The organism is Ideonella aquatica (assembly GCF_018069755.1).
In the GTDB taxonomy this organism is placed as follows: domain Bacteria; phylum Pseudomonadota; class Gammaproteobacteria; order Burkholderiales; family Burkholderiaceae_C; genus Ideonella; species Ideonella aquatica.
Map to the genome: position 1 here is coordinate 1 of NZ_JAGQDE010000025.1, position 55411 is coordinate 55411.

The 55411-nt window shown below is 71.2% G+C and carries 51 protein-coding genes and 1 riboswitch (1 of these 52 cut by a window edge); of the genes, 18 read left to right on the forward strand and 33 right to left on the reverse strand.

Going from position 1 to position 55411, the window contains the following annotated elements:
- Nucleotides 1-246: 246 nt before the first annotated feature.
- A complete protein-coding gene (locus tag KAK06_RS19990) occupies nucleotides 247-1527 on the forward strand; it encodes a capsule polysaccharide biogenesis protein (RefSeq protein ID WP_210803926.1) in 1281 nt (426 codons plus the stop codon).
- On the opposite strand, the gene metH is transcribed toward KAK06_RS19990, so the two are convergent.
- Complete coding sequence (metH, locus tag KAK06_RS19995) at nucleotides 1440-4175, reverse strand: methionine synthase (protein ID WP_247653006.1); 2736 nt, start codon at nucleotides 4173-4175, stop codon at nucleotides 1440-1442. The two genes, KAK06_RS19990 and metH, sit on opposite strands and share 88 nt — an antisense overlap.
- A gap of 36 nt (nucleotides 4176-4211) precedes the next feature.
- Nucleotides 4212-4299, reverse strand: a riboswitch (S-adenosyl-L-homocysteine riboswitch).
- A gap of 74 nt (nucleotides 4300-4373) precedes the next feature.
- Between metH and KAK06_RS20000 the strand changes: the two genes are divergently transcribed.
- Nucleotides 4374-4994, forward strand: coding sequence for a Crp/Fnr family transcriptional regulator (locus tag KAK06_RS20000; RefSeq protein ID WP_210803929.1), 621 nt, complete (start codon nucleotides 4374-4376; stop codon nucleotides 4992-4994).
- A 161-nt stretch (nucleotides 4995-5155) separates the two neighbouring features.
- Here the strand turns inward: KAK06_RS20000 and KAK06_RS20005 are convergent, their stop codons facing one another.
- Nucleotides 5156-6220, reverse strand: coding sequence for a homocysteine S-methyltransferase family protein (locus KAK06_RS20005; protein ID WP_210803931.1), 1065 nt, complete (start codon nucleotides 6218-6220; stop codon nucleotides 5156-5158).
- Nucleotides 6221-6325: 105 nt separating this feature from the next.
- On the opposite strand from KAK06_RS20005, the gene KAK06_RS20010 reads away from it, so the two are divergent.
- Nucleotides 6326-6871, forward strand: a complete 546-nt coding sequence (locus tag KAK06_RS20010) for a hypothetical protein (RefSeq protein WP_210803933.1) — start codon at nucleotides 6326-6328, stop codon at nucleotides 6869-6871.
- Here the strand turns inward: KAK06_RS20010 and KAK06_RS20015 are convergent.
- Both KAK06_RS20015 and speD read right to left on the reverse strand, forming a co-directional pair.
- Entirely contained in the window at nucleotides 6837-7412 is a 576-nt protein-coding gene (locus KAK06_RS20015; RefSeq protein ID WP_210803934.1) for a hemerythrin domain-containing protein, read from the reverse strand. The genes KAK06_RS20010 and KAK06_RS20015 overlap by 35 nt on opposite strands.
- 65 nt (nucleotides 7413-7477) lie before the next feature.
- The gene (gene speD / locus KAK06_RS20020) at nucleotides 7478-7867 is read right to left on the reverse strand and encodes an adenosylmethionine decarboxylase (protein ID WP_210803936.1); all 390 of its coding nucleotides are present in this window, start codon (nucleotides 7865-7867) and stop codon (nucleotides 7478-7480) included.
- A gap of 63 nt (nucleotides 7868-7930) precedes the next feature.
- Between speD and tkt the strand changes: the two genes are divergently transcribed.
- From tkt to KAK06_RS20045, 5 genes are all read left to right on the forward strand, one after another.
- Nucleotides 7931-9979 (forward strand): transketolase, encoded by a 2049-nt coding sequence (gene tkt, locus KAK06_RS20025; protein ID WP_210803938.1) that lies wholly within the window; start codon nucleotides 7931-7933, stop codon nucleotides 9977-9979.
- The gene (locus KAK06_RS20030; RefSeq protein ID WP_210803939.1) at nucleotides 9979-10992 is read left to right on the forward strand and encodes a hypothetical protein; all 1014 of its coding nucleotides are present in this window, start codon (nucleotides 9979-9981) and stop codon (nucleotides 10990-10992) included. The genes tkt and KAK06_RS20030 overlap by 1 nt, the downstream gene beginning before the upstream one ends.
- Nucleotides 10989-11990, forward strand: a complete 1002-nt coding sequence (gene gap / locus KAK06_RS20035; protein WP_210803940.1) for a type I glyceraldehyde-3-phosphate dehydrogenase — start codon at nucleotides 10989-10991, stop codon at nucleotides 11988-11990. Before KAK06_RS20030 ends, gap begins: the two co-directional genes overlap by 4 nt.
- Nucleotides 11991-12112: 122 nt before the next feature.
- Nucleotides 12113-14323 carry a S8 family peptidase gene (locus KAK06_RS20040; protein ID WP_210803942.1) on the forward strand — a complete coding sequence of 737 codons (2211 nt, stop codon included), beginning with the start codon at nucleotides 12113-12115 and terminating at the stop codon, nucleotides 14321-14323.
- A gap of 62 nt (nucleotides 14324-14385) precedes the next feature.
- Nucleotides 14386-16233 carry a S8 family serine peptidase gene (locus tag KAK06_RS20045; protein ID WP_210803943.1) on the forward strand — a complete coding sequence of 616 codons (1848 nt, stop codon included), beginning with the start codon at nucleotides 14386-14388 and terminating at the stop codon, nucleotides 16231-16233.
- 7 nt (nucleotides 16234-16240) lie between these two features.
- On the opposite strand, the gene KAK06_RS20050 is transcribed toward KAK06_RS20045, so the two are convergent.
- The 3 genes from KAK06_RS20050 to KAK06_RS20060 are packed head-to-tail and all read right to left on the reverse strand — an operon-like array spanning nucleotide 16241 to nucleotide 18149.
- Nucleotides 16241-16873: a hypothetical protein gene (locus tag KAK06_RS20050; RefSeq protein WP_210803944.1), complete on the reverse strand. Its 633-nt coding sequence runs from the start codon at nucleotides 16871-16873 to the stop codon at nucleotides 16241-16243.
- 1 nt (nucleotide 16874) lies between these two features.
- Entirely contained in the window at nucleotides 16875-17645 is a 771-nt protein-coding gene (locus tag KAK06_RS20055) for a biotin--[acetyl-CoA-carboxylase] ligase (protein WP_210803981.1), read from the reverse strand.
- 12 nt (nucleotides 17646-17657) lie between these two features.
- The gene (locus KAK06_RS20060; RefSeq protein WP_210803946.1) at nucleotides 17658-18149 is read right to left on the reverse strand and encodes an SET domain-containing protein; all 492 of its coding nucleotides are present in this window, start codon (nucleotides 18147-18149) and stop codon (nucleotides 17658-17660) included.
- A gap of 109 nt (nucleotides 18150-18258) precedes the next feature.
- Between KAK06_RS20060 and KAK06_RS20065 the strand changes: the two genes are divergently transcribed.
- From KAK06_RS20065 to KAK06_RS20090, 6 genes are all read left to right on the forward strand, one after another.
- On the forward strand, nucleotides 18259-20838 hold the full coding sequence (locus KAK06_RS20065) for a DNA topoisomerase III (protein ID WP_210803948.1): 2580 nt from the start codon (nucleotides 18259-18261) through the stop codon (nucleotides 20836-20838).
- Nucleotides 20835-21809, forward strand: coding sequence for an AEC family transporter (locus KAK06_RS20070; protein WP_210803949.1), 975 nt, complete (start codon nucleotides 20835-20837; stop codon nucleotides 21807-21809). The genes KAK06_RS20065 and KAK06_RS20070 overlap by 4 nt, the downstream gene beginning before the upstream one ends.
- Nucleotides 21810-22024: 215 nt before the next feature.
- On the forward strand, nucleotides 22025-23959 hold the full coding sequence (locus KAK06_RS20075; protein WP_210803950.1) for a bL32 family ribosomal protein: 1935 nt from the start codon (nucleotides 22025-22027) through the stop codon (nucleotides 23957-23959).
- Between the two features lie 37 nt (nucleotides 23960-23996).
- A complete protein-coding gene (locus KAK06_RS20080; RefSeq protein ID WP_210803951.1) occupies nucleotides 23997-25277 on the forward strand; it encodes a glutamate-5-semialdehyde dehydrogenase in 1281 nt (426 codons plus the stop codon).
- Between the two features lie 2 nt (nucleotides 25278-25279).
- Complete coding sequence (queC, locus tag KAK06_RS20085) at nucleotides 25280-25993, forward strand: 7-cyano-7-deazaguanine synthase QueC (RefSeq protein ID WP_210803952.1); 714 nt, start codon at nucleotides 25280-25282, stop codon at nucleotides 25991-25993.
- On the forward strand, nucleotides 25993-26559 hold the full coding sequence (locus KAK06_RS20090) for a LemA family protein (RefSeq protein WP_210803953.1): 567 nt from the start codon (nucleotides 25993-25995) through the stop codon (nucleotides 26557-26559). Before queC ends, KAK06_RS20090 begins: the two co-directional genes overlap by 1 nt.
- Before the next feature lie 265 nt (nucleotides 26560-26824).
- On the opposite strand, the gene KAK06_RS20095 is transcribed toward KAK06_RS20090, so the two are convergent.
- Genes KAK06_RS20095 through KAK06_RS20140 form a run of 10 tightly spaced genes read right to left on the reverse strand, consistent with a single transcriptional unit; the run spans nucleotide 26825 to nucleotide 35532 of the window.
- Entirely contained in the window at nucleotides 26825-27268 is a 444-nt protein-coding gene (locus KAK06_RS20095; RefSeq protein ID WP_210803954.1) for an acyl-CoA thioesterase, read from the reverse strand.
- Nucleotides 27269-27273: 5 nt separating this feature from the next.
- The gene (locus tag KAK06_RS20100) at nucleotides 27274-28032 is read right to left on the reverse strand and encodes an arginine N-succinyltransferase (protein ID WP_210803955.1); all 759 of its coding nucleotides are present in this window, start codon (nucleotides 28030-28032) and stop codon (nucleotides 27274-27276) included.
- A 2-nt stretch (nucleotides 28033-28034) separates the two neighbouring features.
- Nucleotides 28035-29087, reverse strand: a complete 1053-nt coding sequence (gene astA / locus KAK06_RS20105; protein WP_210803956.1) for an arginine N-succinyltransferase — start codon at nucleotides 29085-29087, stop codon at nucleotides 28035-28037.
- Nucleotides 29088-29089: 2 nt separating this feature from the next.
- Nucleotides 29090-30109 carry a GlxA family transcriptional regulator gene (locus KAK06_RS20110; protein WP_210803957.1) on the reverse strand — a complete coding sequence of 340 codons (1020 nt, stop codon included), beginning with the start codon at nucleotides 30107-30109 and terminating at the stop codon, nucleotides 29090-29092.
- Between the two features lie 7 nt (nucleotides 30110-30116).
- The gene (locus tag KAK06_RS20115) at nucleotides 30117-30890 is read right to left on the reverse strand and encodes an ABC transporter ATP-binding protein (RefSeq protein ID WP_210803958.1); all 774 of its coding nucleotides are present in this window, start codon (nucleotides 30888-30890) and stop codon (nucleotides 30117-30119) included.
- A 10-nt stretch (nucleotides 30891-30900) separates the two neighbouring features.
- On the reverse strand, nucleotides 30901-32019 hold the full coding sequence (locus KAK06_RS20120; RefSeq protein ID WP_210803959.1) for a succinylglutamate desuccinylase/aspartoacylase family protein: 1119 nt from the start codon (nucleotides 32017-32019) through the stop codon (nucleotides 30901-30903).
- A gap of 2 nt (nucleotides 32020-32021) precedes the next feature.
- Nucleotides 32022-32711, reverse strand: a complete 690-nt coding sequence (locus KAK06_RS20125) for an ABC transporter permease (protein WP_310741129.1) — start codon at nucleotides 32709-32711, stop codon at nucleotides 32022-32024.
- Nucleotides 32711-33397 (reverse strand): ABC transporter permease, encoded by a 687-nt coding sequence (locus KAK06_RS20130; RefSeq protein ID WP_210803960.1) that lies wholly within the window; start codon nucleotides 33395-33397, stop codon nucleotides 32711-32713. The genes KAK06_RS20125 and KAK06_RS20130 overlap by 1 nt, the downstream gene beginning before the upstream one ends.
- A 6-nt stretch (nucleotides 33398-33403) precedes the next feature.
- On the reverse strand, nucleotides 33404-34192 hold the full coding sequence (gene aotJ, locus KAK06_RS20135) for an L-arginine-binding protein AotJ (protein WP_210803961.1): 789 nt from the start codon (nucleotides 34190-34192) through the stop codon (nucleotides 33404-33406).
- 14 nt (nucleotides 34193-34206) lie between these two features.
- Nucleotides 34207-35532, reverse strand: coding sequence for a cyanophycinase (locus KAK06_RS20140; RefSeq protein WP_210803962.1), 1326 nt, complete (start codon nucleotides 35530-35532; stop codon nucleotides 34207-34209).
- Between the two features lie 290 nt (nucleotides 35533-35822).
- On the opposite strand from KAK06_RS20140, the gene KAK06_RS20145 reads away from it, so the two are divergent.
- Complete coding sequence (locus KAK06_RS20145) at nucleotides 35823-38546, forward strand: TonB-dependent receptor (RefSeq protein WP_210803963.1); 2724 nt, start codon at nucleotides 35823-35825, stop codon at nucleotides 38544-38546.
- A gap of 107 nt (nucleotides 38547-38653) precedes the next feature.
- On the opposite strand, the gene KAK06_RS20150 is transcribed toward KAK06_RS20145, so the two are convergent.
- Nucleotides 38654-39427: an ABC transporter ATP-binding protein gene (locus KAK06_RS20150; protein WP_210803964.1), complete on the reverse strand. Its 774-nt coding sequence runs from the start codon at nucleotides 39425-39427 to the stop codon at nucleotides 38654-38656.
- A 71-nt stretch (nucleotides 39428-39498) separates the two neighbouring features.
- Between KAK06_RS20150 and KAK06_RS20155 the strand changes: the two genes are divergently transcribed.
- Entirely contained in the window at nucleotides 39499-40467 is a 969-nt protein-coding gene (locus KAK06_RS20155; RefSeq protein ID WP_210803965.1) for a DMT family transporter, read from the forward strand.
- A gap of 2 nt (nucleotides 40468-40469) precedes the next feature.
- The gene (locus KAK06_RS20160) at nucleotides 40470-41303 is read left to right on the forward strand and encodes a helix-turn-helix domain-containing protein (protein WP_210803966.1); all 834 of its coding nucleotides are present in this window, start codon (nucleotides 40470-40472) and stop codon (nucleotides 41301-41303) included.
- On the opposite strand, the gene KAK06_RS20165 is transcribed toward KAK06_RS20160, so the two are convergent.
- The 9 genes from KAK06_RS20165 to KAK06_RS20205 form a co-directional block, all read right to left on the reverse strand.
- Nucleotides 41293-41718 (reverse strand): hypothetical protein, encoded by a 426-nt coding sequence (locus KAK06_RS20165; protein WP_210803967.1) that lies wholly within the window; start codon nucleotides 41716-41718, stop codon nucleotides 41293-41295. The two genes, KAK06_RS20160 and KAK06_RS20165, sit on opposite strands and share 11 nt — an antisense overlap.
- A 153-nt stretch (nucleotides 41719-41871) precedes the next feature.
- Nucleotides 41872-43149, reverse strand: coding sequence for a glycolate oxidase subunit GlcF (gene glcF / locus KAK06_RS20170; protein ID WP_210803968.1), 1278 nt, complete (start codon nucleotides 43147-43149; stop codon nucleotides 41872-41874).
- Nucleotides 43150-43165: 16 nt separating this feature from the next.
- Nucleotides 43166-43879: an LrgB family protein gene (locus KAK06_RS20175; RefSeq protein WP_210803969.1), complete on the reverse strand. Its 714-nt coding sequence runs from the start codon at nucleotides 43877-43879 to the stop codon at nucleotides 43166-43168.
- A 1-nt stretch (nucleotide 43880) separates the two neighbouring features.
- The gene (locus KAK06_RS20180; RefSeq protein ID WP_210803970.1) at nucleotides 43881-44222 is read right to left on the reverse strand and encodes a CidA/LrgA family protein; all 342 of its coding nucleotides are present in this window, start codon (nucleotides 44220-44222) and stop codon (nucleotides 43881-43883) included.
- Nucleotides 44219-44890, reverse strand: a complete 672-nt coding sequence (locus tag KAK06_RS20185; protein ID WP_247653007.1) for a class I SAM-dependent methyltransferase — start codon at nucleotides 44888-44890, stop codon at nucleotides 44219-44221. Before KAK06_RS20185 ends, KAK06_RS20180 begins: the two co-directional genes overlap by 4 nt.
- Nucleotides 44890-45996 carry a glycolate oxidase subunit GlcE gene (gene glcE, locus KAK06_RS20190; RefSeq protein WP_210803971.1) on the reverse strand — a complete coding sequence of 369 codons (1107 nt, stop codon included), beginning with the start codon at nucleotides 45994-45996 and terminating at the stop codon, nucleotides 44890-44892. Before glcE ends, KAK06_RS20185 begins: the two co-directional genes overlap by 1 nt.
- Nucleotides 45997-46027: 31 nt before the next feature.
- Nucleotides 46028-46936: a hypothetical protein gene (locus KAK06_RS20195; protein WP_210803972.1), complete on the reverse strand. Its 909-nt coding sequence runs from the start codon at nucleotides 46934-46936 to the stop codon at nucleotides 46028-46030.
- Between the two features lie 81 nt (nucleotides 46937-47017).
- Entirely contained in the window at nucleotides 47018-48520 is a 1503-nt protein-coding gene (locus KAK06_RS20200; RefSeq protein WP_210803973.1) for an FAD-linked oxidase C-terminal domain-containing protein, read from the reverse strand.
- Nucleotides 48521-48610: 90 nt separating this feature from the next.
- The gene (locus tag KAK06_RS20205) at nucleotides 48611-50272 is read right to left on the reverse strand and encodes an L-lactate permease (protein WP_210803974.1); all 1662 of its coding nucleotides are present in this window, start codon (nucleotides 50270-50272) and stop codon (nucleotides 48611-48613) included.
- 221 nt (nucleotides 50273-50493) lie between these two features.
- Here KAK06_RS20205 and KAK06_RS20210 point away from each other — a divergent pair, with 221 nt between their 5' ends.
- Complete coding sequence (locus KAK06_RS20210; protein WP_210803975.1) at nucleotides 50494-50898, forward strand: 4a-hydroxytetrahydrobiopterin dehydratase; 405 nt, start codon at nucleotides 50494-50496, stop codon at nucleotides 50896-50898.
- Here KAK06_RS20210 and KAK06_RS20215 read toward each other — a convergent pair.
- The 6 genes from KAK06_RS20215 to KAK06_RS24290 form a co-directional block, all read right to left on the reverse strand.
- On the reverse strand, nucleotides 50873-51436 hold the full coding sequence (locus KAK06_RS20215) for a DUF3617 domain-containing protein (RefSeq protein WP_210803976.1): 564 nt from the start codon (nucleotides 51434-51436) through the stop codon (nucleotides 50873-50875). The two genes, KAK06_RS20210 and KAK06_RS20215, sit on opposite strands and share 26 nt — an antisense overlap.
- Before the next feature lie 77 nt (nucleotides 51437-51513).
- Nucleotides 51514-52401 (reverse strand): LysR substrate-binding domain-containing protein, encoded by an 888-nt coding sequence (locus KAK06_RS20220; protein WP_210803977.1) that lies wholly within the window; start codon nucleotides 52399-52401, stop codon nucleotides 51514-51516.
- A gap of 1 nt (nucleotide 52402) precedes the next feature.
- A complete protein-coding gene (locus KAK06_RS20225) occupies nucleotides 52403-53566 on the reverse strand; it encodes an FIST signal transduction protein (RefSeq protein ID WP_210803978.1) in 1164 nt (387 codons plus the stop codon).
- Nucleotides 53563-54240, reverse strand: a complete 678-nt coding sequence (locus tag KAK06_RS20230; protein WP_210803979.1) for a PhaM family polyhydroxyalkanoate granule multifunctional regulatory protein — start codon at nucleotides 54238-54240, stop codon at nucleotides 53563-53565. The genes KAK06_RS20225 and KAK06_RS20230 overlap by 4 nt, the downstream gene beginning before the upstream one ends.
- A 61-nt stretch (nucleotides 54241-54301) precedes the next feature.
- Nucleotides 54302-55258, reverse strand: coding sequence for a TraB/GumN family protein (locus tag KAK06_RS20235; RefSeq protein WP_210803980.1), 957 nt, complete (start codon nucleotides 55256-55258; stop codon nucleotides 54302-54304).
- Nucleotides 55255-55411: the 3' portion of a fumarylacetoacetate hydrolase gene (locus KAK06_RS24290; protein ID WP_247653008.1), read on the reverse strand. It continues 659 nt past the right edge of the window; 157 of the gene's 816 nt are visible here — the last part of the coding sequence; its start codon lies beyond the right edge, outside the window — the gene reads right to left on this strand; the stop codon is at nucleotides 55255-55257. The genes KAK06_RS20235 and KAK06_RS24290 overlap by 4 nt, the downstream gene beginning before the upstream one ends.

Sequence of the window (55411 nt, forward strand, 5' to 3'; positions counted from 1 at the left end):
GGTGTCCATGGTTGCAGCTCCGTTGATCAACGAGGCCAATCGCCTCGCTATTCAACTTCGCACAACCCAATGCCGCGACCACCGTCTCAACGCATCGAGGTCGCCTACCGCGAGAGCGGTTTAGTCCACTTGGGGATCGCGGACCGTTGACACTGCCACTTACACTGCGGCAAAGAAGACACCATGCTGGTGCATGCGAGGGATTCCAGCGTGTCACCGGCGGCGGTGGCTCATCCTGAAGTAGCCATGATTCCGCATTCTCTGGACCATTTGCTGTCGCGCCAACGCACCCTGATGCTTCAGGGTCCGATGGGCGACTTTTTCGCGCGTCTGGCCCAGACGCTGCGCAGCAACGGCCAGGCCGTCTGGAAGATCAACTTCAACGGCGGCGACGACCTGTTCTTCAGCGGCACCGACGTGCTGCGCTTTCACCAGCCGGCCGCCTACTTCGCCGAGTGGTTCGCCCACCTGCTCGATGACCTGCAGCCCGACACCCTGGTGCTGTTCGGCCAGTCGCGCCCGCTGCACGCGATGGCCATTCCGCTGGCCCGCGCCCGCGGCCTGGCGGTGTTCGTGTTCGAGGAAGGCTATGTCCGCCCCGACTACGTGACGCTGGAGCAGGGCGGTGTGAACGCCGCCTCCACGCTGCCGCGCGACGCCGCCTACTACCGCGCCCGCCTGCCCGAAACCCTGCCGGCGCCGCAGCCCACGCACCAGACCTTCGGCCAGGTGGCCAAGATCGCCATCCGCTATGCGCTGGCCTGCCGCGCCGAGCGCCGCACCTACCCGCACTACCGCCACCACCGCGAGATCGACACCGTCGCCGAGGGCCTGCGCTGGGTGCGCGGCTGGGCGCGCAAGCACTGGCACCACTGGCGCGAGCGCAAGGACTCGGCCTTCCTGGCCGCGCCCGAGCAGCACAAGCGCTTCTTCCTGGCGCCGCTGCAGGTGTGGAACGACAGCCAGATCGTGGTGCATTCGCGCTACGGCGAGATGGGCGACTTCATCGACGAGGTGCTCAGCTCCTTCTCGCTGCATGCGCCCGCTGACACGCTGCTGGTGTTCAAGCACCACCCGCTGGACCGGCCCTACTCCGACTACACCGCCTCGATCGCCCGCCGGGCTGAGGAGTTCGGCGTGGCCGACCGCGTGCGCTACATCCACGACCAGCACCTGCCCACGCTGCTGCGCCAGGCGCGCGGCGTGATCACCGTGAACAGCACCACCGGCCTGCAGGCGCTGTTCCACGGCACGCCGGTGATCACGCTGGGCGATGCCGTCTACGACGTCGAAGACCTGGTCTTCGACGGCGAACTCGACGACTTCTGGAAGAACCCGGGCACGGTGGATGCGGCGCTGTTCCACGCCTTCCGCAACCACCTGGTCACCGAGACCCAGCTCAACGCCAGCTTCTACGCTGACACGCCGGGCCTGCCGACCTACGCGATGTCGTCCAGCACGGCGCTCAGCCGCCGGCTTGAGGCCACCTCGCCGATCCCCAGGGCGCGGCCCCAGTCGGCCGCCTGATCGGCGCCGATCTTCCCCACGTTGAAGTAGCGCGCCTCGGGGTGCGCCAGGTAGAAGCCGCTGACCGACGCGGCCGGCGTCATCGCCATGCTCTCGGTCAGGTCCATGCCGATGGCGCGCGCCTGCAGCAGCGCGAACATGTCGGCCTTGATGCCGTGTTCCGGGCAGGCCGGGTAGCCCGGCGCCGGGCGGATGCCCTGGTAGGCCTCCTGGATCAGCTGCTCGTTGCTGAGCTGCTCGTCGGCCGCGTAGCCCCACAGGTCGGTGCGCACGCGCTGGTGCAGGCGCTCGGCAAAGGCCTCGGCCAGGCGGTCGGCCAGGGCCTTGAGCATGATCGATGAGTAGTCGTCGTGCGCGGCCTCGAACTCGGCCAGCTTCTTCTCGATGCCGATGCCCGCGGTCACCGCGAACAGGCCCACATGGTCGGGCTGCACGCCCAGTGGCGCGACAAAGTCAGCCAGCGATCGGTTGGGGCGGCGCACGCCGTCCACCACCGGGCGCTCGCCCTGCTGGCGCAGCGGGCGCCAGCGCAGCACCGGCTGCTGGCGGGCGGCATCGGCAAACAGGGTGATGGTCTCGCCGTCCACGGTGTTGGCCGGGTACAGGCCGATCACGCCATGGGCCTGCAGCCAGCGGCCGTCGATCAGCTTTTTCAGCATGGCCTGGGCGTCGGCAAAGACCTTGCGTGCGGCCTCGCCCACCACCGCGTCATCGAGGATGGCGGGGTAGCGGCCGGCCAGGTCCCAGGTCTGGAAGAAGGGCGTCCAGTCGATGCACTGGGCGATCTCGGCCAGGTCGTAGGCGCGGAACTCGCGCCGGCCGATGAACTTGGGTGCGGCGGGCGGCTGCGACCAGTCCAGCTGGGCGGCGTTGGCGTGGGCCTGGGCAAAGGGCAGCAGCGGCGCCTTCTTCTTGCCGGCGTGCAGCGCGCGCACCTGGTCCTGGTCGGCGCGCAGATCCGCCCGGGTGGCCGCGCCGCGTTCGTCGGACAGCAGGTCGGCGCACACGCCCACGGCGCGTGAGGCATCGGGCACATAGACCACCGGCCCGCTGTAGTGCGGGGCGATCTTGACGGCGGTGTGGACGCGGCTGGTGGTGGCGCCGCCGATCAGCAGCGGCGTGCCGCGCGCGCTGAACCAGGGGTCACGCTGCATCTCGGCCGCCACATGCTGCATCTCCTCCAGGCTGGGCGTGATCAGGCCCGAGAGGCCGATGATGTCGGCGCCCTCGGCGCGGGCTTTTTCGAGGATGTCCTGCGCGGGCACCATCACGCCCATGTTGACGACCTCGAAGTTGTTGCACTGGAGCACGACGGTGACGATGTTCTTGCCAATGTCGTGCACGTCGCCCTTGACGGTGGCAATCACGATCTTGCCCTTGGGCCGCACGTCGGCCCCGGCGTCCAGTGCGGCCTGCTTCTCGGCCTCGATGTAGGGCAGCAGGTGGGCCACCGCCTGCTTCATCACGCGCGCGCTCTTGACCACCTGCGGCAGGAACATCTTGCCGGCGCCGAACAGATCGCCCACGGTGTTCATGCCGGCCATCAGCGGGCCTTCGATCACGTGCAGCGGCCGGCCGCCGCTGGCGCGGATGGCCTGCCAGGCTTCCTCGGTGTCGGTGTCGATGAACTCGGTGATGCCGTGCACCAGCGCGTGGCTCAGGCGCTCGTTCACGCCGTGCTGGCGCCAGGCCAGGCGGGCGCTGTCGTCCTTGGCCGCGCCCTTGACCTGCTCGGCCACCTCCAGCAGACGCTCGGTGGCGTCGGGGCGGCGGTTGAGCACCACGTCCTCGACACGTTCGCGCAGGTCGGCATCCAGCTCGTCATAGACGCCCACCATGCCGGCGTTGACGATGCCCATGTCCAGCCCCGCCTGGATGGCGTGGTACAGGAAGACGGTGTGGATGGCCTCGCGCACCGGCTCGTTGCCGCGGAAGCTGAAGCTCACGTTGGAGACACCGCCCGAGACCTTGGCGCCCGGCAGGTGCTGCTTGATCCAGCGCGTGGCCTCGATGAAATCGACCGCGTAGTTGTCGTGCTCCTCGATGCCGGTGGCGATGGCAAAGATGTTGGGGTCGAAGATGATGTCCTCGGCCGGGAAGCCCACCTCATCGACCAGGAGGCGGTAGGCGCGCTCGCAGATGGCGGTCTTGCGCGCGAAGGTGTCGGCCTGGCCCTGCTCGTCAAAGGCCATCACCACCGCGGCCGCGCCATAGCGGCGCACCAGCGTGGCCTGGCGCTTGAACTCGGCCTCACCCTCCTTCAGGCTGATCGAGTTGACGATGCCCTTGCCCTGCAGGCACTTCAGGCCGGCCTCGATGACCGCCCACTTGGACGAGTCCACCATGATGGGCACGCGGGCGATCTCGGGCTCGGAGCCGATCAGGTTCAGGAAGCGCACCATCGCCGCCTGCGAGTCCAGCATGGCTTCGTCCATGTTGACGTCGATGACCTGGGCGCCGTTCTCCACCTGCTGGCGGGCCACAGCCAGCGCCTTCTCGTACTCGCCCGCCAGGATCATCTTGGCGAACACCCGCGAGCCGGTGACATTGGTGCGCTCGCCGATGTTGACGAAGAGCGAGCCCTCGCCGATGGCGATCGGCTCCAGGCCGGACAGGCGCATCGGGGGCGGGGTGGGGACAGCGTTCATCGGCATCAATGGGCAGGCGGGCTCACCCGCATAAAGGTCGGGCGAGCGTGGTTGTTGGGCCCCAAGCCTGACAGCACCCGGTCCTGTGGCAGGCCGGCGCGCTGCTGCAACGCTCCTTGGAAGCGGGCAATTTTAACGGAGGCCGATGCGCACCCGGATGGACGCCGCCGCCACGCAAGGTAAGGTCGCAGGCTGACCATGACCGACCCCGCCGCACCCCAGCTGATCAGCCGCTCGATGGCCGATGAACCGGTCTGGGCCGAATGCGCCGCCGACCTGATGCGGCGCGCCGAGGGCCTGGTCGGCCTGAGCGCGCTGGATGCGCACTGCATCGTCTCCTACACCCGCCTGCTGCGCTGCGCCGAAGGCCAGGTGCTCACGCGCGAGGGCGAGCCTGCGGGCGACGGTTTCATGCTGCTGGTGCTGTCGGGCGAGGTGACGGTGGAGACCATCGTGGCCCGGCGCGACGAGCCGGTGGTGGTGTCGGTGGCCGGTCCCGGCCATTTGATCGGCGAGACCGCGCTGCTCGATGGCGGCCCGCGCACGGCCACCTGCACCGCCACCGCGCCGGTCATCGGCGCCGGCCTCAGCCGCAACGCGCTGCAGCGCATGATGCGCGCCGAGCCCGAGGTGGCCGCCAAGCTGATGGCCGGCGTAGCCCACCGCATGGCCCAGCGCCTGCGCGACCTGACGCGCCAGCAGCGCGTCTACCACCAGTTGGTGAGTGCGATGCAGGGCGAGGTCGATGAGCTGCAGCGTCAGCTGCAGCAGGTCATGGACGGCGCCGCACGGCGCACGGCTCAGCGACGCGAGGACTAAGGCGACGCTGAACAAGTCGCCGCGGATGGGCGCGCCCTGATTCGGGATGGGCTGCAAGGCGCACACCACAGCCATAGCTCGGGCTATGGCGAGGATGTGCAACGCCGCAGACCGCCCGAAGCAGGGATGCGCACGCCGCGAGGGACTCGTTCAGCGTTGCCCTAAGCCACCGCCTGCGCGACCAGCCGGCTGAACGGCCGGCTGGCCAGCGCGCGCGGCTGGTAGCGGCCCACGCGTTGGGCGATGGCGGCGATGTGCGCCGGCGTGGTGCCGCAGCAGCCGCCGACGATGTTCAGGAAGCCCGCCTTGGCGAACTCTTCCATCAGGCCGCCGGTGACCTCGGGCGTTTCGTCAAAGCCGGTGTCGCTCATCGGGTTGGGCAGGCCGGCGTTGGGGTAGCAGCTGACGAAGGTGTCGCCGGCCACGCGGCCCAGCTCCTCGATGTAGGGCCGCATCAGCGTGGCGCCCAGCGCGCAGTTCAGGCCGATGGCCAGCGGCCGCGCGTGGCGCACCGAGTGCCAGAAGGCGCCCACCGTCTGGCCGCTGAGGATGCGACCCGAGGCGTCGGTGACGGTGCCGGAGATGATCACCGGCAGGCGCTCGCCGGTGGCCTCCATCAGCTCATCAAGCGCAAAGATCGCGGCCTTGGCATTGAGCGTGTCGAAGATGGTCTCGACCAGGAACAGGTCGACCCCGCCCTCCAGCAGCCCCTCGGCCTGCTCGCGGTAGCTGTCGCGCAGCTGGTCGAAGCTGATGTTGCGCGCGCCGGGGTCGTTGACATCGGGGCTGATGCTGGCGGTGCGCGGCGTGGGGCCCAGCGCGCCGGCCACGAAGCGCGGATGATCGGGCGTGCTGTAGCGATCCGCCGCCTCGCGCGCCACGCGGGCGGCGGCCACGTTCATCTCGCGCGCCAGGTGGCCCAGGGCGTAGTCTTCCTGTGCGATGGAGGTGGCGCCGAAGGTGTTGGTCTCGATGATGTCAGCCCCGGCGGCCAGGTACTGTTCGTGGATCTCGCGGATCACATCGGGCCGGGTCAGCACCAGCAGGTCGTTGTCGCCCTTCAGGTCTTTCGGGTGATCGGCCAGCGCGGCATGGCGGAAGTCGGCCTCGCCCAGCTTGTAGCGCTGGATCATCGTGCCCATCGCCCCGTCGATGATGACGATGCGCTGGGCAAGCAGCGCCGGCAGGGCGGCGCCGCGGGTGTAGGCGGGGGCAGGGGTGGTCATGCCCCGATTGTAGGAAACCCGCACCCCGGACCTGTCGACGCCGGGCTTTACCTGGCTTCACCCGGCATCGACGCTGGCGCAAGCCCAGGCGGCCAGACTGGCGCCATGAATCGACGATGGCACACCGTGGCTGCCCTGGGCAGTCTGTTGACGAGCGTGGCCGTGGTGGCCCAGCCGATGGGGGGGATGGGTCCGGGGCGAGGGCCTGGTGACGGCCCGCCCGGCGCACGGGGTCCGGCCCGCGCTGAACGCTCGCTCGACGAGATGCTGCCGCCTGATCCCTGGCGGCTGTGGCTGCAGCGGGTGTCGCTGGAGCGCGGTGCGCTGACCACCCGCCCGGAGCAGACCGCGGTGGTCGACGCCTTCGTGCAGGCGCTGGAGACGGTGCAGCGGCTGTCCGCCCAGCGCCAGCGACAGTTCACGCAGCCGCCCGCGCCGCCACCGCCCATGGGGCTGGACCTGGCGCGCGAACTGCACGCCGAGGTCGACGACGCCCGCGTCTGGACCGACGCCCTGGCCGCGCTGGAGCGTGGCTGGCGTGCCGCTGCCGATGTGCTCGACGGCGGCCAGCGTGCGCGCCTTGAGGGCGCCTACCTGGCAGCGTTCGCGCCCCAGCCTAGCCGAGACCGATCGGCGCCGGCGCGCGATTGAGGATCTGCTGGAACAGCGGCCGGTAGCCGTCCTCGGGTTCATGGCCGGTCAGCGGGTCCTTGTTGGCGGCGAAGGCGGCGTCCAGCGCGGCCCAGTCCTCGGCACTGAGGTGCTCGAGCGCGGCGGGCAGCACCTCGCTCTCCTCCACAGCCATGTGGCGCAGGTAGTTGTCGATGTAGCGGTCCACCGCCTGCTCGAAGGCGGCGCGGCGCGGCTCGCCCATGACCTCGTAGGCCAGCAGCAGGTGCGCCAGGTCGCGCACCGCGCGCTCGCCGAACTCGTGGTCGCGGTCCAGCCGGTCCAGCGTGTCCTTCAGGGCCGGGACGCGCTCGCGCAGCTTGGGGAACAGCAGCTCGCTTTCCTTGGTGTGGTGCAGGCGTTCGGGGAATTCGTCGATATAAAACAGCATCGCGCGCACCAGCGCAAAGTCGGGCGGACGGCCTTCGCGGCGCGATTGCGCCAGCAGCAGCGGCAGCGACTTGAGCATGGCCGCCAGGGCCTGGTGCTCGTCCTTCATGATCGTCAGCGACAGGGGCTTCACGGTGTTCTCTCCAGCGGTGATGGCCGGAGATTGACAGCACACTGCCGACGTGGCCTTGAGTCAGGTCAAGGCTCAGGGGCTGAGCGGCCCCGCTGCAGGGCCTGGCGATCGGCCTGGCGTGGCGCGAAGGCGGCCTGCAGCGATGCCATCAGCGCCTCGGCCTTGGCGCTGTTGTCCTCGCCCAGGTTGCAGACATAGGCGTCCAGCGTCACCGCGCCCAGCTCGGGCCAGGTGTGTACCGCCAGATGCGACTCGGCCAGCAGCACCACGCCGGTCACGCCGGCCGGGCCGCCGCCGGGTGGCGGCGCAAAGCGGTGAAACAGCTCACCCACCGCCTGCAGCCCAGCTTGTTGCACCGCGCGCAGGCACAGCGCACGCAGCGCGGCGGGGTCGTGCATCACCGGCGCGGCCGGGTCGCAGCCACGCAGGTCGGCGGTCAGGTGCAGGCCTTGCATCGGGCCGATTATCAGGGCCGATAAAATGCCGGGTTCACCCTCCCCATCCCCCTCGGACGCGCCATGCCCGCCACCACCCCCCGCAACGATCACCCGCTGATGGCCCAGGCCATCCGCGCCCTGGCGATGGACGCCGTGCAGCAGGCCAATTCCGGCCATCCCGGCGCGCCCATGGGCATGGCCGAGATGGCCCAGGCGCTGTGGACACGGCACCTCAAGCACAACCCGGCGCAGCCGCAGTGGGCCGACCGCGACCGCTTCGTGCTGTCCAATGGCCATGGCTCGATGCTGATCTACGCACTGCTGCACCTCAGCGGCTATGCGCTGCCGATCGAGCAGCTCAAGGCCTTCCGCCAGCTGCACAGCCTGACCCCGGGCCACCCCGAGGTGGACGTCACCCCGGGCGTGGAAACCACCACCGGCCCGCTGGGCCAGGGCATCACCAACGCGGTGGGCATGGCGCTGGCCGAGAAGCTGCTGGCGTCCCAGTTCAACCGCGACGGCCACACCGTGGTGGACCACCACACCTATGTGTTCATGGGCGATGGCTGCCTGATGGAAGGTGTCAGCCACGAGGCGATCGCGCTGGCCGGCGCCTGGAAGCTGAACAAGCTGGTGGCGCTGTACGACGACAACGGCATCTCGATCGACGGCCAGGTGGCGCCCTGGTTCATCGACGACACGCCGGCGCGTTTCAAGGCCTGCGGCTGGAGCGTCATCGGCCCGGTCGACGGCCATGACGTGGACGCGGTGGACGCCGCGATCGTCCAGGCCAAGGGCAGCGCTGACAAGCCCACGCTGATCGTCTGCAAGACCCACATCGGCAAGGGCTCGCCCAACCGCGCCAACACCGCCAAGGCGCACGGCGAGCCGCTGGGCGCCGAGGAAATCCGCCTGACCCGCGAGGCCATCGGCTGGACGGCCGAGCCCTTCGTCATCCCGGCCGAGATCAAGGCTGCCTGGGACGCCACCGACCGTGGCGCCGTGGCCCAGGCCGAGTGGGAGAAGCGTTTCACCGCCTATGCAGTGGCGCACCCGGACCTGGCGGCCGAGTTCCTGCGCCGCATGGCCGGCGAGCTGCCCGCCAACTTCGCCGAGATCGCCGTCGAGGCTGTGGCCAGCGCCCACGACAAGGCCGAGACCGTGGCCAGCCGCAAGGCCAGCCAGATCGCGCTGGAGACCTTCACCGCCCAGCTGCCCGAGCTGCTGGGTGGCTCGGCCGACCTGACTGGCTCCAACCTCACCAACACCAAGAGCACGCCCCACCTGCGCTTTGACGCCAGCGGCGCCGTGGTGAAGAACGAGGCAGGCTTGGGTGGCCGCCACATCAACTACGGCGTGCGCGAGTTCGGCATGGCCGCCATCATGAACGGCATTGCGCTCCATGGTGGCTTCATTCCCTACGGCGGCACCTTCCTGACCTTCAGCGATTACAGCCGCAACGCGATCCGCATGGCCGCGCTGATGAAGCGCCGCGTGATCCATGTCTTCACGCACGACAGCATCGGCCTGGGCGAGGACGGCCCCACCCACCAGAGCATCGAGCATGCCGCCAGCCTGCGCCTGATCCCGGGTCTGGACGTCTGGCGCCCGGCCGACACCACCGAGACCGCGGTGGCCTGGACCATGGCGCTGGCCAACAAGAACCGCCCCAGCGCGCTGCTGCTGAGCCGCCAGAACCTGCCCTACGCGCCCAAGACCGACGCCGACGTCATCACCCGCGGCGCCTATGTGCTGGCCGACCCGACCGAGGTGGGCATGAGGCGCAAGCCTGTGGCGGTGATCATCGCCACCGGCTCCGAGGTGCAGCTGGCGCTGCACGCGCAGGCCGCGCTGGCCGACCTGAAGATCCCGGTGCGCGTGGTCTCGATGCCCTCGACCAGCGTGTTCGACCGCCAGGACCGCGCCTACAAGAAGGAGGTGCTGCCGCCCAAGCTGCCGCGCATCGCCATCGAGGCCGGCGTGACTGATTTCTGGTGGAAGTACGGCTGCGACGCCGTGATCGGCATCGACCGCTACGGCGAGTCGGCCCCGGCCAATGTGCTGTTCCCGCTGTTCGGCTTCTCGGTCGAGAACCTGGTGCAGACGGTGCGCAAGGTGCTGGCCAAGTGATGCGGGTGCGCGCCTGGGCGGGCTGGCTGCTGGGTGCCGTGCTCGGCCTGCTGGCGCCGCTGCACGCCTGGGCGCAGGACCGCATGTCGGTGCCCTCGCCCTACTTGCAGTGCCTGACGCCGGATGGCGCCACGCGCGGCGACCCCGAGTATCCGTTCATCGCCTTCAAGACCGGCGCCACCGGGCGGGTCAAGGTGGCGCTGAGCTTCGACTCGCCCACCAGCCGGCCGCAGGTTGAGGTGCTCGAGAAGGAAGGCGGGGCGGAGTTTGTGGACGCCGTGCGCGATCACGTCAAGGCGTTCCGCTTGCCGTGCCTGGCGGCAGGGGGCGTACCGGCGCGCCTGCTGTTCGAGTTCGTGTTCCAGCCGGACCGGCGTGAGCCGATCTTTCTGGGGGCGCAGGACACCGCTGACGCCAGGTGGCAGCAGCAGGCGGCGTGCATCAAGCATGTGTCCGGCGCCCAGAAGCCGGACTACCCCGAGTTGCTGAGGCTCAAGGAGATCCAGGGACGCGTGCGGGCCCAGTTTCAGTTCACGGCACCGGACCAGCCGCCCCGCGTGCAGGTGTTCGGGCGGCCCGCCAACAAGGCGCTGATGGACGTGGTGGCCGACTGGGGCCAAGGCCTGCGCGTGCCCTGCCTGGAGGGAACACCGATCGAGGTCGGCTTTTGGTACGTCTTCATCCTCGAGGGCGATGCCTACGGCTTCAAGCCGGGCCTTCGCTTCATCGAGCTGCTGTCTCTGGTCAATGGCATCGAGCGTCAGACGGTCAACATCGACACCACCACGCTGGGCTGCCCGTTTGACCTGCGTCTGAGGTACCAGCAGCCCGATCGCAAGAATGCCGTGGCACAGCTTGGCAATGCCCAGGCTTCCCGCCGAGAATTCATGGCTTGGCTCGAGAGCTGGCAGTTCAAGCTGTCGGCCAAGGACCTGGACCGCATCTATGGCGACGCCGTGACCTTCACCGTTCCCTGTCTCAAAATCAATCTCACTCCCAAGGAATCGACATGACCATCAAGATTGGTATCAACGGCTTCGGCCGCATCGGCCGCATGGTGTTCCGCGCCGCCGTCCAGAACTTCGCCAAGGACGTGCAGATCGTCGGCATCAACGACCTGCTCGAGCCCGACTACCTGGCCTACATGCTGAAGTACGACAGCGTGCACGGCCGCTTCAAGGGCGAGGTCTCGGTGGACGGCAACCACCTCGTGGTCAACGGCCAGAAGATCCGCCTGACCGCGGTGAAGAACCCGGCCGAGCTGGCCTGGGGCGACGTGGGTGCCGACATCGTCATCGAGTCCACCGGCCTGTTCCTGACCAAGGAAACCGCCGAGGCCCACCTGAAGGCCGGTGCCAAGAAGGTGATCATGTCGGCGCCGTCGAAGGACGACACCCCGATGTTCGTCTACGGCGTCAACGACAAGACCTACGCCGGCCAGGCCATCATCTCCAACGCCAGCTGCACCACCAACTGCCTGGCCCCGGTGGCCAAGGTGCTCAACGACAGCTTCGGCATCAAGCGCGGCCTGATGACCACGGTGCACGCCGCCACCGCCACGCAGAAGACCGTGGACGGCCCGAGCAACAAGGACTGGCGCGGCGGCCGCGGCATTCTGGAGAACATCATCCCCAGCAGCACTGGCGCGGCCAAGGCGGTGGGCGTGGTGATCCCCGAGCTGAACAAGAAGCTCACCGGCATGGCCTTCCGCGTGCCCACCAGCGATGTGTCGGTGGTGGACCTGACGGTGGAGCTGAACAACGAAGCGTCCTACGCCGACATCTGCGCCGCGATGAAGGCCGCCTCTGAGGGCGCGATGAAGGGCGTGCTGGGCTACACCGAGGACAAGGTGGTGGCCACCGACTTCCGCGGCGAGTCCTGCACCTCGGTGTTCGATGCCGAGGCCGGCATTGCGCTGGACAAGACCTTCGTCAAGGTCGTGGCCTGGTACGACAACGAGTGGGGCTACTCGAACAAGTGCCTGGAGATGGCCCGCGTCATCGCCGGCTGATCGGCCTGGCGCACGCAGGAAAGCCCGCTTCGGCGGGCTTTTTTCATGGCTGAGTGCAGGCTTGCACACGGCAACATCCCGGCAATGTCCTGCGCCCTAGACTCGCGGGCGAGGAGAAGCACATGGCGATGATCAAGGGACGGACCTTTCTGCTGGCCGGGCTGCTGGCGCTGAGCACCGTGGCCGGCGCGGCCGAACAGGGGCCGCTGCGCGCCACCGCCACCGCGGCGGCCCGCAGTGAGCAGGCCCGGGTGATCGTGCGCTACCGCGAGGACAGCAGCGTCGTGCGCGCTGCCGCCGCGCGCGGCCAGGACCAGGCGCAGCACGCCGGCACGCTGGGCGCGCGCGTGGGCCTGAGCCTGCGCGATGGCCGGGCGATGGGCCAGCGCCAGCAACTGGTGCAGGCCAGCGGCCTGAGCTCGCAGGCGCTGGCCAAGCGTCTGGCCCAGGACGCGCAGGTGGAGTGGGCGGTGCCCGACCGCCGTCGCCGCGCCAGCTTCGTGCCCAACGATCCCTTCTTCGCCAGCGGCCAGTCCAGCCCGATGCCGCCGGCCGGTCAGTGGTGGCTGCGGCCCTTTGACGCCACGCTGGTGTCGGCCACGCGCAGCACCGTGGCCTGGGACACCACCCGCGGCAGCGGCGTGGTGGTGGCGGTGCTGGACACCGGTGTGCGCAGCGAGCACCCCGACCTGGCTGGCCGTTTCCTGCCGGGCTACAACATGATCTCGCCCGACAGCGGCGGCTGCCTGACCGGCAACGGCTCCTGCCGCAACGCCGATGCCACCGATCCCGGCGACTGGGTCAGCCAGACCGACGTCAACAACCACCCCAGCCTGTTCGACAGCAGTTGCCTGGGCGACAGCAGCTGGCACGGCACGCAGGTCTCGGGCATCGTCGGCGCCGGCACGAACAATGCGCTGGGCGTGGCGGGTGTGGCGGGCAGCGCGCAGATCCTGCCGGTGCGGGTGCTGGGCAAGTGCGGCGGCTATGACTCGGACATCATCGACGGCATGCGCTGGGCGGCCGGCCTGACGGTCACCGGCGCTCCGGTCAACCCGAATCCGGCGCAGGTGATCAACCTCAGCCTGGGCGGCAGCGGCGCCTGCGGCAGCGCCTACCAGCGCGCGATCAACGAGGTGCTGGCGCTGGGCGTGACCGTGGTGGTGGCGGCCGGCAACGAGGGCGATGCGGTGGGCGCGCCCGCCAACTGCACCGGCGTGGTCGCCGTGGGCGGTCTGCGCCATGTGGGCACCAAGGTGGGCTACTCCAGCCTGGGGCCGCAGGTGGCGATCAGCGCGCCGGCGGGCAATTGCGTCAACGAGAGCGGCGCCTGCCTGTACCCGATCGTCACCACCGCCAACGACGGCGCCACCACGCCCGGCAGCTCGATCTACACCGATGCCTTCAACTACTCGGTGGGCACCAGTTTCTCGGCGCCGATCGTGGCCGGCACGGCGGCGCTGATGAAGTCGGCCAATGCCTCGCTGACCGGCACGCGCATCCGCACCCTGCTGCGCGCCACCGCGCGGCCCTTTCCCACCACCGGCGGCGATGCCAGCAGCGGCGTCTGCCACGCGCCCAACGGCATACCGCAGGACAGCGAGTGCTACTGCACCACCAGCACCTGCGGCGCCGGCATGCTCGACAGCGCGGCGGCGGTGGCGGCCGCGCTCAGCGACGTGGCCGCCAGCATCAGCGCCTCGCCCAGCACGGCGGTGGCGGGCGCCCGCGTGACGCTGTCCAGCAGCGGCTCCAGCGTGGGCAGCGGGCGCAGCATTGCCTCGTATGCCTGGAGCATCACCGGTGGCGCCAGCCTGGCCAGTTTTGTCAGCGCCACCAATGCCGCCAGCGCCACGCTGGACACCAGCGGCGCCGGCACCGTCACCGTGAGGCTGACGATCACCGACGACCTGGGCCACAGCGGCAGCAATACGCTGGCGCTGACCGTGAGCGAGTCGGGCCTGCAGGCGGCGATCAGCGCCACGCCCAGCGCGCCCGAGGTGGGCGACAGCGTGGCGCTCAGCGCCGCCGGCAGCACGGTCGACAGCGGGCGCAGCATCGCGGCCTACCAGTGGGAGATCGTCGACGGCGGCACGCGCGCGGCCTTCAGCGGCAGCACCACTGGCGCCAGTGCCACGCTCACCACCAGCGCGGCGGGCACGGTCACGCTGCGCCTGACGATCACCGACAGCCAGGGCCTGTCGTCCAGCGTCCAGCAGACGCTGAGCATCACCGCGCCGCCGGCCGCGTCGTCGGGCGGCGGGGGCGGCAGCACCTGGCTGTTCGGGCTGGGCCTGGGCCTGGCCGGGCTGGGGCTGCGGCGCCGACGCTGATCGCTTCAGTCCGTCGGCACCCTCGCCGATATCCGGTCAGACCCACTGACCGGATGACCGGCATGCCTGACCTTGTTCCACGCCTGCGCCCCTGGCTGGGCGCCGTCGCCTGCGGCCTGCCGCTGCTGGCTGCAGCGGCCCCCACGGCGGCCCCTGAGGCCTTCATCCTGCGCCTGCGCGACGCGCCGGCACACACCGAGCTGAGTCCGCCGCAGGACCGCCGACAGGCCAGCGTGGCTACGCGCAGCCAGGCGCTGCGCCTGGCCCAACGACGCCAATGGCAGGCGGTGCTCAGCGGCAGCGGCCTGGACGCCGAAACCGGCTGGCGCCTGGAGCCGGTGGGCCGGGCCTCGTGGCGGCTGGTGCCGGGCCACCGCCTGAGCGCCACCGAGGCGCGCCGCTGGCAGGCCGCGCTGGCCGCCCAGCCGGGCCTGGCCTGGGTGGAGCCCGACCGCCGCGAAAGCCGCCTGCAGGCCCTGCCCGACGACCCGCTGTACAGCGAGCAGTGGTGGCTGCACCCGGCCGGCGGCGCCAATGCCAACGCGGCGTCCGAGCGCCGCCGCGGTGCCCCGGGTTTCCAGACCGCCTGGGCCCGCCTGGGCGCCGGCAGCGGCCCGGTGGTGGCGGTGCTCGACACCGGCCTGACGCCGCACCCCGACATCGATGCCAGCCGCGTGCTGCCCGGCTTTGACATGGTCAGCGACTGGGACAGCAGCGTCGCCCGTGGCCTGGCCGCCGACGGCAACGGCCGCGACAGCGACCCCACCGACCCCGGCGACGCCGTCACCGACAGCGAGCGCAGCGCCGACCCCACCCGCTACGCCGGCTGCAGCAGCAGCGCCAGCAGCTGGCACGGCACCGCGGTGGCAGGCCTGCTGGCGGGCCACAGCCGCGACGCCAGCGGCGGTGCCGGCGCCTACGACGGGCTGCGCCTGCTGCCGGTGCGGGTCTCGGGCCAGTGCGGCGCCAGCCTGCGCGACATCGTCGACGGCCTGCGCTGGTCCGCCGGCCTGACGGTGTGTCAGCGCTGGGCCGATGCCCAGGATCCGGGCTCGGGTTGCGCTGAGTGGGCGCCCACCAACCCCTACCCCGCCAAGGTGGTCAACCTGAGCTTTGGCGCCCAGGTGGACTGCGGCTCGGAGTACCAGGCGGCGATCGACGAGCTGTGGGCGCGCGGCGTGCTGGTGGTGGCCCCGGCCGGCAATGCCCACGGCGCCCCGGCCCGGCCGGCCAATTGCCGCCATGTGGTGGGCGTGGCCGCGCTCAACCGCGACGGCTTCAAGGCCAGCTACTCCAACTTCGGCAGCGCGCTGGCGATAGCCACCGTGGGCGGCGACGACAACCAGGGCCTGTGGGGCGCGCTGCTGGCCGATCCCGGCCTGCTGGGCCCGACCAACGAGGGCCTGGACCGCGCCGCCAACCCCGGCTGGGGCACGCACTACGGCAGCAGCTTTGCGGCGCCGCTGGTCTCGGCGACGCTGGCGATGATGCTGGCGGCCGACCCGCAGCTCAGCGCCGCGCAGCTGGTGGACGGCCTGGGCCGCAGCGCGCGGCCGCATGTGCGCTCCACGCTGATCGGTGCCTGCAGTGTCGACAACCCGGGGCGCTGCCTGTGCAGCACCGCCAACTGCGGCGCCGGCATCCTGGACGCCGACCAGGCCCTGGCCTGGGCCCAGGCGCAGGCCGCCGGCAGCTCCTGGCAGGCGCCGAACTGGCCCACCGAATGGCTGGACACCGACGAGCTGCGCCAGGCCGTGGCGCTGGGCCCCGACCGCGAGCCCACCGCCACCACCGGCAACGGCAGCGGCAGCGGCTCGGGCAGCCCGGCGGGCGGGGGTGGCGGCGGCAGCACGCCGTGGTCGGCGCTGGGCTTGCTGGGCGCGGCGCTGGCGCTGCGGCGGCGCCGCTGAGGCGGGTTCAGCGGCAGTCGCGCCAGGCCGGTGTGGCCGGCAGGCGCGCACGCGCTGCGCTGGAGGCGCGCTCGATGCGCAGCCGGTGCTCCACCGTGGGCGCCTGCAGCACCTGCACGCGGGCGGTGCGCACGCCGCGCGTCTGCAGGCGCTGCAGCGCGGCGTCGGCCTGTTGCGGATCGGTGTAGCGGCCCAGCAGCAGACCCGGCGCCAGCGCGCCCGGGGCGGGCTCGGCCGTCACGTTGATGCGCTGCAGTTCCTCGAGCTTGCGCTTTTGCTGCTCGGCGTCGGCGAAACGGCCCATGTACAGCCCCCAGCTGCCCGGCAGCTCGCGGCGCAGCTCCACCCAGGCCTCGGGTCCGATGCCGGCCAGCGCCATGCCTTGGCGCGCCTGCGCGAACGCGGCATCGTCCAGCGGGCCGGCTTCCAGGCAGGCCATCACCTCGGTGGCGCCGCTGGCGGCCGAGGCCGCGCGCGCCGGGGGCAGCAGCTCGACGCGCTCCGGGTGGACCTGGCGCGCCTGGCGCTGCGGCTCGCGCTGGTCGGCGCCCAGGCCCAGCGGTTCGGCCAGCGGCGGCCAGTGCAGGGCCCACCAGACCAGGTTGGCCAGCAGCAGCAGGATGACAAACAGGCGCAGCATCTCAGTCGGGCCGCACGCTGACCTCGCCGCTGACGATGCGCTGCACGCGCCCGTCGCAGCGCAGGCGCAGCGCGCCGTCGGCATCGACGCCATCGGCCAGGCCGCCGGGCAAGGCGGGGTCGGTGGTGCGGATCGCGCGGCCCATCAGCACGTCACGCGTGGCAAAGGCATCGGCAAAGGCGCCAAAGCCCTGGGCGTCAAAGCGGCGCAGTGCGGCGGCCAGCGTCGGCGCCACGCGGGCCAGCAGCGCGGGCGCGTCCAGCCCGGGCGCGACATCGGCCAGGCCGGCGGCCTGCAGCGCGGCGTCAGCCGGCGCGCGCAGGTTCAGGCCCACGCCCACCACCGCCACCCGCGGCCCCTGCGGCAGGGGCAGGCCCTCGACCAGGATGCCGCCCAGCTTGCGGCCATCGGCCAGCCACAGGTCGTTGGGCCACTTCAGGCGCAGCCAGGCGTTGGCGGGATCGATCGCCTCGGCCAGCGCCACGCCCACCGCCAGCGACAGGCCCGACCAGTCGGCGCGCGCCAGCGGCACCGCCAGCGAGAAGGTCAGCGCATCGCCCACGCCCGACTGCCACTGCCGGCCCAGACGGCCGCGGCCGGCGCTCTGGCGCTCGGCCACCAGCAGGCAGGGCGCGAAGGCCGCTCCGGCCTCGCGGGCGCGCTGCAGCAGCTCGGTGCTGGTCGAGCCGATCTCTGGCAGGGCCTCGGCCACCAGGCCGGGCCAGTGCGCGGCCAGGGCCGCACGCAGCTCCGGGATGCGCCAGTCCTGCATGGCCACGGGCGCTCAGCGGCGGCGGCGCTTGGGCACCAGCATCGTGCCGGTGCACCGGGGCGAGCCGCAGCGGCACGCGAAGCGCTTCTTCAGCGCCGGGGTGTAGCGCTCGTCCAGCGTCAGGCCGTAGATGTAGTTCAGCTCCTCGCCGGCACGGATCGCACGCAGGGTCTTGATGAAGACGCGGCCGTCGGTTTCCTCGGCCTCGCAGTTGGGCTCGCAGGCGTGGTTGATCCAGCGCGAGGCATTGCCGCCGTAGAGGGCGTCGATGGTCTCGCCGGTCTCGAGCTGGAAGTAGAAGGTGTGGTCGGGCTGGTCAGGGTCGTGGGGGTGGCGGCGCAGCGCCTCGTCCCAGTCGATGCGCTCGCCGGTGTACTCGATGACGGTCTCGCCCGGCTCGAAGTCGCGGGTGGCGAACACCCCCTTGCCGTGTACGCCGCTGCGGCGCACCTGGATCCCGGAGCCCAGGCGAGGGCGGGGCGTTTCTTGCGGCGTGTTCTTCATTGGGTACATTGAAATCATGGGCGCGCGCGTGCGTACGCGTGAGCGCGCGAGAGAACGCATTGTATGGAGGCGGCCGCAGCACCCTGCGGCGGCCCTTGAACCGAGACCGATGAGCAAATCACTGATCATTGCCGAGAAGCCCAGCGTGGCCCAGGACATCGTCCGCGCGCTGACCCCCGTGGCCGGCAAGTTCGAGAAGCTGGCCGACCACTTCGAGAATGACCGCTATGTGGTCACCTCGGCGGTGGGCCACCTGGTGGAAATCAAGGCCCCCGAGGCCTATGACGTCAAGCGCGGCAAGTGGAGCTTTGCCCACCTGCCGGTGGTGCCGCCGCACTTCGACCTGGCGCCGATCGACAAGGGCAAGGCGCGGCTGAACGCCGTGGTCAAGCTGGTCAAGCGCAAGGACGTGACCGAGCTGATCAACGCCTGTGACGCGGGGCGCGAGGGCGAGCTGATCTTCCGCCTGATCGTGCAGTACGCCGACACCGGCAAGACGCCGCTGGCCAAGCCGATCCGTCGCCTGTGGCTGCAGAGCATGACGCCGCAGGCGATCCGCGACGGCTTTGCGCAGCTGCGCAGCGACCAGCAGATGCTGGGCCTGGCCGACGCCGCACGCAGCCGCTCCGAGGCCGACTGGCTGGTGGGCATCAACGGCACGCGGGCGATGACCGCGTTCAACTCGCGCGATGGCGGCTTCTTCCTGACCACCGTGGGCCGGGTGCAGACGCCCACGCTGTCGATCGTGGTGGAGCGCGAGGAGAAGATCCGCAAGCACGTGCCGCGCGACTACTGGGAAATCAAGGCCACCTTCGGTGCCGCGGCCGGCCAGTACGACGGCAAGTGGTTCGATCCTGCCTTCAAGAAGAACGACGACCCGGACCGCCGCCAGGACCGCCTGTGGACGCTGGCCGAGGCGCAGGCCATCGTCGCCGAGGTCACCGGCCAGAGCGGCACCGTCACCGAGGAAAGCAAGCCCAGCAGCCAGTCCAGCCCGCTGCTGTACGACCTGACCACGCTGCAGCGCGAGGCCAACAGCCGCTTCGGCTTCTCGGCCAAGACCACGCTGTCGATCGCCCAGGCGCTGTACGAGAAACACAAGGTGCTGACCTACCCGCGGACGGACTCGCGCGCGCTGCCCGAGGACTACCTGGGCGTGGTCAAGCAGACCTTCGAGATGCTGGCCGACGAGGAACTGCCCGGCCCGCTGCGCAGCCTCAGCCAGCACGCCCGCAAGGGTCTGAACGACGGCTACGTCAAGCCCACCAAGCGGGTGTTCGACAACGCCAAGGTGTCGGACCACTTCGCCATCATTCCCACGCTGCAGGCGCCCAAGAGCCTGACCGAGATCGAGGCCAAGCTCTACGACCTGGTGGTCAAGCGCTTCCTGGCGGTGTTCTACCCGCCGGCCGAGTACCAGGTGACCACCCGCACCACCGCGGTCAAGCAGCACCGCTTCATCACCAACGGCAAGGTGCTGGTCAACCCGGGCTGGCTGGCGGTCTACGGCAAGGAGGCCCAGGACGAGGACGCCACGCTGGTGCCGGTCCAGCCGAACGAGACCGTGGCCACCGACGAGGTGGCGCTGAACGCGCTGCGCACCAAGCCGCCCGCGCGCTACACCGAAGCCACGCTGCTGAGCGCCATGGAAGGCGCCGGCAAGCTGATCGACGACGAGGAGTTGAAGGCCGCGATGCAGGAGAAGGGCCTGGGCACGCCAGCCACGCGCGCCGCCATCATCGAAGGCCTGATCACCGAGAAGTACATGCTGCGCGAGGGCCGCGACCTGATGCCCACCGCCAAGGCCTTCCAGCTGATGACCCTGCTGCGCGGCCTGGGCGTGGAAGACCTGACCAAGCCCGAGCTGACCGGCAACTGGGAGCACCAGCTGGCCGAGATGGAGCATGGCCGCCTGTCGCGCGAGCGCTTCATGGGCGAGATCGCCAAGATGGCCGAGCGCATCGTCAAGAAGGCCAAGGAATACGACCGCGACACCATCCCCGGCGACTACGCCACGCTGCAGGCGCCGTGCCCGCACTGCGGCGGCGTGGTCAAGGAGAACTACCGCCGCTTCACCTGCACCGGCGCTGACGGCGCGGCCGAGGGCTGCGGCTTCTCGATGACCAAGATCCCGGCCGGCCGCAGCTTCGAGCTGCCCGAGGTCGAGCGCTTCCTGACCGACAAGCGCATCGGCCCGCTGGAGGGCTTCCGCTCCAAGGCGGGCTGGCCCTTCACCGCCGAGCTGCAGCTGGTCTTTGACGACGAGATCGGCAACTGGAAGCTGGAGTTTGACTTCGGCGACGACGACAAGGCCAAGGACGACGGCGAGCCGGTGGACTTCAGCGGCCAGCAAAGCCTGGGCGCCTGCCCCAAGTGCGCCGGCCACGTGTACGAGCACGGCAGCAACTATGTGTGCGAGCACGCGGTGGGCGCGCACGTCACCTGCGACTTCAAGACCGGCCAGATCATCCTGACCCAGCCGATCGACCACGCCCAGGTGCACAAGCTGCTGACCACCGGCAAGACCGACCTGCTGGAGAACTTCGTCTCGAACAAGACACGGCGCAAGTTCAAGGCCTTCCTCACCTACGACAAGAAGGAAGGCAAGGTGATCTTCGAGTTCGAGCCGCGCGCCGCCAAGGTGCCGGCCAAGAAGGCCGCCGCCAAGAAGGCCACCGCCAGCGAGTGAGCGCGGTCCTCTTCGCCAAGCTGGCGGCGATCGGCCTGATCGCCGGCTTCGGCTGGGTGGTCGGCCGCATGCGCTGGCTGGGTGACGAGCGCGCCGAGCCGGCGCGGGTGCTGGCCAATGCGGCCTTCTTCCTGTTCGCGCCGGCGCTGCTGTTTCGCACCACCGCGCGGCTGGACCTGGCCCAGCTGCCCTGGGCGATGCTGGCCGCCTACTTCGTGCCGGTGGTGGCGATGATGCTGGGCGTCTACGCCTGGCAACGGCTGTGGCAGGTGCGCCGCGGCCTGCCGGTGGCGGCGCCGTCGGTGCGCTCGATCAGCGCCACCTTCGGCAACACACTGCAGATCGGCGTGCCGGTGGTCTCGGGCGTCTTCGGCGAAACCGGCCTGGGCCTGCTGCTGACGGTGATCAGCGTGCACGCGCTGGTGCTGCTGCTGGTGTGCACCACGCTGGTCGAGCTGGACCTGGCGCGCGCCCACGCCGCGCCCGACAGCGGCCTGGGCCCGGTGCTGGCCAGCACACTGCGCAATGCGCTGATCCACCCGGTGGTGCTGCCGGTGGTGGCCGGGCTGCTGTGGAACGCCACCGGCTGGCCGCTGCCCGGGCCGCTGGACGAGGTGCTGATCCTGCTGGGCTCGGCGATGGTGCCGCTGTGCCTGACGCTGATCGGCATGTCGCTGGCCTACCTGGGCCTGCCGCGCTCGCTGGGCGGCGCGCTGTCGGTGACCCTGCTCAAGCTGCTGCTGCAGCCGCTGCTGGTGTGGGCGGTGGCGGCCGGCGTGTTCGGTCTGTCGGGCCTGCCGCTGCAGGTGCTGGTGGTGGCCGCGGCGCTGCCCACCGGCAGCAACGCGATGATGTTCTCGCAGCGCTACCGCGCGCTGGAGGCCGAGACCACCGCCGTCAACGTGATCTCCACCCTGGGCTTTGCGCTCACCGTGCCGGCCTGGCTGTGGGCCTTGTCGCGTCTGGCCTGAGTCGCGCCTGCCACAAGCGCGGCCGGGCCGTGTGACCCGTGTCACTGGCGCCGGCCCTTTGCCGGCGCCGCAGCGTGGGCACTGGACATCCCGGGGTGCGCAGCGGGCGATTCTGGGTTTAACCTACGGGTTGCGACAACCGTTGCACCATGTCACGGTCGATACGCGGCGCGTCCCAGGACGCAGCCCCCGAAGAAGAGCCCAGGAGCGAGTCGTTGGAAGCCACCCCCCAGGAAGTCGGCGAGCCGCGCTTTGACGTGCGAGCGCGTCGAGCCCCCGACTGCCCCCTTGAGGGCCTGCAGCAGCGCCTGGTCGATCTGGCCCGCCTGCCGCCGGCCAAGGCGCAGTCGCTGGTCGAGGCCCTGCAGGCCGCGCCCACGGTGGTGCTGGGGCGTTCTGTCTCGCGCGAGCGCGCCGCCAAGGCCCAGCTCCTCAGCCGCGCCGGCCTGCACATCGAGATCACGCCGGTGCTGCAGCTGGCGCCCAAGCCGGTGTCGGATGTCGACGGCCGGGTCGAGTGCCCCGCCTGCGGCGAGATCATGGTGCCCGGGCCGCACCGCCAGTGCGCGCACTGCGGCGTCTACATCGACAAGGTCTCGCCCGAGGTGCTGATGCGGCGCAAGCTGCGCAAGCAGGAGCAGGCGCGCGTGCAGCTGCGCCTGGCGGCTGAGCAGCAGCAGTCGCGCCAGCGCGCTGAAGCCGAGATGGAGCAGCGCCTGCGCCAGGAGATCCGCGAGCAGCTGGAAAGCCGCCACGGTCTGGCGGGCCCGGGCCGGGCCCTGCCCGCCTGGCAGCGCCCGGCGATCCTGGGCGGCGGTGTGGTGCTGGCGGGCGCGGCCTTTGCCGCCGGCTGGTTCCTGCCCCACGGCGCCCCGCTGGACGCCGTGCCGGTGGCCACCGCCACTGCCGGCACTGCCGGGGTCCCCCCCGGCGAGCAGATCGAGCGCCTGCTGGCCCATGTGGACCGTGGCGAGCAGGCGCCGGGCGCCGGCCGGCGCCCAGCGCCGCCCATCTGGACGGTGGAGCCCGCCGACTCATTGCGCCCGGGGCCCGACGTGCCGCCGCAGTCCCCCGAGCAACTGCTGGCCACCTCCTTTGGGCGGGTCGAGGGCCTGCCGCCGCTGGGCGCGGGCCTGGCCTGGCCGGTCGACCTGCTGCCGGGCCTGCGCGCCGACCTGGCGGTGGCCCTGGCCGAATCGGGCCAGATGGGCCGCGCCGAGGAGCTGCTGCAGTCGCTGGAGCCCTGGCGCGCGAGCGTTGATCCGCGCCTGACCGAGCAACTGCGCCGCGCCCGCCTGTTGGTGCATGCCTGGGGCCTGTACGACCACGGGCTGACCACCGTGCAGCCGCTGCTGACGCGCCTGAGCGAGGGCCTGCGCAGCATGGTCGACCCGATCGAGCGCGCCAGCCTGCTGGCCCAGGTGGTGCCGGTGATGGCCCGTGCGCCGGCGGTGTCCGACGAGGTGATCACCGGCCTGATCCGCCAGACCGGCGCCGCCGTCAAGGCCGTGGCCGAACCCGGTCCGCGCCACCGCCTGACCGAGGCCTGGATCGTGGCCGAGGCCCAGGTGCTGCTGGCCCGCGCCGAGCACGAGGCTGTCAGCGGCCACTTCAGCCGCCTGCGCGCCCGCATCGCCGCGCTGGCGGCGCTGCAGCCGCAGACCATCGAGCCGGCCACCCAGGCGCGGCTGCTGGCCAGGCAGGTGCGCATCAGCCAGCTGGCTGGTGAATCCACCGAGCGGCTGGTCATGGCCTGGCTGCAGGCCGTCGAGCGTGTGCCCACGATGGCCGAACAGGCCGACCTGCTGCGCGAGGCCGTGGAGCAGCCCGGTGGCGCGCTGCTTGACGATGCGCGCCGCCTGGCCGGCCGCCTGGCCACCCGCGGCGAGGCGGCCGGCCAGGGCGCTGCCCGGGCCGAGGGCCTGGGGCGCCTGTCGCTGCTGTGGGCCGAGCTGGGCGACGCCGACCAGGCCTCGCTGTGGCGCCAGCGTGCGCTGCAGACACCGGGCCTGCAGCCCGAGACCGCGCTGCGCCTGCGCGCCCAGCTCACCACCGAGGCCGAGATCGGTCTGGCCCAGGCCACGCAGCGCCTGGGCGAACTGGCGCGCGCCGAAAGCCACTGGCGCCGCGTCGCCACCTACGTGCTCTGAACAGCGCTGCCGCAGCCCATCCGGGATAATCCCGGGCATGAACCCGCTCGACATTCCCGCCTACATGGCCCATGTCGGTGTGGCGGCCCGTGCCGCCGCCACCGCCATGGCGCGTGCCGGCTCCCGCGAGAAGAACCTGGCCCTGACCGAACTGGCCGCGCGCCTGCGCAGCCATGGCCCGCAGCTGGCCCAGGCCAATGCGCAGGACATCGCCGCCGCCGAGGCTGCTGGCCTGGCTGCGCCGATGGTCGACCGCCTGCGCCTGACCCCCAAAGTGCTGGAGACCGTGGCCGAGGGCTGCGAGCAGCTCGCCGCGATGCCCGATCCGGTGGGCGAGATCTCGCAAGTCAAGCGCCGCCCCACCGGCATCAGCGTGGGCCAGATGCGCGTGCCGCTGGGCGTGTTCGGCATGATCTACGAGAGCCGCCCGAACGTCACGATCGAGGCCGCTTCGCTGGCCATCAAGAGCGGCAACGCCTGCGTGCTGCGCGGCGGCTCGGAGGCCATTCACTCCAACCTGGCGCTGTGGAAGCTGGTGCAGCAGGCGCTGGTGGCCGCCGGCCTGCCGGCCGAGGCCGTGCAGTTGGTGGAAACCACCGACCGCGCCGCCGTGGGCCGCCTGATCGCCATGCCCGAGTACGTGGACGTGATCATCCCGCGCGGCGGCAAGGGCCTGATCGAGCGCATCAGCGCCGAGGCCAAGGTGCCGGTGATCAAGCACCTGGACGGCAACTGCCACACCTACGTCGACGCCCAGGTCGACCTGGCGCAGGCGCTGGTGGTGACCGACAACGCCAAGACCCAGAAGTACAGCCCCTGCAATGCCACCGAATCGCTGCTGGTGCACGAGGCCGTGGCGCCGGACTTCCTGCCGCGCATGGGCGCGATCTTTGCTGCCAAGGGCGTGGAGATGCGCTGCGACGCGGCCAGCAAGGCGCTGCTGGCGGCGGTGCCCGGTGCGCAACTGGTGGACGCGCAGGACAGCGACTGGGGCGAGGAGTACCTGGCGCCCATCATCAGCATCAAGCTGGTGAGCAGCCTGGACGAGGCCATCGCCCACATCAATCTGCACGGCAGCCACCACACCGACGCCATCCTCACGACGAACCACCCGAACGCGATGCGCTTTCTGCGCGAGGTGGATTCGGCCAGCGTGATGGTCAATGCCAGCACCCGCTTTGCTGACGGCTTCGAGTACGGCCTGGGCGCCGAGATCGGCATCAGCACCGACAAGTTCCACGCCCGCGGGCCGGTGGGGCTGGAAGGCCTGACCTCGATGAAGTGGGTGGTGTTGGGGCAGGGCGAGATCCGGCGCTGAGCATGGCCGTCGATCCGCGCACGGCGATCGTGCTCTTCTCGGGTGGGCAGGACTCCACCGTCTGCCTGGCCTGGGCGCTGGCGCGTTTCGCCCGCGTCGAGACGCTGGGCTTCGACTATGGCCAGCGCCACCGCATTGAGCTGGACTGCCGGCTGACCGTGCGCCAGGAGCTGGCCCGCCAGTTTCCGCAGTGGGGCGAACGGCTGGGCGAGGACCACCTGCTGGACCTGTCGCTGCTGGGCCAGATCAGCGACTGCGCGCTCACCGCTGAGCGCGCGATCGAGTTGCAGGCGAACGGCCTGCCCAACACCTTCGTGCCCGGGCGCAATCTGCTGTTCCTGGGCTTTGCCGCCACGCTGGCCTACCGCCGCAGCGCCAGCGTGCTGGTGGGCGGCATGTGCGAGACCGACTACTCCGGCTACCCCGACTGCCGTGACAACACGCTCAAGGCGCTGCAGGTGGCGCTGTCGCTGGGCCTGGACACGCCGATGACGCTGGAGACGCCGCTGATGTTCCTGACCAAGGCCGACACCTGGGCGCTGTCCCACAGCTTGGGCGGCGAGGCCTTGAACGCACTGATTGCCGAGCACACCCACACCTGCTACCTGGGCGAGCGCGGCCAGCGCCACGCCTGGGGCCATGGCTGCGGCCACTGCCCGGCCTGTGCGCTGCGCGCGCGCGGCCACGCCGAGTGGCTGGCCCGGGGAGCCGCCTGATGGACCTGCTGGACTGGGACACGCTGCGCCCCTGGCTGCTGCGCATGGCCGTGCTGGCGGTGCTGCTGTTCTGGGTGGTGGGCGCCTACAACCGGCTGATGCGCCTGCGCCAGGCCCTGGCCCAGGCCTGGGGCCAGATCGATGAGCAGCTCACCCGCCGCGCCGCCGCGCTGGAGCCGCTGCTGGCCCAGCTGCAAGAGCCCATGGCCAGCGAGGCCACCACGCTGGCCGCGCTGGCCGCTGCGCTCGACAAGCAGCAAGCTGCCGCCCGCGCCGCCCGCGCCCGCCCGGCCTCGGCCGTGGCCCTGCAGGCCTGGGTGGTGGCCGAGGGCGAACTGGCCTCGCCCCTGGCCCGCCTGTCAGCGCTGGTGGAGCAGCACGCCGAGCTGGCCCAGTCCGAATCCATCCGCCCGCTGCGCACCGCCCTGGCCGAGGTGACCCCCAACCTGGCCTACGCCCGCCAGACCTACACCGCCGCCGCCGACACCTACAACACCGCAATCGAGGAATTCCCGACGCGGCTGTTGATGCCGGTGTTCCGGTTCAGGGCAGCAGCGCGCGTGTAGCGTGCGTCTGAAATCTGCCCGGAGCAGCCGAAGGCTGCTGTGGGCAGAGCCCTTTTCCGTTGAGCTCCCCCCAGCCCCCCTCCAAGAAGGGGGCTCCAGCATGAGCTTCGGGCCGGCCTACCGGCCGGCGTAGCGCTGGCACGCTGGGCGCATCACCCTTTGTCGTTCTGACTGGAGCCACCCTCTTGGAGGGGGGCTGGGGGGAGCTCCATGTGCGGGCCTCTGCCCGGAGCAGCCTTCGGCTGCTCCGGGCAGAAAACGGACCCTAAGTCGTGGGTGTCACTGCCGCGGGCAGATACACCGCACAGAACTCCGGCGGCATGCGGCGCGCCTGGCCGCTGCTGATCTCGATGCAGACCAGTTGCCAGCGGCCGCGCAACACGGTGGCGCCGTCGCGCAGGCGGCGCAGCTGGAAGCGGCGCTCCATGCGCAGGCGGCCGTCGCCGGGCAGCAGCCAGGTGGCCAGCTCCAGCGCGTCGCCCAGCTGGGTGGGCAGCAGGTAGTCGTACTCGCCGCGGTGGATGGCCATGGCGCGGTCCAGGCGGCGGTAGTCGGCGATCGACAGGCCCAGGGCCTCGGAGTGGGCCCAGCCGGCCTGCTCGCACCAGCGCAGGTAGACGGCGTTGTTGGTGTGGTCCAGGCCGTCGATGTCGCCGGGTTCAGGCGCCACGCGCAGCAGGAAGGGGCGGGGCAGGTCCCAGTCGTCCATGCTCTTCAGCGCCGGGCACACCAGCTGTCCAGGTGGGTTTCGAAGACCGGGCCGCCGTCGACGATGTCGATGTGGTGGCTGTAGCGGAAGCCCGCGTCGGCCAGCGTGTCCATCCACAGTCGGGCCGAGGGCGCGGCCTGGGCCATGGCCGCCTGCGCGGCGGGGCTCAGGAAGGACGCGTAGACCACCTGGCGCGGCATCAGCGCGGCCAGCTGGGCGCGGCCATCCCCGCCCAGGCGCTGCAGCACCGCGTCGGGGTCGCCCGCGTGGAAATGCCGACCCAGGCCCTGCCAGAACGGCGAGCGGCCCTGGTCGTCGCGCAGGCCAGGCAGCTCGGCGATCACCATGCCGCCCTGCAGCGCGCGAGTGGCCTGCAGGTGCTCGCGCGCGGCCATCAGCAAGGCGCGCCAGGCCAAGGCCTGGGCTGCGGCGTCCAGCGCGGGGTGGTGCGCACCGGCGGCGAGTTCGCTGGCTCCGGTGTGGTCATTGCCCAGCAGCAGCGTGTGCTGGCGGTGGAACAACTGCAGCTCGGGCGCCGCATGCACCACGCAGCCCACGTGGTACCAGTGGCGCGGCCGCCGCAGGCCGATCGGGCCACGCACGCGCAGGCAGGCGGACGGACCGCAGGCGCCGTCAGCGCCCTCAGCCAACAACCAGGCGGCGGCAGTGCCGGGTTCGGGCAGCGTGGTGTCGGCCGAAGCGGGCAGCCAGGCGCTCAGCACCGGCACATCGGCAGCCTGCACGGGGCGAACAGTCCAGCGCATCGTCAGACTCCGTCGGGGCCATCCAGCGCGGCCACGCACAGGCTGTCGCCCACGCTGAGACCCAGCAAGGCGGCCTCGTCGTCACGCAGTGCCACGGCCGGCGCCGTGGCGTCCAGTTCCAGCAGTGTGGCGCGCCAGTGCTGCAGGCGCCGGCCTGCGGCCAGGTGGGTGGCGTGGCCGCCGCGCGTGGCGCGCGGCGCGGGCGGCAGCACGCCCACGCTGCGCAGGCGGCGCGCGGTCTTGAGCATCGGCAGCCGGGCCTCCATCGTCGGGCCGCCATCGAAGACGTTGAGCCAGGTGTCGGCGTCAAAGCCCTCGTCCAGCAGGATCGAGAAGGGCCGCTCGGCCACCGGGTGCAGCTGGCCCAACGCCCACTGCGTGGCCTCGTCCAGCAGCGGCACGTAGATCGGCGACTGCGGCAGCAGCTCGGCCAGGAAGGCGCGGCCCTGGCCGCTGGCCAGGCGCTCGGCGGCGGGGTAGTCCAGGTGAAAGAAGCGCCGGCCCACCGCATCCCAGAACGGGCAGGCGCCGGATTCGTCGGCCAGGCCGGGGTGCTCCGAGACGATGCGGTCGGTGAAGCGCTCGGGGAAGCTGGCGATGAACAGCAGGCGGCCGCGCGACAGCAACTGCGCACCGGGGCCGGCCTCATGGGCGGGGTCGATGTGGAAGCCGGTGAGCACGGTGGCACCGGTCAGGTCGTGGCACAGGTGCAGCGTGTGGATGCGGTTGCGCGCCCCCAGGGCCGGGCTGGCGTGCACGGTGAACTCGTTGCGGTAGCTGTAGAAGCGGTCGCCCGCCCCGGCGCGCGCAGCGATGCCCGCGGTGCCCACCAGCGCGCCGGCCTGCTGGCGGTCTTCCAGCACAAAGAGGTAGTGGGCGTCGGGCTCATCGCCGTCGGCAAAGCTGTGCTGAGAGCGGATGATGCGCTCGCGCAGCGCCTCGCGGTCAGCCGGCAAGGAACTGATGCCGATCGCGCTGGCCCCGGCCAGGCGCTCCAGACCGGTCAGGTCGGCCAGCGCGGCCGGCCGCAGCAGGTAGCGTGGGGCGTCGGCCATGCTCAGACGCTGCGCTCGTCGCGGGCCGCGTTGCCGGGTGCGGGCTGGGTGGCCGCGGCGTCGCGCCACGTCTGGGCGCGCAGGCCGCGCTCGTCGCGCGGCGTGCGGCCGAAGTGGGCGCGGTAGGCGTTGGAAAAATGCGGCCCGCTGGCAAAGCCGCAGGCCAGGCCGATCTGCAGGATCGACTGCGGCGTCTGGCGCAGCAGCGCCTGCGCGCGCTCCAGCCGCAGGCCCAGGTACCAGCGTGAGGGCAGCGCATCCAGGTGCTGACGGAACAGGCGCTCCAGGTGCCGGCGCGACACGCCCACCAGGCGCGCCACTTCCTCGGTGGGCAGGGGCTCGGACAGGTTGGCCTCCATCAGCGCCAGGGCTTCGGCCAGCTTGGCCGAGCCGGCGCCGCCGCGGCCACTGCCGGGCACGCGCTGACGCTCGTCGGCGGCACGCGGGCCGGCCAGGCCGGCCTGGGCCGCCAGCTCCTGCGCCAGCCGGTCGCCGTGGTGGCGGCCCAGCCAGGCGATCATCAGGTCGCGCGCGGCCTCGCCACCGGCGCTGCTCAGGCGCTGGCGGTCGATCTCGAAGCGCTGCTGCGACAGCACCACGCCCGGGTGGCGCTCGGCCTGGGCCGCCAGGTGCGGCCAATGCAGCGTGGCGCGGTGGCCTTGCAGCAGGCCAGCCTCGGCCAGCCAGGCGGCCCCGGTGCCCACGCCGCCCAGGCAGGCGCCAGCGGCGGCCTGCTCGCGCAGCCACTGCAGCACCGCCGGGCCCAGCGGGTCATGCGCGGTCCACGGCAGGTCACTGACCACCACGGCCAGCTGCAAGGGCGGCGCTGCGCGCAGTTCGGTGCAGACCACCCAGGCGCCCGAGCCCGCGCGCACCGGCCGACCATCGATCGACAGCATCAGCGGCTCGGGAATGCGCCCCGGGTGCAGCGGCGCGGCCTGCGCCAGCGGGTCGATCACGCCCGCCAGCGTGCCCAGCGAGAAGCCGGGCAGCAACAGGCAGCCGACGCGTGCGGAGCTCATCGTGTGCCTACTTCAGTCCACCACTGAGGAACTGCCGCAGCCGATCGCTGGCCGGGCGCACCAGCACCTCGCGCGGCGCGCCTTGCTCTTCGATCACACCCTGGTGCAGGAAGATCGCATGGCTGGCCACCTCGCGGGCGAACTCCATCTCGTGGGTGACCACCAGCATGGTGCGGCCCTCGGCGGCGAGTTCGCGCATCACCTTCAGCACCTCGCCCACCAGCTCGGGATCGAGGGCCGAGGTGGGCTCGTCGAACAGCATCACCTCGGGGTCGACCGCCAGCGCGCGGGCGATGGCCACGCGCTGCTGCTCACCCCCCGACAGCTGCGCCGGGTAGACCTGCAGGCGGTGCGACAGGCCCACCCGCGCCAGCAGTTGCTCGCCGCGCTCCACCGCCTGGGCGCGCGGCTGGCCCAGCACATGGATCGGCGCCTCGATGACGTTTTCCAGCACGGTGCGGTGCTGCCACAGGTTGAAGCTCTGGAAGACAAAGGCCAGGCGGGCGCGCCAGTGGCGCAGCTGGGCGTCGTCGGCCGCGGTCAGGCTGCCGTCGCGGTCGCGCTTGAGGGCCAGGGTCTCGTCGCCCAGGCGCAGCGTGCCCTCAAACGGCTGCTCCAGCAGGTTCAGGCAGCGCAGCAGCGTGCTCTTGCCCGAGCCGCTGGAGCCGATGATGGCCACCACGTCACCCGGTTGGGCGCTGAGCGAGACACCGCGCAGCACCTCGCGCTCGCCGAAGCGCTTGTGCAGGTTGTCGACGCTCAGTCCGAGATGCGCACTCATGGCCGCACCCTCAGACCGACAGCAGCGAGCCGCTGCGCCGCGCATCGGTGCCGGCCACCTTGCCCAACGCCATGCCGGCCACCGCGAAGCGGCGGTTCTCGCGGGCGAAGAACAGGCCGGTGGTGCCGGCGCCCAGGGTGCTGACCTGGCCGCTGATCGGGTCAATCACGTCGACGATCGGCTCGCCCTCTTCCACCTCGGCGCCCGGGTCCTTCAGGAAGACCACCATGCCGCCGTGCGGCGCCACCAGCGGGATCGAGCCCGCCAGTGGCGTGGGCTGGCAGCGCAGCGGCGGGATCTCGGCGGCGTGGTCGTCGCGCACGATGCCGCGCGCCACCAGCAGGCGCAGGATGCCGGCGGCATCCTGGGCGGCCAGGTCGTGGCGCACATCGCCCTCGCCGCGCAGCTCGATCGTGGCGGCCAGGCACGAGGGCGGCAGCGGCACGCCAGCGGGCAGGCGCTCGGCGATCTGCGGCCAGACCATCGAGCAGGCCTCATCAAAGGGGTCGCCGCCCGAGCGTTCGGCGAGCAGCGCCACGCGGGCGTCGATGCAGCGCACCAGCAACTCGGCCTGGTCCCAGGTGGCGGGCGTGGTGTAGATGTGCAGCAGGCCTTCGCCATCACTGTGCAGGTCCAGCACCAGCTCGGCGTCGATCGCCAGGCCCAGCAGCAGGCGGCGCAGGTCTTCCAGCGGCGTGGTGGCCTTGAGCTCGGCCGCCGCCTCACGCAGCGCGCTGCGCACCAGGGCCACGTTGGTGGCGGCGTCGGCCCCCAGGCGGTCTTGCACGCGGGCCAGCACAGGCTCGGTGAGATCGGCAAAGTGGCGGTTGAAGTTCTCGCCGCTGGTGAACTCGAAGCGGCCCTGGTAGCCGCGCAGGTGCCACTGGCGCAGGCCCAGCGGGTTGGCGGCGGGCACCAGGATCACCTCGCCCAGCAGCCGGCCTTCGGCCTCGGCGCTGGCCAACAGGCCGCGCAGGTGGTGGGCCACCAGCAGGCCCGGCACCTCGTCGGCGTGCAGCGCACCCTGGATGTAGGCCTTGCGGCCGCCCGGCCTGCCGTAGTGCAGGCTGACCAGTTCGTGGCGGGTGCCGGGGGTGGCGGCAAGCAGGGTGTGGTGCAGGGTTCTCATCGTCAGCGGGCGCCCATCGGGGTGAGCCAGCGCCGCTCGGCGGCGCGGAAGATCGTCACCAGCACCGCCGTGATCGCCAGGTAGAACACGGCGGCGGTGAGGAAGGCCTCGAAAGGCAGGTAGTGGACCGAGTTGACCTCGCGTGCGGCGCCAGTGAGGTCGGCGATGGTGACCACGCTGGCCAGCGAGGTGCCGTGCAGCATCAGCACCACCTCGTTGCCATAGGCCGGAAGCGCACGCCGGAAGGCCTGCGGCAGCACGATGCGACGCAGCGTCAGCCAGCGGCCCATGCCCAGCGCGCGGGCGGCCTCGACCTCGCCGGCGGGCACCGCCTTCATCGCGCCGTGCAGGATCTCGGTGGTGTAGGCGCAGGTGTTGATCGCAAACGCTGCGATGGCGCAGAACCAGGCCGAGGACAGCAGCGGCCAGGCCGCCGTCTGGCGCACCCATTCGAACTGCGCCAGGCCGTAGTACAGCAGGAACAGCTGCACCAGCATCGGCGTGCCGCGGATCACATAGGTGTAGAGCCACACCGGCTTGCTCAGCCAGGGGTTGGACAGGCTGCGCAGCATGGCCAGCGGCAGCGCCGCCGCCAGGCCCAGCACCAGGGCCAGCAGCAGCAACTGCACCGTGACCACTGCGCCGTTGACGTACAGCGGCAGGCTGGCGGCGATGACGTCCCAGTCCAGCATCACAGGCTCACCCGTCGCACGCCGATCGCCAGCCGCCGCGACAGCCAGGCAAAACCCAGCTCCGACACGCTGGTGAACAGCAGGTACAGCCCGGCCACGGCCAGGTAAAAGACGAAGGGCTCGCGGGTGGCACCGGCTGCCTGGCCGGCACGGGCCATCATGTCGTGCAGGCCGATCACCGAGACGATCGAGGTGCTCTTGATCATCACCAGCCAGTTGTTCGACAGGCCCGGCAGCGCGTGGCGCAGCATTTGCGGCCCCACCACCCGGCGCAGCACCTGGCCGCGCGTCATGCCGAAGGCCAGCGCCGCCTCGCGCTGACCCGGCGGCACCGCCAGGAAGGCGCCGCGCAGCACCTCGGCCAGGTAGGCGCCGAAGACGAAACCGATGGTCAGCACGCCGGCCACGAAGGGGTCGATGTCCACGTACTCCCAGCCCAGGCGTTCACCCAGCGCATTGACCGCCATCTGGCCGCCATAAAACACCAGCAACATCAGCACCAGATCGGGCACGCCACGGATCAGCGTGGTGTAGGCCAGGGCCAGGGCATTGAGCAGGCGCGAGCGCGCCAGGCTGGCCAGCGCCCCGGCCAGGCCCAGCACGAAGGCAATGCCCAGGCTGCCCAGGGCCACTGCCAGCGAGAGCAGCGCGCCCTGCAGCAGGCTGGCGCCGTAGCCGTACAGCATCAGCGCTTACTTGCCGTAGATGTCGAAGTCGAAATACTTGTCCTGGATCTTCTTGTACGTGCCATTGGCGCGCACCGCGGCGATGGCCACGTTGAACTTCTCGAGCAGTGCGGTGTCGGCCTTGCGCATCGCGATGCCCGATCCGGAGCCAAAGATCTCGGGGTCATCCACCGGGTTGCCCAGCACCGCGAAGCCCTTGCCGGCAGGCTTCTTCAGGAAGCCCTCGGCGCCGGCCACCTGGTCGCACAGCGTGGCATCGAGCCGGCCGGCGGCCAGGTCCAGGAAGATGTCGTCTTGCTTGGCATAGCGCACGATCTCGCTGCCGGTGTAGTACTTGGTGGCGTAGCGGTCGTGGCTGGTGGTGCGCTGCACGCCGATCTTCTTGCCCTTCATCGCGCTGGGCGAGATGTCGCGCGGCGCGCCCTTGCCGATGAAGGCCGGCGGCGTGTTGTAGTACTTGACGCTGAAATTGACCTGCTTCTGGCGCTCAGGGGTGATCGCCATGGAGGCGATGATGGCGTCGAACTTGCGGGCCTGCAGCGACGGGATCATGCCGTCCCACTCCTGCTGCACCAGCACGCACTCGGCCTTCATCTCGGCGCACAGGGCCAGGGCCATGTCGATGTCGAAGCCCTTGAGCTTGCCGTCGGTGCCCACTTCGGAGAAGGGCGGGTAGGCGCCTTCGACGCCGATGCGCACCTTCTTCCAGTCGGGGGACTGGGCGTGGGCGCCGAGGGTGGCGAGGGCGGTGCAGGCCAGCGCGGCCAGCGCGGCGATCAGGGGGCGGCGGATCATCAGGGGGTCTCCGTTCAACGCGAGGTCCAGGGGGTGAACATCGGGCGGGCGATGCGCACGGGGGCAATGTCCAGGTAGAGGCTGGAGACGGTGTACTCGTCCGCGCCCAGCTCGTCAGAGTACCAGCCGACGCTGTCCTTGCCCTTGTACAGGCGGAACGAGAAGCCCAGATCGGCCACGGCCTCGCTGGGCGCAGCCTTGGGATCAAAGGCCAGGCCGCGCGACTCGTTCTGCTTGCTGTCGATCAGTTCGGCCATCGCGTTGTAGATGGTGGAGTCGCCGAGCATGTCGGTGTAGTAGGCCTCGCGCAGGAACTCGGGCTTGAACTCGGGCGTGCCCGCCTGAAGGCGCGTGCCACGCAGCTTGCGCGCCGAGGGCATGATCTTGTGCAGCCCCAGATCGTAGCGGTCGCCTCGGTCCAGGTAGGTCAGGCGCGCGCCCTGCACGTTGAAGGCACCGATCTTGGCGTCGGTGCGGGCCTCGCGCAGGTCCACCAGCAGCGCGCCCTTGGCGCCGATCACCTCGACCATGTCGCCCTGCACCACCGTGGCGGAGTTTTCGTCGATGCCCAGGCCCAGCTTGTAGCCGCGCGCCATCATCAGCGGCAGCATGCGGCCAAAGCGTCCGCGCTTGAGGAAGTGCTGGTCGACGAACAGGTTGGGGCCGACAAAGCCCAGGCCGCGGTCGACCTCCTTGCCGTCGCGCAGCTGGCCCTTCATGACGTTGAGCACGCTCAGCGCGTCGCGGAACATCACGGTGCTCATCACCGCCGCGCCGGCCGAGGTGCCGGCGATCACACCGCCGCGCTGGTACACGCCCCAGATCGCCTGCAGCATCGGCGTGGGCCGGCCGCCCGGGCTGAAGGTGTCGATGATGCGCTCCTGCGCGCCACCGCTGAAGAAGATGCCCTGGGCGTTGTTGACCAGCTCCAGCAGCGACGGATCACGCACCGCGCGCTCCAGATCGACCCACTTGAGCTGCGGCGCCACCGGCACGATCTCGGCCGTGGCACCGCGCAGCTCGAGCAGGTCGGCCAGGCGGCGTGCGGTCTTGTCCGGCGTTTGCGAGGCGGTGCCGAAGATCACCCAGCGCGAGCCCTTGCCGCCGGACAGCTCCACCAGGCGGCGCCAGACGTCCTCGTTGTCGCCCTTGAGGGCGCCGCCGATGACCACGGCATAGCCCTTGATGGGGCCGTCGGTGACAGCGCCCGGCGCCGGCACACCGGCGGTCAGCGGCGCGGAGGCGGCCGGCGCGGCTGGCGCCAGCTGGGCCAGCGCCCAGGCCGGCATCAGGGCCAGCAGCAACGCGGCCAGGTGGCTGCGAAGACGAAATGGATTCATGTGATGGAGGCTCATGTCCCTGCAATGGCAGCGGCCCGCCTGGGGTCGGCCGGCCCGATGCGCGATCTTGGCACCGCGGCACGCCGCCCGCCCTGCTGGGCGACCCGGGGCAGCGCAATCACAACAGAAGATGTCGCTTCGACGCAAACCGCCGGCCGGAATGCGCCGCACTCTTGCCTTGAAGCGACCGCAAGTTGCGCCAGCGCGACCACAATGTGTCGCTTCAGTGAACGCCTTGCCGGCGCTTTCTAGACTGCCGGCAGCCCTCCTCACCGCCCCCCGGAGCCCCCATGACCTCTGCCGCACGCCGCCGCTCTGCTGTCCGAGCCTTTCCGTTCGCCCTGTCAGCCGGCGCCGTGGCGCTGAGCCTGGCCCTGCCCGCCCTGGCCCAGACCGCCGCGCCACAGCGCGTGGAGATCACCGGCTCGGCGATCAAGCGCCTCGATGGCGAGACCGCGCTGCCGGTGCAGGTGATCACGCGGGAGGAGATCGACAAGACGGGTGTGACCACCGCCGCCGAGCTGATCGCACGCGTGAGCGCCACCGCCGCCAACCTCACCGATGGCGGCAGCGTGGCCTACGGGGGCTTTCGCGACCAGATGGGCTTCAATGGTGCCAACCTGCGCGGCCTGGGTGTCTCGTCGACGCTGGTGCTGCTCAACGGCCGGCGCATGGCCAATTTCGCATCGCCGGGTGACGCCGCCGGGGTCGACCTCAACAGCATCCCGGCCGCGGCGATCGAGCGCGTTGAAGTGCTGCTCGATGGCGCGTCCTCACTGTACGGCTCGGACGCGATCGGCGGCGTGATCAATTTCATCACTCGCAAGGATTTCAACGGCCTGGAAGTGCGGGCCCAGGTGGGCAACACCACCGAGGGCGGCGGCGGCAACAAGCGCAGTGTGACGCTGGCCGGCGGTCTGGGTGACCTGGGCCGTGACGGCTACAACCTGATGGCGGTGGCCGATCTGCAAAAGACCAGCCAGCTGAACGCGCTGAACCGCCGCTTCATCTCCGACCTGAAGATCCCCGAGCGGCTGCCGGACCTGCTGTCCAGCGCCACCTTTCCGGGCAACATCCGCCTGTCGGGCTACCAGCTCGAGACGCTGGCGGGCGAAGGCTTCTCGACCAACGGCAAGACGGTGATCGACTCGCGCACGATCAACCTGTCGGCGGCCTCCGGGTGCAACCCGCCGGCCAACCTGTACCTGCCAGACGGCATCGGCGGCGTCGATGGCTGCACCTTCGACTACATGCGCGACATCGAGCTCTACCCCGAGTCGACCAAGTCCAGCCTGTTCGCCCGCGGCGTCCTCGATCTGAGCGGCGGACACCTTGGCTTCGCCGAAGTGTCGGTGGCCCGCGCCCGTACGCTCTACACCGGCACGCCTAACCGCATCGACGCGGACATCGACGTGAGCCGGATCTCGGCCTTCAAGGACAGCGCGCTGAACGCGCTGGACGCCGATGACGAAGAGCGGCTGATCACGGTGCGCACGCGCCTGGTCGATGCCGGCCTGCGCACCAGCGAGCTGGTGTCCACCACCCAGCGGGTGGTGGCCGGCACCAACGGCGCGCTGGCCGGCTGGGACTACGAGTGGGCGGTGAACCACAGCACCAGCACCGTCTCGGACCGGGACTACCAAGGCTATCTGAACGAGCAGATGATCCTCGACGGCTTCGCCGACGGCACGCTCAATCCGTTCGGCGCACAGTCGGCGGCGGGCCTGGCGATGTTCGAGGCGGCCCAGATCCGCGGCGAGGTGCGCCGCGCCACTGGCGCCATGACCAGCCTGGACCTCAAGGTCTCGCGTCCCCTGATGAGCCTGGCTGGCGGTGACCTGGCGGTGGCGATGGGTGGCGAGTTCCGCCGCGAGCGCCAGAACTACCACCAGTCGCAGGCGCTGGCTGACGACCTGATCCTGGGCGAAACCTCGCAAGGCCCGGGTGCCGACTTCGGCCAGGCGCGCAAGGTGGCGGCGGTGTTCGGCGAGGTCTCGGCCCCGCTGACCAAGCAGTTGGAGCTGACTGGTGCCATGCGCTACGAGAAATACCAGGTGTCGGGTGGCGCGCTGAGCCCGAAGCTGGGCCTGAAGTTTGTGCCGACCAGCGAACTGCTGCTGCGCGCCTCGGTGGGCAAAGGCTTCCGCGCACCCAGCATGTCCGACCTCTACCGTCCGGTGACCCAGGGCTCGGCCGCCACGCTGGTCGATCCGCTGTGCCTGCAGCTCGACCCCGAGGCCACGCCCACCGACTGCTCCGACATCTGGACCACCTACAACTACAGCAACCCCAACCTCAAGCCCGAGAAGTCGCGTCAGTTCGCGCTGGGTGGCGTCTTCGAGCCCAGCCGGGGCGTCAGTGTCAGCCTGGACTACTGGAACGTCCAGAAGAGCGACCTGATCAGCACGTTGGGCGTGGACGTGATCCTGGGCAACCTCACCAAGTACGGCTCGCTGGTGCACCGCGACGAGGACCAGTGGATCGACCACATCGACCTGGTCAAGCAAAATCGCGGCAAGCAGAAGATCTCGGGCATCGATCTGGGCGTGTCGATCAGCAAGATCCGCAGCGCGATCGGCGAGCTGGGCGTGTCGCTCAACGGCACGCTGACCTTGCAGTCCAAGCAGCAGACCGGTGATGGCGACCCCTACGTCAGCAACCTGGGCCGCTTCATCAATGACGGCGTGGTCCAGCGCTGGCGCCACACGCTGGCCTTCGACTGGGCGCAGGGCGTCTTCTCGGCCACGCTGTCGAACAACTACCTGTCGGGCTACCAGGACCAGGTCATCGTCGGCAAGGCGGATCGGCGCGTCTCGGCGTACTCGCTGTGGAACCTCTCCGGCGCCTGGGCCTTCAACGACGCCCTGACCCTGCGCGCCGGCGTGCGCAATCTGCTCGACACCGCACCGCCGTTCTCGCAGCAGGCCTACTTCTTCATCTCGGGCTACGACCCGAGCTATACCGATCCGCGCGGTCGCTTCGTCTACCTGAGCGCGCAGTACAAGTTCAAGTGATCCCTCCCGGGATCAGCACCGGTTCACGCACATCCGTGTGAAACGCCGCGCAAGCGGCACCCAGGGCCTCGCGGCGATCCCGCGGGGCCCTTTCTCTTGGGGGATGCTCAGGCGGTGGCGTCGGCGCTGCTGAGCGCCTCCAGCAGGCGCTTGCGAGCACGCTGACCGGCGGGCGTCTCCAGCCAGGCCGGCTCGCGCGGGACGGCGGTGTCCAGGCGCAGCTCGTCGAGCACGCGGCCCGGGCGGCCGCCCAGCACCAGCACGCGGTTGGCGTGCAGCAGGGCCTCATCCACATCGCGCGTGGCCAGCACGCAGGCCGGCGCGGCGGTGGTGCGCGCGGCCTCGGCCAGCACGCGGCGCAGTCCGGGGCGCGCGGCGGGCGAGACCTGGCTCAGCCAGTCGTCCAGCAGCAGCAGCGCCGGCTGCACCACCCAGGCGCGGGCCAGGGCCACGCCCATGCGCTGCGACTCGTCCAGCGCCTTGGGCAGCACATCGGCCAGGGCCTCCAGACCCACCGCGGCCAGCGCCTCGCGGGCGCGCTGTTCGCGCGTCTCGGCCGGTGCGGCCGAGCCCTGCAGGCGCAGCGGCAGCTCGACGTTCACCGCCGCACTCGCCCAGGGCATCAGTGCCGGCGACGAGAACACGAATGCCGCATCGGCCTGCGTGCCGCGCAGCGGTTCGCCCTGGCGCAGCACCGCGCCCGCCAGCGGACGATCGATGCCGGCCAGCAGGCGCAGCAGCGAGCTCTTGCCGCTGCCGGCCAGCCCCAGCAGGGCCACGCGCTCGCCGCGCGCCAGGCGCAGGTCCAGTCCATCCAAGGCCAGCACGCCGGAATCGTGGCGGCGGCTGACGTCCTTCAGTTCGATCAAGGGTGCATTCATCGGGGCGTGACTGTAACGCGCCGTGCGATCATCGGCGGCTGCCGGCGACGGCCGTTTTTTGTGTTAAGCCGATGCTGATTGGAACGCTGTTTGCGCTGGCCGCTGGCCTGATGTGGGGCCTGGTGTTCGTGGGGCCGCTGCTGTTGGCCGACTACCCCGCGGTGATGCTGTCCTTCGGCCGCTACCTGGCCTTCGGCCTGATCGCGCTGCCGCTGGCCTGGTGGGACCGCGCGGCGCTGCGCACGCTCACCCGCGCCGACTGGCTCGAGGCGCTGAAGCTGGCGCTGGTGGGCAACATCATCTACTACCTGTGCCTGTCCTCGGCCATCCAGCGCGCCGGCGCGCCGCTGCCCACGATGATCATCGGCACGCTGCCGGTGGTGATCGCGCTGGTGTCGAACCGCCGCAATGCGGCGCGCGACGGCACCCTGCCCTGGCGCCGCCTGGCGCCCTCGCTGGGCCTGATCGCGCTGGGCATCGGCCTGGTCAACCAGGCCGAGTGGCAGGCGCTGCGCGCCGACCCGCAGGCCGACCTGGGCCGCTATGCGCTGGGCGCCGCGCTGGCGCTGGCGGCGGTGGTGTGCTGGACCTGGTACCCGATCCGTAACGCCGACTGGCTGCGCGCCCACGCCGAGCGCAGCCCGCGCACCTGGGCCACCGCGCAGGGCATCGCCACGCTGCCGCTGGCGCTGCTGGGCTTTGCGCTCACCTGGCTGGTGTTTGCGCTGACCGATGCACCGTGGGTGATGCCGCTGGGCCCGCGGCCCGGCGCCTACGTGGGCCTGATGCTGGCCATCGGCCTGCTGGCCTCCTGGCTGGGCACGCTGTGCTGGAACGAGGCCAGCCAGCGCCTGCCCACCAACATCGCCGGCCAGCTGATCGTCTTTGAAACGCTGTCGGCGCTGGCCTATGCCTTCGTGCTGCGCGGCGAGTGGCCCGGCCTGCCCACGGCGGCCGGCATCGCGCTGCTGATTGCCGGCGTGTGGTGGGCGCTGCGGGTCGATCCAGAGCCCGCCGCGGCGGATGCCCATCCGAACTGAGCATGCCGATCGACTCGCGCCTGGTGGCCCCGGCCGCCGACCTGGCCGACGTGGTGCGCGCCTTCTATTGGCATGACCTGCGCGGTGCCGATGCGCTGAGCCCGGCACAGCGCAGCACGCGCGTGCCTCCGGGGCCTTACAACGGCCTGGTGTGGCTGATCGATGGCCGGGCGCAGCTGGTCGAGTGCGGCGGCCAGGCGGTGGAGCGGGAACTGCCCGCCGTCTTTCTGACCGGCGCGCACCGCCACGACTACCGTTCGCTGGCCATCAGCCCCTACTGCTCGTTCGGCCTGGCCTTGCAGCCCGGCGTGCTGGCCCTGCTCAGCGGCCTGGAGCTGGGCGCCTGGCGCGACCGCATCGATGACGCGCGGCGGGCCCTGCCCGCCGATTGGCAGGCGCTGCTGGACGGCGTGGCACACGCGCACGACCATGCCGCACGCATCGCGCTGTGCGAGGCCTTTCTGCGGCCACGCTGGCAGGCGCTGGCGCCCCGGCAGGCCGGCTGGGTGCATCTGCTGCGCCACGCCTGGCGCCGCAGCAGCCTGCCCGCGGCACTGGCGCTGCAGCGCTGGAGCCAGCGCCACCTGCAGCGCCGCAGCAGCGATGCGGTGGGACTGCGCCCGGGCGAGGTGGAGCGCTACCTGCGCACCGAGCGGGCGATGCTGGCCGTGCGTGACGGCCACGCGGTGGCAGCCGAGGCAGCGGCCGAGCACGGCTTTGCCGACCAGGCGCACTTCTCGCGCGAGGTGAAGGCCACTTTCGCCCACAGCCCGGCGGCGCTGCAACGGCGCCTGGCCAGCGACGACGGCGACGAGGACTGGCTGCTCAGGCTGTAGCGCGCCACGCCGCAGCACCCAGCGCCAGCGCCAGGCCCAGCGCCACCAGGGCGCCCCAGCGGTGCTGCCAGGCATCGGCATGCGCATGGGCCTCGCTGTTGCCAAGGCGCGCCGCCTGCCAGCGCCGCCACACCCAGACACTGCAGACGCCATTGGCCATCACCGCGCCGCCACCCGCCACCGCCATCAGCACCAGCGCCGGATCCGTCCACGACCCGGCCCAGGCGGCCACACCGGCGACCGTGGTCAGCGCCACCAGCGGCAACTCCACCCAGCAGTCGATGCGCCAGTGCAGCTCGGCGCGCCGAGCGTGGTCACCGGGGCGATCGAGTCCCTTCTCCAGCACCAGCTCGGTCAGCACACATCCCAGCCAGGCCGACGCCGACACCGCATGCAGCCACCCCCATCCGCTCATCGCCAGGCCTCCGTCCTTGGGTACGCGACGGCAGTGTGGCGGACGGCTCCTCGGGCTGTCTTGAAGAAAAGCGACCTGGACACAAGGGCCGAGCGCTGGTCGATCGAGGCGCACAGCACAGCCACCGCCCAGGCTGTAGCGGGTGAGAGACCCTCAGCTTGCCGCGCGCAGCGCGTCGTCCAGCACCTCGATCCAGTGGCGCACCGGCCGCGCGCTGCCCGACTGCAGATGCTGGATGCAGCCGATGTTGGCCGAGACGATGGCCTCGCCCTCCACCGCATCCAGCGCCTTGAGCTTGCGGTCGCGCAACTGCAGCGACAGCTCGGGCTGCAGCACCGAGTAGGTGCCAGCCGAGCCGCAGCACAGGTGGCTGTCACAGGGCGGCGTCAGCACAAAGCCCAGCGCCAACAGGTGCTGCTCCACGCCGCCGCGCAGCTTCAGCCCGTGCTGCAGCGTGCAGGGCGGGTGCCAGGCCAGCGGCACCGGCTCGGCGGTGTCGGCCTCCAGGCGCGTGCGGCGCATCGTCAGCGCTTGCTGCAGCGCAGGCACGATGTCAGGCAGCAGCTCGCTGATGTCGCGCGCCAGGCTGCTGATGCGCGCGGCCTTCTCGGCGTAGTCCGCATCGCCCTGCAGCGCATGGCCGTAGTCCTTGACCGCCACGCCGCAGCCGCTGGCGTTGACGACGATGGCCTCAACCTGGCCGGCGGCGGTCAGGCCTTCGACCAGCGGCCACCAGGCGTCGATGTTGCGGCGCATGTCGGCCAGCGCGCCGGCATGGTCGTTCAGGTGCTCGCGGATCGCGCCGCAGCAGCCGGCATCGTCGGCCACCAGGGTCTGGATGCCGGCCGCGTCCAGCACGCGGGCGGTGGCCGAGTTGATGTTGGGCATCATCGCCGGCTGCACGCAGCCCAGCAGCATCAGCACCTTGCGCGCATGGGGCCGATTGGGCCAGTGGTGGGCCTGCGGCGGCGGCGGCTCGGGCAGCTTGCGCTGCAGCGAGGCGGGCAGCACCGGGCGCACCGCCATGCCCAGTTTCAGCGCCGGTCCGAAGGCGGCCGAGGTCAGGCCCTCCCTCAGCAGCCAGCGCACCGTGCGCTCGCCGCGCGGGCGCTCGACCTTGTCCTCGACCAGGCGCCGGCCAATGTCGACCAGGCGGCCGTACTGCACGCCGCTGGGGCAGGTGCTCTCGCAGTTGCGGCAAGTCAGGCAGCGGTCCAGGTGCTGCTGGGTGGCGCGCGTGACCGCGCCGCCCTCGAGCAACTGCTTCATCAGGTAGATGCGGCCGCGCGGGCCGTCGAGCTCATCGCCCAGCAGCTGGTAGGTCGGGCAGGTGGCAGTGCAGAAGCCGCAGTGCACGCACTGGCGCAGGATGGCCTCGGCGGCCTCGCCGTCGGGGGTGCCGGCGTATTCGGGAGCGAGGTGGGTTTGCATGCGTGTGAAGACAGGTTCAGAACAGCCGCAGCGCCAGCGGCATCAACAACGAGGCCAGCAGCACCTGCACGCCCAGCGCCAGGCCGGCATAGGCGCCGGCATCGGGATGGACCTGCAACGCGCGCGCGGCGCCAATGCCATGCGAGGCGGTGCCCAGCGCGAAGCCGCGCACCGCCGGGTCGGACACGCGCAGCGCGTCAAAGAGGGGTTTGGCGCTGAGCGCGCCGGTCAGGCCCGCCAACAGCGCGCCCACCGCGGCCAGCGCGGGGATGCCGCCCAGGCGCTCGGCAATGCCCATGGCCACCGGCGCGGTCACCGACTTGGGCGCCAGCGAGGCCAGTACCTCGGCCGGCAGGCCCAGGGCCCAGCCGATGGCCACCGCACTGAGGGCGGCCGCCGCGCCACCGGCCAGCGCCGCCAGCAGCACCGGCCGCCATCGGGCGCGCAGCTGCGCCCGGCGCTGCCACAGCGGCCAGGCCAGCGCCACCACCGCCGGGCCCAGCAGGAAGTGGATGAACTGCGCGCCCGAGAAGTAGGTGGGGTAGGCGGTGCCGGTGGCCATCAGCAGCAGCGACAGCGCCAGCACGGTCCACAGCACCGGGTTGGCCAGCGGCGGATGGCCCAGGCGCGCACTGGCCATCTGCGCCAGCACATAGGCGCTGACGGTGGCGGTCAGGCCGAACAGCGGTGTCGCCGACAGGTAGACCCAGAGCTCGACAAAGGACGTCACCTCAGTCCCCCTTGAGCAGCCTGCGCATGACCAGCGCGGTGATGGCCAGGCCGATCCAGGTGGACACGACGATGGCCACCAGCATCCGGCCGCCGAACTCGCTGAGCAGCGCCCCGTGGGTGATCACGCCCACGCCCACCGGCACGAACAGCAGCGACAAGTGACCCAGCAGGCCATCGGCCGCCATGGCCACGGGCGCGCGCAGCGCCGACCAGCGCAGCAAGCCCAGCAGCAGGCCGGCACCCAGCACCGGCGCCGGCAGCGGCGCGCCGCTCAGGCGCACCAGCACCTCGCCGGCCGACTGGCACAGCAGCAAGAGGGCCAAGCCTTGCAGCAGCGTCATCGGTCCAGCCTGTAGTCCACGGCCCAGTAGTAGCCGAAGTCGTGCCAGCGCACCGCCTCGGCACGCGGGCCCAGGCGAGCGAGCACCTCGGCCTGCGACGGGAAGTTCTTCAGCACCTCATGCTGGCTGCCATCGAGCAAGCTGCGACGCTGGTAGCCGTTGCCATGCTCGTCAAATCGGGTCACGGGAGTGGAGTCCCCTTCGACATAGGCGTTGTCCAGCATCACCACGCGGGCGCCGACAGGCAGTGCGGCATGCACGCTGGCCAGCCAGGTGTCCAGGCGCTGCAGCGGCACATGGCTCCACCAGCAGCCGGCAAAGCAGGCATCGAAGCGCTCGTCGGGCAAGCCTTGCAGCGTGTAGGCGTCGACCTGGGCGAAGCGCACGCTGGCCGGCAGCGTCTTGGCCTGCGCCACGGCCAGCGTCTCGGGGTTCAGGTCGGTGGCCCACCAGGCCGCGGCGCGCGCTGCCGCGTGCGGCACCCACCAGCCGGTGCCACTGGCGATCTCCAGCACGCAGCGGTCGGCGAAGACCTCGGTCAGCCAGGCCTCGATGCGGCGCAGCGCCTGCTGACGGTGAGGCTTGTGATAGACCAGCTCGTACTCGCGCGCCCGTTGCGCGTAGTACTCGCGCATCGATTCAGGCGTGGCGAAGCTGGCGCCGTTCATCAGAGCTCCGGCAACAGGCGCTGGCGGTTGAAGATGCCGGCCGGATCGAAGGCGCGCTTGATCGCGCGGTGGATGCGCAGGCTGGCCTCGGTCAGCGGCTGGGCGGCGCCGGGGTGGTCGTGGGCGCTGCGGTAGACGCTGGCGTGGCCGCGGGCATCAGCGGCCAAGGCCATCAGGCGCGCAGGCGCCTCGCGCGAGACCACCCAGCGCAGCGCGCCACCCCACTCGATCAGTTGATGCTCGCCCTGGGGCAGCTCCAGCTTGGGCGCGGTGGGCGCCACCGACAGGCGCCACAGCGTGGCGCCGTCGGCCACCGCCTGCTGGGCCAACTGGAAGAACTCGTCGCGCTGGTCGCGCAGGCCGTCCCAGAAGCCCTGGGCCAGCTCGGTCGGGATCTCCTCGCCGCCCAGGCGCTGGTGGGCGGCGGCCACCGCCGCCTGGGCGCCACGCAGGCGCACGACCAGCGTGCCGTCCCACCAGGCGCTGGCGTTGAGTGGCAGCGGCTGACCGGCCCAGTCGTTGAGGCGGCGCAGCGCGCTGGCCTGGTCCAGGTCGAAGCGCAGCGTCAGCGTGGCAGGCGCCAGCGGCAGCACCTTCAGCGAGACCTCGCAGATCACGCCCAGCACGCCCATCGAGCCGGCCAGCAGGCGCGAGACGTCATAGCCGGCGACGTTCTTCATCACCTGGCCACCAAAACTCATCAGCTCGGCCTGGCCATTGAGCAGCGAGGCACCCAGCACATAGTCGCGCACGCCCCCCACCGCCGCGCGTGCCGGCCCGGCCAGGCCGGCCGCCACCATGCCGCCCAGCGTGCCGCCAGACTCGCCGAAGCGCGGCGGCTCAAAGGGCAGGCACTGGCCCTGTTCGGCGAGTGCCGCTTCCAGCTCAGCCAGCGGCGTGCCCGCGCGCGCGGTGATGACCAGCTCGGTGGGCTCGTAGGACGAGATGCCGCGCAGCGCCTGCACGTCCAGCGGCTCGCCGACCAGCGGGCCGCCATAGAAGTCCTTGCTGCCACTGCCGCGGATGCACAGCGGCTGCTCGCGCGCGGCGGCCTCGCGCACGCGCTCGATCAGGGCCTGCAGGTGGGGGTCGTGGAGTTCGCTCATTGGCGGTGCTGCGGCACCGCCGGGGCGCCGCTCAGGGTTGGACGGTGGCGATCGGCCAGGTGCTGCCCTTGAAGCGCAGTCCGACGTACTGGAACGTGAAGGGGTTCCAGTAGCCGGCCTGGCCGCCGGACGGTGCCGTGGCACTGGCGAAGTCGGCCGGCACCGCCCCTTGGCCGCGCGCCGGAGGCCGCGGCGCGATGCCCACGCCGAAGTAGCCGCCCGGCCGCGCCACGCTGAGGGTGGTGCCGTCGCTCGACAGGCCGGCCGTGGCGGGCAGCACGCTGCTGTTGGCGGGCGTGTAGCGGACCTCGGTGGTTTCGGTGGCGCTGATCTTCCAGTCGGTGATCTGCGCCGCGCCGATCGCGCCGGTGCTGCCATCGGTGGTGATGCTGCCGCTCAGCACCGTGCCGCTGGGGAAGTCCACCGGCACCAGCTTGAACACTGAGCTGCCCGGCGCCGCCTTGGCGACCACGCGCTTGCTGCCATTGGGGGCCGACAGCCACTGCCACTCGAAGACCGGACCGGCCAGGTAGAAGGCCACGCCACCGTTGGCATACGAGCCGGTGAAGTTGGCCACCTGCACGCCGTACTCCGGCCCCGGCCCGAAGCTGCCAAAGGCCAGCAGGCCGCCGTCGTTGACCCCGTCGGGCGAGGTGCGCACGCTCATCGTGCGGCCGTTGGCCGAGACGCTCACGCCGCTGGCCCAGACGCCCGGATGGCTGGGATCGAAGACCCAGCGCTGCGTCTGGCGCAGGCGCACATCCCAGTCGACCACATTGCCCGCCGACAGCGGGCCCAGCGTGCCATCGGTGGTGACGGTGCCCAGCAAGGTGGTGCCGCCGGGCAGCTGGACCGGCGCCAATGTGAAGACGGTGGCCGAGGCCGCCCCTGCGGCCAGCCAGAACGCGGTGCCCCACAGGGCGCTCAGAGCGCGGTGCATGATCGACCCCTCCATCGACGTGGTGGAGAGGATCATGGCGCCGGGCGCTGAATGAGGCCTTAAGCCGCTGCTTGAGCACGGTCAAAAGCGCTCCAGCTCGGGGAAGGGCAGCAGGCCCTTCTTCACATGCATCTTGCCGTACTCGGCACAGCGGTGCAGCGTGGGGATCACCTTGCCAGGGTTGAGCAGGCCGTGCGGGTCGAAGGCGTGCTTGAGCGCCATCATCTGCGCGCGCTCCTCGGGGCTGAACTGCACGCACATGCTGCTGAGCTTCTCCACGCCCACGCCGTGCTCGCCGGTGACCGTGCCGCCCATGGCCACGCTGGTCTCCAGGATGTCGGCGCCGAAGAGCTCGCAGCGGTGCATCTGGTCGGGGTCGTTGGCATCAAACAGGATCAGCGGGTGCAGGTTGCCGTCGCCGGCGTGGAAGACATTGCAGCAGCGCAGCTGGTACTTCTTCTCCATCTCGGCAATCGCGATCAGGATGTCGGCCAGGCGCTTGCGCGGGATGGTGCTGTCCATGCACATGTAGTCGGGGCTGATGCGCCCCGAGGCCGGGAAGGCGTTCTTGCGGCCGCTCCAGAACTTCAGACGCTGCGCCTCGTTCTGGCTGACCTCGATGCGGGTGGCGCCGGCCGATTGCAGCACGGCGGTCATGCGGCCGATCTCTTCTTCCACCTCCTCGGGCGTGCCGTCGGACTCGCACAGCAGGATGGCTTCGGCGCTGAGGTCGTAGCCGGCGTGGACGAAGTCTTCCACCGCCGCGGTCATCGGCTTGTCCATCATCTCCAGACCGGCCGGGATGATGCCGGCGGCGATCACCGCGGCCACCGCGTCGCCGGCCTGGCGCACGTCATCGAAGCTGGCCATCACGCAGCGCGCCAGTTGCGGCTTGGGCGTGAGCTTGACGGTGACTTCGGTGATCACCGCCAGCATGCCCTCGCTGCCGACCACCGCGGCCATCAGGTCCAGGCCCGGCACATCGAGCGCGTCGCCACCGAACTCGATCGGGTCGCCCTCGGCGGTGAAGCCGCGCAGCTTCAGCACGTTGTGCACCGTCAGGCCGTATTTCAGGCAGTGCACGCCGCCGGAGTTCTCGGCGATGTTGCCGCCGATCGTGCAGGCGATCTGGCTGGACGGGTCGGGCGCGTAGTACAGGCCGTGCGGCGCGGCGGCCTCGCTGATCGCCAGGTTGCGCACGCCGCACTGGACCACCGCGGTGCGACTGAACGGGTCCATCTTGACGATGCGGTTGAACTTGGCCAGGCCCAGCGTCACGCCCATCGCGTGCGGCATGGCGCCGCCGGACAGCCCGGTGCCGGCGCCGCGCGCCACCACCGGCACGCCCAGGCGGTGGCAGGTGCGCAGCACGGCGGCCACCTGCTCCTCGGTCTCGGGCAGCACCACCAGCAGCGGGCGCTGGCGGTAGGCGGTCAGGCCGTCGCACTCGTAGGGCGTGGTGTCCTCGGGCTGGTAGAGCAGCGCGTGGGCCGGCAGCAGCGGCCGCAGGGCGGCCACCACTTCCGATTGCCGCGCGGAGCGGTCGGCCGGCTCGACGGCCGAAAGGTCTTGGATCGCGTTCATCGGTCACCCATGCCCACCGGGGGCCAGCGCACAACTGTACGACGCGCCGACACCGGCATGGCCGGCATCGGGGTCACAACTCAGCTGACTTCAGTGGATGACGGTCAGCGTGAAGGGCCAGACATAGGCCTGCAGCGTCACGTACAGGCCCACCAGGCAGGCCAGCGCGATCGAGTGGAAGAAGACGTAGCGCAGGATGTCGCCCTCGTGGTGGAACCAGCGCGTGGCGGTGGAAGCCACGACGATCGACTGCGCATCGATCATCTTGCCCATCACGCCGCCCGAGGAGTTGGCCGCGCCCATCAGGTTGGCCGACAGGCCCAGCTGCTCGGCCGCCACTTTCTGCATGCCGCCGAACAGCACGTTCGACGCCGTGTCGGAGCCGGTCATGGCCACCCCGATCCAGCCCATCAGCGTGCCGAAGAACGGGTAGAGCGCACCGGTGCCGGCAAAGGCCAGGCCCAGCGTGGTGTCGGTGCCCGAGAAGCGGGTCAGCGTGCCCAGCGCCAGCATCAGCACGATGGTCAGCAGCGAGGTGCGCACCATCCACAGCGTGCGCAGGTAGGTGCTGACGATGGCCAGCGGCTTGTAGCCCATCACCAGCGCGCCGATGACGGCCGACAGCAGGATGCCGGTACCGGTGGCCGACAGGCCGTTGAGCACATAGACCGCCGCTTCCTTGTGCGGCGAGGGCACGACCGGCGGCACCTTCTCGATCAGGTTGTTCAGGCCCTCGATCGGGAACTTGGGCGCCCAGATGCCGTTGAAGAAGGTCTTCACCGCCGGCAGGCCCCAGACGAAGACGAACACCGTCAGGATCAGCCAGGGCAGCCAGGCGCGGAACAGGTCGGCACGGCTGTGCGTGACCATGGTCACCGGGCGCGGCGGGGTGCCGCCATCGGCCTCATGGCCCTTGAGCGTGGGCGAGGTCCAGATCTTCTTCGGTTGCCAGAACTTCAGGAAGCTGACCAGCGCGATCATCGAGACGATCGCCGCGATGATGTCCACCAGCTCCGGCCCGATGTAGTTGCTGACCAGGAACTGCGGAATGGCAAAGGACAGGCCGGTCACCAGGATCGCGGGCCAGATCTCCATCATCGCCTTGCGACCGGCAAAGGCCCAGATCAGCCAGAACGGCACCAGCAGCGAGAAGAAGGGCAGCTGGCGGCCGATCATGGCCGTCACCTCCATCAGGTCGTAGCCATGCACCTTGGCCAGCGTGATCACCGGCGTGCCCAGCGCCCCGAAGGCCACCGGCGCGGTGTTCGCGATCAGCGACAGGCCCGAGGCCGCCAGCGGCGAGAAGCCCAGGCCGATCAGGATGCCCGCGGTCACCGCCACCGGCGTGCCGAAGCCCGCCGCGCCCTCGAAGAAGGCGCCGAAGCAAAACGCAATCAGCAGCAGCTGCAGCCGGCGGTCCTCGGTGATGCCCGAGAGCGAGTCCTGCAGGATCTTGAAGCTGCCGTTGCCCTCGGCCAGCTGCTGCAGGAAGATGATGTTCAGCACGATCCAGCCGATCGGCAGCAGCCCGGTCAGGCCGCCATAGAAGGCCGCGTTGCCGGCCAGGCCGGCCGGCATGCCATAGCCGAACACCGCCACCGCGAAGGCCGCCAGCAGGCCCAGGCCCGCGGCGATGTGCGCCTTGATGTGCAGGAAGCCCAGCGCCACCAGCATCACCACCACCGGCACCGCGGCCAGCAGGGTGGAGATGAACATGTTGCCGAAGGGATCGTAGACCTGTTGCCAGACCATGGTGGGTGTCTCCGCTCGAAGTGTTGAAAAGCCTGACGGCCGTTGGGGGCGACCGTGAACCGAGCGGCAATGTAGGCAGCGCCCTGGGTGCGCAGATGAAACTTCCCGCGGCGCGGCGTGAGCCTTTTTCAATGCACGGGTTAACCCGCATCAAAGGCCACCCTGGCGCGCGGGTCGGCCGCGGCTGACCAGAATCGACGGCACATTCCCCGGAGAACGCGATGGCCGACACCCTGATGCCCGATGACGAGGTCCAGCGCCGCCTGGCGGCCGAGCTGCCGCACTGGCAGCTGGAGGACGGCTGGATCCGCCGCCAGTTCAAGACCAGCGGCTGGAAGTCGACGATGCTGGCGGTCAGCACCATCGGCCACCTCGCCGAGGCCGCCTGGCACCACCCGGACCTGGTGGTGTCCTACGCGTTCGTGCGGGTGAAGCTGCGCACCCACTCGGCCGACGGCATCACCGCCAAGGACCTGGCGCTGGCCGCCAGGATCGAGCAGGTGCTGATGTGGCGACCGCAGGATGAGCCGGGCTCAGCGCTGGAGGGCACGCCCGACGAGGCGCGCTTTCGGCACATGAAGCACGAGCCCGCCCAGCCTGTCAGCGCGGCGCCTGGATCGGCTTGAGCGCGCCGCAGTCGGCGCTGACGAAGCGACCCTGCTGGGTCATCTGGATGGTCTCGGGCTGGCCCTTGACCACCGTCTTGACCGTCATCTGGGTGCTGTAGGACGTGGGGCTGTTGATGGTGTAGTCGCCCTCGCCCGAGCTGGGCGGGTTGCCGCTGCACTGGAAGCTGTAGTGCATCCGGTTGCCACTGCGCTGGCTGACCTGGTGGGTGCAGCGGCCGTCGGCGCGCGGCACCTCGCCGCCCTCGGTCTGCGCCTGGCTGAGGCACAGGCGCACGCTGGCCGGGGCGCTGCCCAGACCGACGCCCCGCTGGGCCATCATCTGCTCGACCATCTTGCGCTGCTCCGGCGGCATCGCGGCCATCTGCGCCTGAGCCTGCGCCATCTGCGCTTCCATCTGGCCGCTGCCGGTCTTCATCTGCTGAGTCTGCTCCCACAGCCCAGGCTGCAGCCGGGTCTGCGCGGCGGCCGCGGCCGGCAGGCACAGCAACACGAACGGCCAGGCACGGGCCCGGCGCTGAAGAACTTGGTGTGTCATGGCATCCCTCCAGCGCGCAGCATGCGCGCGGGGCCGCGCGCGGGCAAGACCCGCGCCGAGGGGGATCGCCCCTCGAATCAGGGGGTGGCCAACGCGGTGCGCAGCCAGTCGGCAAAGGCCGCGCACTCCCAGCGCTCCATGGTGCCGGGCTTCCAGCACAGGTGGTGGTGCAGCGGCGAGGGCACGCTGCGCGGCGACAGGCGCACCAGGCGGCCGCTGTCCAGCCAGCTCAGGCCCAGGCGCAGGCGCATCAGCGCCACGCCGAAGCCGGCGGCGGCCGCGTCCAGCACCAGGCCCACATCGTTGAACTGGGCGCCGCCGCTGGGCTCGGGCAGCGCGATGCCGTGGGCCTGGAACCAGGTGCTCCAGGGCTCCAGCGGCGTGCGGATCAGGCGCGCCCGGCGCACATCGTCAAGGCTGGCGAATTCGCCGAAAGGGCCGGCCTCGTGCAGGTACTCGGGGCTGCAGACCGGCGTGACCTCGTCGCTGAGCAGGCGCACCTGCTCCAGGCCCGGGTAGGGACCGACGCCGTAGCGCACCTCCAGATCGGCCTCCTCGGCCTTGGTGTCGGCCAGCGGAATGGCCACCTGCAGCACCAGCTCGATCTCGGGGTAGGCATGGCGGAAGTGCGACAGCCGCGGCAGCAGCAACTGGCGCGAAAAGGTGGGCGTCACCGCCAGCCGCAAGCGCGCCGTGGCACCGCTGGGCACCGCCCGGCCCGGCAGCTGGGCCAGCGACTGCAGACCCTGGCGCACCGGCCCCAGGTAGGCCTGGCCTTCGGGGGTGAGGCCGAAGTCGCGCAGGAAGAGCTTGCAGCCCAGTTGCGTCTCAAGCTGGCGGATGCGGTGGCTGACGGCGCTGGGCGTGACGCTCAGCTCGTCAGCGGCCTGCGTCACGCTGCGCAGCCGGGCCAGTGCCTCGAAGGCCTGCAGGCACTGGATCGGCGGAATGCGCTCGGCCGCCATGTCATTCAGCGGTGAAGACCGTCAACACGCCGGTGTAGCCGTACAGGTGGCGGTGGGCGATCTCGCCAGCGGCGAAGAAACCCACCAGCGGCACCTCGCCCAGCGCGTGGCGCAGGATGCGCAGCTCCTCGCTGTCGCCACCGAAATGCGGGCCGCCGCGGCCGGTGCAACTGACGTAGTGGGCGCCCAGGATGCGCCGCGGCGGTGCGCTGCCGTCGCCATCGACCTCGTCGCGGATCTCGGCGCAGATGCGCACCAGGTCGCGCCGCGCGGCCACCGGGTCGCGGGTGCAGAAGGCCAGCGACATGCCGGGCTCGACCAGGTCGGCCACGGCCACCGCCTCGCGCAGCGGGTCGATGCCGATCAGGTGGCGCACCCGGGTGTCGCCGCCGAACTGGCCGCCGGGGCCGCGCGCGGCGTCGCCCTCGTCGGTGAGACCGACCAGGGTGTGGCGCAGCGCGGCCATGGCCTGGCGCGGCTCGTCCAGCGTGACGCCCAGGTCCTGCAACAGCTGCGGCAGCGCCGGCTCGCCGTCCAGCGAGGCCACCAGGTTGCGCTCGGCGCCGGTGACGCGCCGCGTCGGGCCCACCGGCTGGCAGCCCTGGGTCACGCGCGAGACCAGGCCCACCGTCGGCGCAAAGGCCACGCCCGAGAGCCCACCGTGCATCGGCGCGCCACCCGCCCAGTGGCTGCGGTGCAGGCGCGCGCTGGGCAGGCCGCCGAACAGGTAGCCGGCGCGGGTGCGCTCGGCCAGTTCGTTCAGCAGCGCGCCCAGCTCGGGCAGCTCGGGGTCGGCGTGGACCAGCGCGCTGCCGGCCCAGTCCTCGGCCAGCGGGTGGCGGCCATCAAAGCAGCGGAACTGCGCCGCCGGCAGGTCGATCTGCCACAGCACCAGCGCCGGCTCGTCCAGGTACTCGACGCCATCGGCCGCCAGCCCCCAGGCGGCAGCGCCCACCCAGGCCACGCCGGGCCAGCGCCGGCGCGCCTCGTCCAGGCATTCGGCGGCGCGCTCGGCAAAGCCCTCGCTCAGATAGAGCAGGCCCAGCGTGGGCCGCCAGCCGGGGCGCTGCGCCGCCTGGGCGTCGATCTGCGCGGCAGCCAGCGCCAGCGCCATGCCGGCGTCGGGATGCGTGGCATGCGCCGCGAGGCAGGCGGTGGCGCTCATCGCCGGCTGGCAGCTCCCTTGCGGGCCGGCGCCTTGGGCGCGGCGGCACTGGCACGGGCGCCGGCGGCCACGGCACCCGCGGCGGTCTTGGCCACGGTGGCGGGCACCGACACCGCCTTCTTGAGCGTCTCGCCCGCAGCATCGAAGCTTTGCTTGACCATCGCGCTGGCCAGGTTCTTGGCGGCGTCGGTGGCGCTGTCCTTCATGGCATTGGTGGCCAGCTCGGTGAACTGCTTGGTCAGCGCGCCCCACCACTGCATCGGGTCCACTGCGCCGGGCGCCGCCGGAGCCGCCGCCGCGGCCTTCTTGCGTGGCGCGGCCTTGGGCTTGGGGGCCGCGGGCGCGGCGGCGGCCACCGGCTCGGCCACTTCGGGCATCTTCAGCGTCATCGCCTCACGCAGGTCGCCCATCGAGACGTTCATGGTCTTCAGCGTGGACAGGGTCATGCGCTGCACCTCGAGGGCCTGGATCGTGGCGCCCAGCATGCGGGCGTTCTGCTCCAGCCAGAACTGCACGGTGCGCAGCTCCTCGATGCGCCTCTCCAGCTCCTCGGGGTTCAGCGTGGGCGCCACCCACTGGCCGATGCCCGGCAGCGCCGAGCCGGCGTTCTTGACCAGCCCCTGCAGGAATTCGAAGCCCGGAACCATCTTGGCGAAATCGGTGGCACTGCTCATGCCTTGTCTCCTCGTGCGGCCTGTGATGGTCGATTGTGCGCTCAGCTGGCTTGCACCGGGCCTACGGCGCGCCCGGCCCCAGCCAGGTCAGGCGAAAGCCGGCGCGCTGCAGGCGCTGCGGCAGGCCGTCCTCGCCCACCAGGTGCAGCGCGCCCACCGCCACCAGCGGGCGGGAGCCGGCCGCGTGCAGGCGCTCGATGTGGGCGGCCATGCGGGCGTTGCGCTGCAGCACCACGCGGTCGAACTCGGCGCGCTGCTGCGCGGTGTCCAGGCAGCGGCACCAGCGCGGGTAGGCGCTCAGCGTGGCCAGGTCGCCGGCGGCCCAGGCCTCGGCCAGGCGGTTCACCACGGCCATCGAGGCTGGGTTCTCCAGCTCGTCCAGCGCCTGGCGCAGCGTGTCGAGCTCGTCGCTGCCCACCAGGGCCTGGACCTGCTGGTCCACCGTCTCGATCGACTCCACCGGCCGGCGCGCCTGGTGAAAGCGCTGCGACAGCATCGGCTCCTGGCCCCAGGCCGGGTCCAGGCCCGCGCCGCGGGCCGACAGCGCCAGCAGGGTGACGGCCTGCATCGACGGGGTCAGGCCGTCGAGCAGCGTGCCCACGCAGGCCCGCTCCAGCTGGCGGCGCAGGCGCGCGGCCAGGGCCTTGGGCGGCGCCGCCGGCGCGGGGCCGGAGGCGGGTGTTGGCGCGCGCAGGGCGGACTGGGTGTCGTCGGCCAGCGGGTCGATCTCAAGCACCAGCCGGTCGGCCTGTTCCAGCGCCTGCGACAGCGCCGGCCCGGGCACGCTCCAGGGCCCGCGACCCACATGCAAGGTGCCGAAGAGCCAGCCGCTGCGGCCGTCCTTCTCGTAGCGCCACAGCAGGCCACGGTCGCGCGCCTGGGCCTGCCACCGCGCCAGCGTGGCCGCATCGGGCGCCTGGGCCACGGGCGGGCAGGCCGGCGCCTTGCCCAGCACGGGCAGCACGGGCGCCAGCAGGGCCAGAACGCCGGCCAGCAGGGCGCTTCGCCAGCGCGTCATGGCCGCTGGCCGACCGCGTTGTCCAGGCGCCCGAAGGCGTCTTCGCCCAGCGGATCGGCCGCCTGCAGCGACAGGCCGTCGCCGGGTGCCAGGCCCTCGGCCTGGGTCAGCCCGCCCAGGTCGGCCGGCGGGGCGGCCAGCATCAGCAGGCTG

What these genes read in the sequence shown, in the direction of transcription:
- KAK06_RS20165 (WP_210803967.1), bottom strand. Translation starts at nt 41,718, where the DNA reads ATGAGCGGATGGGGGTGGCTGCATGCGGTGTCGGCGTCGGCCTGGCTG.
- KAK06_RS20010 (WP_210803933.1), top strand. Translation starts at nt 6,326, where the DNA reads ATGAATCGACGATGGCACACCGTGGCTGCCCTGGGCAGTCTGTTGACG.
- KAK06_RS20115 (WP_210803958.1), bottom strand. Translation starts at nt 30,890, where the DNA reads ATGAGTGCGCATCTCGGACTGAGCGTCGACAACCTGCACAAGCGCTTC.
- gap (WP_210803940.1), top strand. Translation starts at nt 10,989, where the DNA reads ATGACCATCAAGATTGGTATCAACGGCTTCGGCCGCATCGGCCGCATG.
- KAK06_RS20100 (WP_210803955.1), bottom strand. Translation starts at nt 28,032, where the DNA reads ATGCGCTGGACTGTTCGCCCCGTGCAGGCTGCCGATGTGCCGGTGCTG.
- tkt (WP_210803938.1), top strand. Translation starts at nt 7,931, where the DNA reads ATGCCCGCCACCACCCCCCGCAACGATCACCCGCTGATGGCCCAGGCC.
- queC (WP_210803952.1), top strand. Translation starts at nt 25,280, where the DNA reads ATGGCCGTCGATCCGCGCACGGCGATCGTGCTCTTCTCGGGTGGGCAG.
- KAK06_RS19990 (WP_210803926.1), top strand. Translation starts at nt 247, where the DNA reads ATGATTCCGCATTCTCTGGACCATTTGCTGTCGCGCCAACGCACCCTG.
- KAK06_RS20150 (WP_210803964.1), bottom strand. Translation starts at nt 39,427, where the DNA reads ATGAATGCACCCTTGATCGAACTGAAGGACGTCAGCCGCCGCCACGAT.
- KAK06_RS20230 (WP_210803979.1), bottom strand. Translation starts at nt 54,240, where the DNA reads ATGAGCAGTGCCACCGATTTCGCCAAGATGGTTCCGGGCTTCGAATTC.
- KAK06_RS20180 (WP_210803970.1), bottom strand. Translation starts at nt 44,222, where the DNA reads ATGACGCTGCTGCAAGGCTTGGCCCTCTTGCTGCTGTGCCAGTCGGCC.
- KAK06_RS20095 (WP_210803954.1), bottom strand. Translation starts at nt 27,268, where the DNA reads ATGGACGACTGGGACCTGCCCCGCCCCTTCCTGCTGCGCGTGGCGCCT.
- KAK06_RS20060 (WP_210803946.1), bottom strand. Translation starts at nt 18,149, where the DNA reads ATGAAGAACACGCCGCAAGAAACGCCCCGCCCTCGCCTGGGCTCCGGG.
- KAK06_RS20130 (WP_210803960.1), bottom strand. Translation starts at nt 33,397, where the DNA reads ATGCTGTACGGCTACGGCGCCAGCCTGCTGCAGGGCGCGCTGCTCTCG.
- KAK06_RS20110 (WP_210803957.1), bottom strand. Translation starts at nt 30,109, where the DNA reads ATGAGCTCCGCACGCGTCGGCTGCCTGTTGCTGCCCGGCTTCTCGCTG.
- glcF (WP_210803968.1), bottom strand. Translation starts at nt 43,149, where the DNA reads ATGCAAACCCACCTCGCTCCCGAATACGCCGGCACCCCCGACGGCGAG.
- KAK06_RS20055 (WP_210803981.1), bottom strand. Translation starts at nt 17,645, where the DNA reads ATGCAGGACTGGCGCATCCCGGAGCTGCGTGCGGCCCTGGCCGCGCAC.
- KAK06_RS20205 (WP_210803974.1), bottom strand. Translation starts at nt 50,272, where the DNA reads ATGGTCTGGCAACAGGTCTACGATCCCTTCGGCAACATGTTCATCTCC.
- KAK06_RS20050 (WP_210803944.1), bottom strand. Translation starts at nt 16,873, where the DNA reads ATGCTGCGCCTGTTTGTCATCCTGCTGCTGCTGGCCAACCTGGTCTGG.
- speD (WP_210803936.1), bottom strand. Translation starts at nt 7,867, where the DNA reads ATGCAAGGCCTGCACCTGACCGCCGACCTGCGTGGCTGCGACCCGGCC.
- KAK06_RS20065 (WP_210803948.1), top strand. Translation starts at nt 18,259, where the DNA reads ATGAGCAAATCACTGATCATTGCCGAGAAGCCCAGCGTGGCCCAGGAC.
- KAK06_RS20045 (WP_210803943.1), top strand. Translation starts at nt 14,386, where the DNA reads ATGCCTGACCTTGTTCCACGCCTGCGCCCCTGGCTGGGCGCCGTCGCC.
- KAK06_RS20120 (WP_210803959.1), bottom strand. Translation starts at nt 32,019, where the DNA reads ATGAGAACCCTGCACCACACCCTGCTTGCCGCCACCCCCGGCACCCGC.
- KAK06_RS20210 (WP_210803975.1), top strand. Translation starts at nt 50,494, where the DNA reads ATGGCCGACACCCTGATGCCCGATGACGAGGTCCAGCGCCGCCTGGCG.
- glcE (WP_210803971.1), bottom strand. Translation starts at nt 45,996, where the DNA reads ATGAGCGAACTCCACGACCCCCACCTGCAGGCCCTGATCGAGCGCGTG.
- KAK06_RS20225 (WP_210803978.1), bottom strand. Translation starts at nt 53,566, where the DNA reads ATGAGCGCCACCGCCTGCCTCGCGGCGCATGCCACGCATCCCGACGCC.
- KAK06_RS20145 (WP_210803963.1), top strand. Translation starts at nt 35,823, where the DNA reads ATGACCTCTGCCGCACGCCGCCGCTCTGCTGTCCGAGCCTTTCCGTTC.
- KAK06_RS20080 (WP_210803951.1), top strand. Translation starts at nt 23,997, where the DNA reads ATGAACCCGCTCGACATTCCCGCCTACATGGCCCATGTCGGTGTGGCG.
- KAK06_RS20195 (WP_210803972.1), bottom strand. Translation starts at nt 46,936, where the DNA reads ATGCACCGCGCTCTGAGCGCCCTGTGGGGCACCGCGTTCTGGCTGGCC.
- KAK06_RS20000 (WP_210803929.1), top strand. Translation starts at nt 4,374, where the DNA reads ATGACCGACCCCGCCGCACCCCAGCTGATCAGCCGCTCGATGGCCGAT.
- KAK06_RS20140 (WP_210803962.1), bottom strand. Translation starts at nt 35,532, where the DNA reads ATGAATCCATTTCGTCTTCGCAGCCACCTGGCCGCGTTGCTGCTGGCC.
- metH (WP_247653006.1), bottom strand. Translation starts at nt 4,175, where the DNA reads ATGAACGCTGTCCCCACCCCGCCCCCGATGCGCCTGTCCGGCCTGGAG.
- KAK06_RS20090 (WP_210803953.1), top strand. Translation starts at nt 25,993, where the DNA reads ATGGACCTGCTGGACTGGGACACGCTGCGCCCCTGGCTGCTGCGCATG.
- KAK06_RS20125 (WP_310741129.1), bottom strand. Translation starts at nt 32,711, where the DNA reads ATGCTGGACTGGGACGTCATCGCCGCCAGCCTGCCGCTGTACGTCAAC.
- KAK06_RS20220 (WP_210803977.1), bottom strand. Translation starts at nt 52,401, where the DNA reads ATGGCGGCCGAGCGCATTCCGCCGATCCAGTGCCTGCAGGCCTTCGAG.
- KAK06_RS20185 (WP_247653007.1), bottom strand. Translation starts at nt 44,890, where the DNA reads ATGAACGGCGCCAGCTTCGCCACGCCTGAATCGATGCGCGAGTACTAC.
- astA (WP_210803956.1), bottom strand. Translation starts at nt 29,087, where the DNA reads ATGGCCGACGCCCCACGCTACCTGCTGCGGCCGGCCGCGCTGGCCGAC.
- KAK06_RS20005 (WP_210803931.1), bottom strand. Translation starts at nt 6,220, where the DNA reads ATGACCACCCCTGCCCCCGCCTACACCCGCGGCGCCGCCCTGCCGGCG.
- KAK06_RS20235 (WP_210803980.1), bottom strand. Translation starts at nt 55,258, where the DNA reads ATGACGCGCTGGCGAAGCGCCCTGCTGGCCGGCGTTCTGGCCCTGCTG.
- aotJ (WP_210803961.1), bottom strand. Translation starts at nt 34,192, where the DNA reads ATGATCCGCCGCCCCCTGATCGCCGCGCTGGCCGCGCTGGCCTGCACC.
- KAK06_RS20160 (WP_210803966.1), top strand. Translation starts at nt 40,470, where the DNA reads ATGCCGATCGACTCGCGCCTGGTGGCCCCGGCCGCCGACCTGGCCGAC.
- KAK06_RS20215 (WP_210803976.1), bottom strand. Translation starts at nt 51,436, where the DNA reads ATGACACACCAAGTTCTTCAGCGCCGGGCCCGTGCCTGGCCGTTCGTG.
- KAK06_RS20155 (WP_210803965.1), top strand. Translation starts at nt 39,499, where the DNA reads ATGCTGATTGGAACGCTGTTTGCGCTGGCCGCTGGCCTGATGTGGGGC.
- KAK06_RS20040 (WP_210803942.1), top strand. Translation starts at nt 12,113, where the DNA reads ATGGCGATGATCAAGGGACGGACCTTTCTGCTGGCCGGGCTGCTGGCG.
- KAK06_RS20200 (WP_210803973.1), bottom strand. Translation starts at nt 48,520, where the DNA reads ATGAACGCGATCCAAGACCTTTCGGCCGTCGAGCCGGCCGACCGCTCC.
- KAK06_RS20030 (WP_210803939.1), top strand. Translation starts at nt 9,979, where the DNA reads ATGCGGGTGCGCGCCTGGGCGGGCTGGCTGCTGGGTGCCGTGCTCGGC.